We start from the raw sequence: 48096 nt of genomic DNA, 5'->3' as shown, positions 1-48096 counted from the left end.
TTTGGCACGCTGTTGAGTTCTCAAGGAACGGACGCTTCCTTTGTACTCACCCTCTCGGGCTTTCCTCCGGGCGCTTCCCTTCGGTATTTCGTGTTTCCAGCTTAGCAGATTCAATTTCTTGTTTCTGCCACCCGCTGGAGCGGGCTACCGAATTGATATTCGCTTTCGCGTTTCCCTTTTCGGTGATCCCGACTCTATCAGAAGCATTTCGGCCGACCGAATCGGCTTCGTGGCTTCGAATGGTGAAGTCGGAATGGCTCATCGCTCAGAAATTCAATTTCCAGCGAGAGCGAGCTAGATATTAGCCAGTGCGCTCAGGCTTGTCCAGCCCGAGGCAACCGTTCAAATCTACCTCCCCACGCGAACCGTGTCAACGATTTTTGTGGGCGAAGGGGACAGTACCAGGTCAGAGGGGTCGTGCGCACATCACGCGGCCGTCGGAAGCTCGGCGCTGCGGGCGGCTGACTCGACGTCGCCCGCCTCTCCCGCCCGCGCGGCCCGGCCGCCCAGGACGTAGACGTACAGCAGAAACGCCACTTCGGCGGCGATGCCCAGGGCGATACGGGACCAGGTGGGCAGGCCAGAAGGGGTTACGAAGCCTTCGATCATTCCTGAGACGAACAGCACCAGAGCGAGTCCGATCGCCATTCCGACGGCCGCGCGGCCTTGTTCCGCCAGGGCTGACCGGCGGGAGCGGGGGCCCGGATCCACGACGGTCCAGCCGAGACGCAGGCCCGTGCCTGCCGCGACGAACACGGCGGTCAGTTCCAGGAGACCGTGCGGCAGCACCAGGCCGAGGAAGGTGTCGAGGCGGCCGGCCGACGACATGAGGCCGATGCCGACACCGAGGTTGAGCATGTTCAGAAGAAGGATCCACAGGACCGGGATGCCGAGGAAGGCGCCCAACACCAGGCACATCGCGGTGGCCTGCGCGTTGTTCGTCCAGACCTGGGCCGCGAAGGACGCGGCCGGGTGGCTTGAGTAGTAGGTCTCGTACTCGCCGCCCGGCTGTGTCATCTGGCGAAGGGCGTCGGGGGCGGCGATCGCGGACTGGACCTCGGGGTGGGTGCCGATCCACCAGCCGATGATCGCGGAAACGGCTATGGAGACCAGGGCTGTTGGGATCCACCACCGGCGGGAGCGGTAGACGGCCGCCGGGAAGCCCGCGGTGAGGAAGCGGGCCGCGTCGCGCCAGGTGGCGCGGCGAGTGCCGGTGACGGTGGAGCGCGCGCGTGCCACTAGCTGTGTCAGCCGGGCCGTGAGCAGGGGGTCCGGGGCCGTGGACTGTATGAGCGAGAGATGCGTGGACGTGCGCTGGTAGAGGGTCACCAGCTCGTCCACCTCGGCGCCCCTGAGGCGGCGGCCGCGGTGCAGGAGGTGTTCGAGGCGGTCCCACTCCGCACGGTGGGCGGTCACGAAGACGTCGAGGTCCATGTTCTGCTGCTGCTCCAGGCACTGGGTGCGTACGGTCTGTACTACTGCGGCGCGCTGCGGGCCAGCTTGGCAGACTGTGCGGTCCAAGGGATGTGGAAGGCCGTCGTCTGCGAAGGGTGGGGTATCGGGTGAGCGCGCTGGTCACGGGGGATGCGGTCGTATTGGGGCTGCGGCCTGCACGGTTGCCGAGTCGGGCGCTGGCCCTGGTCATTGACCTCGCCGTTGTGTGGGCGGCGTACATATTGGTCTCACTGGTGATGTTGTTCGCCACCGCTTCGCTCGACGGCGCCGCCCAGGCCGCCATAGGGGTGGCGCTGTTCGTGCTCGTGCTGGTCGGCGGCCCCATCGCGGTCGAGACGCTGTCGCACGGACGGTCGTTGGGGAAGCTGGCCTGCGGGCTGCGCGTGGTGCGGGACGACGGCGGGCCGATCCGGTTCCGGCACGCGCTGGTGCGCGGGGCCATGGGAGTCATCGAAATCCTGGTGACGTTCGGCGTCGTGGCCTGCATCGCGTCGCTCGTCTCCGAGCGCGGGCGGCGGATCGGGGACGTGTTCGCGGGAACGCTGGTCGTACGTGAGCGGGTGTCGTCGGGGTGGGCGGCAGCCGTCCCGCCGCCTCCGCCGTGGCTGGTGGGGCGGTTCGCCGGGCTGGATCTCTCGCGTGTGCCGGACGGGCTCTGGCTTGCGGTGCGCCAGTACCTGACGCGGATGGGGCAGCTCGATCCGCAGGTGAGCTGGACGATGTCGGTCCGCCTGGCCGAGGACATGGCGGCCTGTACGGGGGCACCTCGTCCGGAGGGCGTGCCGCCTGGCGCCTACCTGGCCGCAGTGGTGAGTGAGCGTCAGGCCCGCGATGCGCGGCGGGCGTTCGGGCCGCTGCAAGCGGTGGCCGGCGTGGCGCCCTGGAGCCCCGGTCAGGGGCAGGCAGCGGCTCCTTGGGCGGGCAACCCGCAGGGGCATGCGCCCCTTCCCGGCACTGCTTACGGTCCGGTTCCTGAAGCGGTTCTCGGTCCGGATTCCGGGGCGGTTCACGGTCCGGTTCCTGGACTCGCTCACAGCCCCGGTCCTGGACCCGCTCACGGCCCTGCTCAGAGTCCGGGGCACGAGGTCGCTCACGCGCCGCTCCATGGTTCGGCTGCGGTTCCGCCTGGCGTGGCCACGGCTCCGGGTGCCGGGCGGTCGACGGGGTTCGCGCCGCCTGCGTAGTGCTCTGCTCAGCCGGGCGGCCGGGGCCACATGCCTGCTTTTCCACCCCGGTTCTGAATAGCCTGGCGTTCTACGCCGGCGTGGTGTGCAGGGGCACCGGGCCGGCCGGGGACAGAGACTGTCGGGCTTGCGGCGACCGGCTGAGGCCCGGGTATACGGCCAGACGCCGTGGTCTCCTCGGCGGCGCGTCGTGCCAGGCAGGGTCATACGGACGGCAGGCCGGAACGGCTCGTCCACTGGCCAAACGACACGTGAGCCTCTCGATCAAGCCGCTCAGCCGCCCCACGGATGCTTCCGGCTTCGTCGTCTTACCCCGCCGCTGGGTCGTCTTTAGAGGTCGCCCGCGTGGATCGAGAGGTCGCCCGCGTGGATGATGCACGCCCGCGCTCCACACGAGGGACTACGAACGTCTCGTCCGGCCCTCCCAAACACCGATCACCTGGGCGGCCACCGGCCTCATGAACAGGCGCCTCGGCCGGGACGGCGCTACCCCCAGCCGGCCGAGGAATCGGCACCGCCCGACGGCCGATCCCCCCTCGCCCCTCTGCTTCCCCAGCGTCGTCGATAGCGATGCGGAGGCCGTGCATGCTCTGCTGGATCTCGACCACGGACACCTTGTCCTGGCCTGGGGCTCGCCCGACATCTTCCACATCCCCGGTCTGGAAGCGGACGTGGGCGAGGGTCGGCCGATCTGACTGAACTGTGACCGGCCGCCAGCCGGTGGGACGTATGTCAGCTCGCGGTGACCGAATACGCGGCGAGCGCACGGTTGCCACTCGGCTTGGCGATGGACCGGAGAACGTCGGCCTGGCTCAGGACGAGCTGTCGCACCGGCTCCGGCAGCGTGGCCAGACGCTCCTCCGGTCCGACCAGGTCGAGGCAAGCAGCGATTTCCCAGTCACCGTCCTGGAGGTCTTCGGTATCGACCGACCTGCCGCCGTCGGCTGTCCATCCGGCCTCAGGCAGGAGCCGCAGCAGCCCCTCCCGGGAGAAGGGCGTGCGGACGTTGCCCTGGCCATGCGATCCTGCGGCCTCGACCTGCCCCTGGATCAGTACGGCGAGCAAGTGCGCCAGCTGATCACCAGATGCAGGCGTCAAGTCCCACTCGGTGAACCACAGTCGCCGCGCCCATGGCCGTACCCGGACCAGTGTGTCCAGCAGTTGTCCGAGCGATGCGAAGTACCAGGAGCAATGTGCGAGCACCACATGGTCAAAGGTATTTTCGCGGAAGTTGACTGATGGGTCGCGGATGTCGGTGCCGAAGCGGAAGTCGATGCGCGACCCGAGAGGGCCTGCACCGAGCCGGGCTGCCGATTCCCCGAGCGTGACCGGTGACCCATAGGAGGGTTCGGCCACGTCAATGGCGATCACGCGCCCATTGGGCCCCACCGCCTCCGCGAGGACAGCGGTCATGTCGCCCTGGCCGCAGCCCAGTTCGAGGACGGTTGAGCCTGGTGCGATCTGCCAGCTCGCCACGAGGGCGGCTCTGTGGCGAGTCTGGGACAGCTGGACGTCCGGGCTGTGATCGGCGGCAGCCATGCCAGCCGCGAGCGATGGAGCCTTGGCGTGGAGATCGGAGTGATTCACAAAGTCCTTGGTGATACTCGACGGGTCGGTGCGGGCCGATGGTATGAGACACATGGCGCTGGCGCCTCCGACTTTTGAGCATGCTGGGCGCCGCAACCCGAGCGGATGGGAAACGCGTACTACGGCGCTGGGAACGTCGAGGGTGGGGATTCCAGCGACTCCAGCTCGATCCCGGGGGCCGCGAGGACCACGTCGCCGGCGATGTGGACGGTGTGCTGTTCGCCCGTGTCCAGGGCGCTGACCTGGTACTCGTCCACCGTCAGGGGGCCATTGTCAGTGGCGTGCGCTTCACTTTTCATCAGGGCCCAGGACTGGTCGCTCGTGAGGGGGGCGAGGACCGGATCCGTGAAGGTGACGAGGCGGACGCGCGTCGTCGGGGACTGGGGGGTGAGGCGGAGCAAACGGGAGGTGGCGACGAGAAAAGCGGGGGAACTGCCGGCGAAGGCGTGGGCGCGCACATTGCCTTCGGTGGCGTGGGTCCCGGAAGGGTCCGTACGGACCCAGGTGACGCCGTCGATCGCGGCGCCTCGTACCTGCCAGGCGGCGGCGTGGAGTTCGAGGCGGATCGGGCGGCCGAGCTCGTCCAGTGCGAGGTCTACGGAGCCCGCGTGGTCTCCGGAGGGGGTGGTGAGCTGGGAGACATAGCGCCAGCCGGAAGGTCCCGGCGCGCAGTGGAAGTGTTCTTCGCCGAGAGGGGTGTGGTCGTGGGGATCGTGAAGCGAATATCGGCCGCGGGGCATGGGATCTCGGGGTCCTTGGGAGTCAGGCGCTGACTCGGTGCGGAGCGGTAGGGGCAGGCCCCCGTCACGGGGGTGCGGGGGCCTGCCTCAGTACCGATTACGTGCCAGGTGCGGGTGCCGGCGTTCGGTGCCGGGTGCCAGCACCCGGCACCAGGTGCCGGCGTCCGGTGCCGGCGTCCGGTGCCAGGTGCCGGTGCCAGGTGCCAGGTGCCGGTGCCGGGTGCCAGGTATCGGTGCCGGGTGCCAGGTATCGGTGACGTCCCGATGCTCGGTGCCTGGCGCCTGGCGCCTGGCGCCTGGTGTCTGGTGTCTGGTGTCTGGCACCCGGTGTCCGGAGCCGGGTGCCTGGAGCTCAGTGCCTGGCGCCCCGCACCCCGTGCTGCTGGAGCCCTGAATCCGAGCCGAGCCCAAGCCTTGGTCCAGGCTCGGGCTCATGCTCGGGCTCAAGACCTCAGTCGAGGCAGGGGGTTCGGGTCGAGCCGGCTGCTCCCAGCGGAGGCTGCGCACTTCCGCCGAAGCTGGGCGCCCCGGCGGGCGCCGCGTACTTCGGCGGAAGCCACCGGCCGAAGCCAGGTGCTCCGGGGACGCCGCGCACTCCGGGGAGAGCGGTGGCTCCGGCAGGGGGCTGGGTGTGGTCGGTGCCGCGCCCGCGCCGTGCCGGCTGGCCGGCTTGACTGGCCGAGCCGTCAACTCCGGTACCACAGGGGCCAGTTGGGCCTGACGGCCTGCCGCCCGGCGCCCTGTGGTTCTCGGGATGGTGGCTCAGTAGCGGTAGTGGTCCGGCTTGTACGGGCCGTCGACCTCGACGCCGATGTACGCGGCCTGCTCCGGGCGGAGTTCGGTGAGCTTCACGCCCAGCGAGTCCAGGTGCAGGCGGGCGACCTTCTCGTCGAGGTGCTTGGGCAGCACGTAGACGTCGGTCGGGTACTCGGACGGCTTGGTGAACAGCTCGATCTGGGCCAGGGTCTGGTCCGCGAAGGAGTTGGACATCACGAAGGACGGGTGGCCGGTCGCGTTGCCCAGGTTCAGCAGGCGGCCCTCGGAGAGGACGATCAGCACCTTGCCGTCGGGGAACGTCCAGGTGTGCACCTGGGGCTTGACCTCGTCCTTGACGACGCCGGGGATCTTGGCCAGGCCGGCCATGTCGATCTCGTTGTCGAAGTGGCCGATGTTCCCGACGATGGCCTGGTGCTTCATCTTGGCCATGTCGGCGGCCATGATGATGTCCTTGTTGCCGGTCGTGGTGACGAAGATGTCCGCCTTGTCCACGACCTCGTCCAGCGTCGTGACCTGGTAGCCGTCCATCGCCGCCTGGAGCGCGCAGATCGGGTCGATCTCGGTGATGATCACGCGGGCGCCCTGGCCGCGCAGGGACTCGGCGCAGCCCTTGCCGACATCGCCGTAGCCGCACACGACCGCCGTCTTGCCGCCGATGAGGACGTCGGTGGCGCGGTTGATGCCGTCGATCAGGGAGTGGCGGCAGCCGTACTTGTTGTCGAACTTCGACTTGGTCACGGCGTCGTTCACGTTGATCGCCGGGAAGAGGAGGTCGCCGTCGCGCATCATCTCGTAGAGGCGGTGGACACCGGTGGTGGTCTCCTCCGTCACGCCACGGATCTCGGAGGCCAGCTGCGTCCACTTCTGGGGGTTCTCGCCCAGGGTGCGGTTCAGCAGGGTGAGGATGTGGGCGTACTCCTCGGAGTCGGCCGTGGCCGGGTCCGGGGCCGCGCCGGCCTTCTCGAACTCGACGCCCTTGTGCACCAGGAGGGTGGCGTCGCCGCCGTCGTCGAGGATCATGTTCGGGCCGCCGGTGGGGGTGTTCGGCCAGGTCAGCGCCTGCTCCGTGCACCACCAGTACTCCGCGAGGCTCTCGCCCTTCCAGGCGAAGACCGGGACGCCGGCGGGGGCGTCCGGGGTGCCGTTCGGGCCGACCGCGATCGCGGCGGCGGCGTGGTCCTGCGTGGAGAAGATGTTGCAGGAGGCCCAGCGGACCTCGGCGCCGAGGGCGACCAGGGTCTCGATCAGCACGGCGGTCTGCACGGTCATGTGCAGCGAGCCGGTGATACGGGCACCGGCCAGCGGCTGCGTGGCGGCGTACTCCTTGCGGATCGACATCAGACCGGGCATCTCGTGCTCGGCGAGGTTGATCTCCTTGCGCCCGAAGGCGGCGAGGGAAAGGTCGGCGACCTTGAAGTCCTGGCCGGCGCCGGTGGCGACAGTCGTCATGGTGAGCTGCTCCTCGTGGATTGGTTTCGAGGGTGGGTACGGCTGGTCTGCGGGCGCGGCGATGGGCATGGGAGTGCCCGAACGCGCTCGCAGCGCAGTCCGTCGGAGGCCCTCTCTCCCTCGGCCGGGTCCGCATGGGACCGACCGACCGCCATCAGCAGCGACGTCTGGCTCTGGTCACGAATCTACACCGATCAGCCGGGCGAACCCATGGGGGCCGGGTGAAAGGCGCCGCTGGAACAAGCCCCGGAGTCGGGACCACGGTCCGGCCCAAACGGGGCCTAACGGACTTTTGATGTGGGTCTTACCTGATGGAAGATGCTTGGGTCGGCCGCGCTCGGGAAACGAGCCGACCGTACGCACCAACCGCGCGACGAGGCGCGAACGAGGCGCGAAGCGTTAGGAGACCCCCACGTGACCAGTCCGGCTAGCGACGGGCAGCGGAAGTTGAAGCTGCTCGCGGTGACCGCCTGCCCCACCGGCATCGCCCACACCTATATGGCCGCCGAAAAGCTGGCCCAGGCAGCGGCGGCGCTCGGCATCGAGATGAAGGTGGAGACGCAGGGTTCCATCGGGGTCGAAAACGTACTCGATGACAACGATGTCAGGGAGGCCGACGGGATCATCATCGCGGCCGACAAGGACGTCGCGCTCGATCGGTTCGCCGGTAAGAAGGTGCTGAGCGTGCCGGTCGCCGACGGCATCCACCGGCCCGAGCAGCTCATCGAGCAAGTGCGGAGCGCGCCCGTGCACACGGGTGGCCATGCGGCCACGGCCGGCGGTGGCGCCGCCGGGAGCGGGAGCGGCGGGGGTGGCAAGGAGCGCAGCGCCGCGTACAAGGCGCTGATGAACGGCGTCTCGCACATGATCCCGTTCGTGGTGGTCGGCGGTCTGCTGCTCGCGGTCTCGATCGCGCTGGGCGGCCACACGACGCCGAAGGGGATCGAGTTCGACAAGGACTCGTTCTGGTTCTACGTCAACGCGCTCGGCACGCTCGGCTTCAAGCTGATGCTGCCGATCTTCTCCGGTTACATCGCCTTCGCTCTCGGCGACCGGCCCGCGCTGGTGCCGGGCATGATCGGCGGGTTCCTCGCGTACGACGGCGTGACGATCTACGGTGCCGACGCCAACGCGGGGTTCCTCGGCGCCATCGCGACAGGCTTCCTCGCCGGTTACCTGGTGGTGTGGATCCGCAAGGTCAAGGTGCCCAAGTTCGTCCAGCCGATCATGCCGATCATCGTGATCCCGATCGTTTCGACGCTGGCGCTCGGACTGTTCTACATCTACGTGATCGGGCAGCCGATCTCCTGGCTGTTCACCCATCTGACCAGCTGGCTGAACGGGATGACCGGGTCTAGTGCGATCGTGCTCGGCGCGCTGATCGGTCTGATGATCGCCTTCGACATGGGCGGGCCGGTCAACAAGACGGCGTTCCTCGTGGCGGTGGGCCTGATCGGCACGAACAACGCGGTGATGGGTATGGCCGCCGCGGCCATTCCGGTCATGCCACTCGGACAGGGGCTTGCCACGCTGCTGCGGCGCAAGCTGTACAGCGACCAGGAGCGGGAGACCGGTATCGCGGCGTTGTTCATGGGCTTCTTCGGTATCTCGGAAGGCGCGATCCCCTTCGCGGCGGCGCGGCCCGCTCAGGTCATTCCCGCGAACATGCTCGGCGGGGCGGTGGCCGGTGCGGTCGCGGGCGTGGCCGGGGTCACGGATTCCGTTCCGCACGGTGGGCCGATCGTTTCGCTCTTCGGCGCGGTGGGAGGAGCGGCGATGTTCTTCGTGGCCATCGCCGCGGGTACGGCTGTCACCGCGTTGACCACCAACGCGCTCATCGACCTCAAGGGGCGTAAGGCCGCCCGGCGCGGTGATGTCGGGGTCGGCGTCGGGCCCACCGTTGGGGCCGTCTCCGGTGCGGGTGCCGCCGGTGCGGGTGCCGCCGGTGCGGGTTCGTTGGTTGCCGAGCCCGTCCTGACGGGGGTCGGTTCCGGGGCTCGTGTCGATGCGGGGGTCGTTGGCGAGTCCGGTGTCGGCTCTGGGGTCGGGTCTGGGATCGGCTCCGGTGTCGGCTCTGGGGGCGGGTCCCTCTCGCCCGCCGCGGAGCCGTCGGGGGACGGCGCCGGTGCGGAAGGTGCCGCCGGTGCTACTGATGTGGCTGGTGGTGAGCCGGAGGTGCTGTCCGGGTATCTGACCGGTCGGACCGTCAAGGTTCAGCTGGCCTCGCAGGACAAGGAGGCCGCGATTCGGGAGATGGCCGAGATGCTGGCCGCGACCGGGAACGTACGGGATGTGGACGAGCTCGTACGGGTCGCGCTCGCGCGGGAGGCTCAGGGGACGACCGGGCTCGGCGAGGAGATCGCCATTCCGCATGCCAAGACGGATGCGGTGTCGTCGCCGACGGTGGGGTTCGCGCGATCTGCCGAGGGCATCGAGTGGGGTTCGCTCGACGGGACTCGGGCCAGGCTCATCTTCATGATCTCCGTGCCGGAGGCCGCGGCGGGCGATGAGCATCTGCGGATTCTGGCGCTGCTGTCGCGGAAGTTGATGGATCCCGGGTTCCGGGGGCGGCTGCTGGAGGCTCCGGATACGGGGGCGGTTCTGGAGGTGCTGAGGGAGATTCGGTAGGGCGGTCGGTGGGGTGGGTGCCGGCGCGGTGGGGCTTCCTCCCCGCCCCGCCCCTTCCCCAGGCCCACCGGGGGTGGGGAGAGTCGGGCTCGGCCCGGTGAGGCGGGCCGGTAGGGCCGCCCGGCATCGCGGGCCAGCGGTACGGGTCGTAGGGCCGCCCGGCGACACGGGCCGGCATCGCGGGCCGGCGGCACGGGCCCGTAGGGCCCCCGGGTGAGACCGTCCGCCCGGGCCCCCGGGTGAGACCGTCCACTCGGGCCGCTCGAAGGCCGTCCCGGGAGGCGCTGCCACCGGAGTCCCCGTTCCTCAGACGCCGGAGGGTCTGAAGTTGCCGAGAGTCCGGGTACGCCGGGTGGGCTCCGGTTGCCCGTTGCCGCCGGGCCCTCCGGGCCCCGGGTGGCCTGGCCCCCGGGGCGCGGGCCAGGGAAGCTGGGAAGCGCGGAGGAACCAGTGTCTTCCGCGGCCCGGTGACCGGGTGAGACCCGAGCCCCTCCGAGCGGCAACGCGCCCCTGGCCCCGAGCGCCGCGATCACCGTGCGATGACGGTGCGATGACCTTGCGAAGGAAGGGGGCCGGTTGCCGGTCTCCCCGGGGGAGGGCGGGGGCGGGGGCGGCGAGGTTGGGGGAGTCAGGGAGTCAGGGGGTCAGTGGCCGCCCGGGGTTGCCTTCGGGTCGGGGCCCGCGGCTGCTTCTTCCGCGCTGTAGATGTCCGGTTCCAGGTAGATGACGCGGGCGATCGGGACCGCCTCGCGGATGCGGGACTCCGCCGCGTTGATCGCTGTCGCCACTTCCTGGGCCGTGTCGTCGTGCTGGACGGCGATCTTGGCCGCTACCAGGAGTTCCTCGGGCCCGAGGTGCAGCGTGCGCATGTGGATGACCGAGGTCACCGTGTCGCCGTCCACGATGGCCGCCTTGATCTTCTCCACCTCGTCCGTGCCGGCCGACTCGCCGAGCAGCAGCGACTTGGTCTCCGACGCGAGGATGAGGGCGATCAGGATCAGCAGGATGCCGATGCACAGGGTGCCGATGCCGTCCCAGACGCCGTCGCCGGTGGCCAGGGCGATGCCCACGCCGAGGAGGGCCAGGACCAGGCCGACCAGGGCGCCGAAGTCCTCAAGGAGGACGACGGGGAGTTCGGGGGCCTTGGCCCGGCGGATGAACTCCTTCCAGGAGAGCTTGCCCCGGGTGACGTTCGATTCCTTGATCGCCGTACGGAAGGAGTACCCCTCCGCGATGATCGCGAAGACCAGCACGCCGACCGGCCAGTACCAGGCCTCGATCGCGTGCGGGTGCTTGATCTTCTCGTAGCCCTCGTAGACCGCGAACATGCCGCCGACCGAGAAGAGCACGATCGAGACCAGGAACGCGTAGATGTACCGCTCGCGGCCGTAGCCGAAGGGGTGTTGGGGTGTCGCCTCGCGCTGGGCCTTCTTGCCGCCGAGCAGCAGCAGGCCCTGGTTGCCCGAGTCGGCGAGCGAGTGGACGCTCTCCGCGAGCATCGACGACGATCCGCTGAACAGGAACGCCACGAACTTCGCCACCGCGATGGCGAGGTTGGCGCTCAGCGCCGCCACGATGGCCTTGGTTCCGCCTGACGCGCTCATGGAGTTGCCGTCTTCCCTTCGTCGGTTGCCCTCTGCGGGGACCGGCCCTGCCGGACCCCGCGGCGGCACATTGTTACATCAGGCAACCACAGTGGCGCGGAACACCGTTCCCGTACCGGACAGTTCGGACTTCTCCTCCGCGGGGACGAATACGGCCGCACCCGGGGTCAGCGTCAATCCCCCGACCGAGGGGCTGCCCGCGGTGCACAGGACGATCTGCGGGGTCGCCGCCGTCAGTTCGGTGGGGGCCGCGCCCTCCGCCCGTACGAAGCGGGACAGGCGGAACTCGTCGATCGGCGTCTCGTAGAGCTCCTCCCCCGACGGCGAGGCCTCGGGTCGCAGCACGCCCGGATCGGTCGGCTCGAAGCGCACGACGCGCAGCAGTTCGGGAACGTCGACGTGCTTGGGGGTCAGGCCGCAGCGCAGCACGTTGTCGGAGTTGGCCATGATCTCCACGCCCATGCCGCTGAGGTAGGCGTGGGGCACTCCGGCGCCGAGGAACAGGGCTTCGCCGGGCTGGAGTCGGACGTAGTTGAGCAGCATCGCCGCCAGGACGCCCGGATCGCCGGGGTAGTGGTGTGCGAGGGAGGCGTACGCGGTGTACGGGGCGCCGCCGAGGCGTGCGCAGGCGGCGGCCGTCTCGGTCACCGTCGCCGCCATCTCCTCGCGGTCCGCGGTCAGTACGGCCGTGAGGACCTCGCGCAGGGCCGCCTCGACGGGGTGCGCGCGCAGCAGGTCGACGTACGGCTTGAGCGAGTCGACCTCCAGGGCGGCCAGCGTGCGCGCGGCCTCCTCGGGGGTGCGGAAGCCGCACAGGCCCTCGAAGGGTGTGAGCGCGCAGATGAGTTCGGGCTTGTGGTTGGCGTCCTTGTAGTTGCGGTGCGGGGCGTCGAGCGGGACCCCGGCCCGCTCCTCGGCGTCGTAGCCCTCCTTGGCCTGCGCGAGGTCGGGGTGGACCTGGAGGGAGAGGGGGGCGCCCGCGGCGAGGAGCTTGAGGAGGAAGGGCAGCCGGGGGCCGAACCGGGCCACCGCGGCGCGGCCGAGTTCGCCCGCCGGGTCCGCCGCGATCACGTCCGACAACGATGTCGCGCCGGCACCGCGATCGAGTTGGGAGGGAGCTCCCGGGTGGGCTCCCATCCACATCTCGGCCTGCGGCTCGCCGGTGGCCTCGGTGCCGAGGAGCTCCGGGATGAGGGTGGTGGAGCCCCAGGCGTAGGGACGGATGGTGTTGGTGAGACGGTCCATGGGTCGTCCTGTGTTCGCTTTCGGTTACCGGTCCGGCCCGGTCCGGTCCGATTCGGGTCGATTCGGTCGGTCCGATTCGGGTCGACTCGGTTCAGCCGATTCGGTTCGGTTCGGTCGATTCGGTTCGGTCGGGGTTCGGTTCGGGCCGGGAGACGTTCCGCCTCCCGGCTTTCCGGGGGACGGCTGGGTGATGGCAGGCGCGCCCTGTCCCTGGGCGGACCCGCCCGGTTCGCTCGGGCGGGGTCAGGTCGACGCGATGGTCAGGTAGACCGTCGCGAAGTCGGCGATGGCGAGGAGTTCGGCGAGGCGTTCGAGCTCGGTGCCCTCCTCGGGTTCGAGCTCGCTGATCGGCGTGTCGTGGCTCAGCGCGAGTTCCCGGGCGGCCGGGGCCGCGGAGAGGCCGCCGGCCGGGCGGTCGCGCAGCAGGACGACCCGGGCGTGCAGCCGCTCCCGCTCGTCGACGCGGTCGCGGAAGAAGTCGTCCGGGTCGGCGCCGGCCGCGAGCGAACCCGCGAGCAGCACGCCGTGCGCGGGCAGTGCCTCGGGCAGGGCGGCGGCGAACGCGGGGTGGCCGGACAGCTCGCTCAGCACGGCGGCGAACCGGCGCCCGGCCGGAGCCGCGCCCACCCCCTCGGTCCAGATCAGCGGAAGCGACTCGGCGAGCTCGAAGGCGAGCATCTTCGCGGGGTTGCCGTACATGGCGATCGCCGGGCCGCAGCGCTCGGCGGTGCGGTCCAGACGGGCGGCGATCTTCTCGACGGTCTCGGGGGGTGCGCTCAGCAGACCGACCCGGTCGAGCAGCGCGAGCAGGGGGGTGAACAGCGACCACAGCGCGCCCGGGCTCGCCGCCGACATCTCCGCCTCGTCGGGCTCGAAAGGGGCCGAGGCCATCGGTACGACCAGGCCGTGCACGCCGTCCACGGCCTCCGCGAGCGGGGAGCGCCGAGGGGCGACGGCGACCACGTTGCAGCCCCGGCGGTAGGCCTGCTCGGCGAGGAGGGCGAGGCCGGGTTCGCTGCCGTCGGTGGTGGTGATGAGCAGCAGGTCCACGGAGCCGGCCCAGCCCGGCAGCGTCCAGCGCAGGGCGCCGGCGGCGGGCGCGACACCGGTGGATTCGAGGCGGGTGACCGGGGCCGAGGCGCCGGCGAGCGCCGTCACCAGGTCGGCGACGCCGGCCGCGGCGGTGCCGGGTCCGGCGATCAGTACCGACCGCGGGCGGCCCTCCGGCTTCAGCTCGGCGATGCCGGCCTCGGCCGCGTGCCGGGCCGCGGTGCGGACGCGGGCGCCCGCCTCGGCCGCGCCGCGGAGCAGCCCGCGGCGGTCGGCCCTGGAGAGGGCTTCCGGATCGTCAAGCAGCGACTCGTCGAGCATGGGGGTCGGCCTCCGGCTCTGCTGGGGTGTACCGGGACTGCGCGGGCGGGGCTCGTACCCGGTTCAGGCGGGGCGGCGGGCCTCGTCCACCAGGAGGACCGGGATGCCGTCGCGGACGGGGTAGGCGAGGCCGCAGTCCTTGCCGGTGCAGATCAGCTCGGGCTCGTCCGCCGCGGTCGCGTCGCTGAGCGGCGCGTGACAGGCCGGGCAGGCGAGGATCTCAAGGAGGCCGGCTTCGAGCGGCATGGGGTTCCCTTCGGCGGTACTTCGTTCCGTGGTCGCGCATCGCGTACGCGTCCGCGACGCGCGCGGGGTCGGGCCAGGTCAGCCTACCGCCGGGCCCGGCGGGTTGCGTGCCCCGTGAAAGGGGTGGCTCCCGGGACCGGGCGACGGCCCGGACAGCCGCCCGCGCGCGGCGGGGCGCGGGCAGCGGGGCGCGGGCAGCCCGGCCGCCCTCGCCCCGCCTCCGGGCCGGCCCTCCCGGGACGGCCCCTCCCGGGACGGCCCCTCCCGGGACGGCCCCTCCCGGGTCAGCCCCGGACGATCGCCAGGACCTCGTCCCGGACCTTCGCCATCGTCGCCGCGTCGCGTGCCTCGACATTGAGGCGGAGCAGCGGCTCGGTGTTGGAGGCGCGGAGGTTGAACCACCAGTCCTGGGCGGTGACGGTCAGGCCGTCGAGCTCGTCCAGGGTGATGCCTTCCTGGCCCTCGTAGGCGGCGCGGACGGCGGCCGCGCGGGCCGTCTGGTCGTCGACCGTGGAGTTGATCTCGCCGGAGCCCGCGTACCGGTCGTACTGGGCGACCAGGGCGGAGAGGGTGCCCTGCTGGCCGCCGAGCGCGGCCAGGACGTGGAGCGCGGCCAGCATGCCGGTGTCCGCGTTCCAGAAGTCGGCGAAGTAGTAGTGCGCGGAGTGCTCGCCGCCGAAGATCGCTCCGGTGGCGGCCATCTCCTGCTTGATGAAGGAGTGGCCGACGCGGGTGCGGACGGGCGTGCCGCCGTTCTCGCGGACGACCTCGGGGACCGACCAGGACGTGATCAGGTTGTGGATCACGGTGCCGCCGGGGTGGCGGGCCAGCTCGCGGGCCGCGACCAGGGCGGTGATCGCGGAGGGAGAGACCGGCTCGCCGCGCTCGTCCACGACGAAGCAGCGGTCGGCGTCGCCGTCGAAGGCCAGGCCGAGGTCGGCGCCCTCGGCGATGACGCGGGCCTGGAGGTCCACGATGTTGGCCGGGTCGAGGGGGTTGGCCTCGTGGTTGGGGAACGTGCCGTCGAGCTCGAAGTACATCGGGACCAGATCGAGGGGCAGGCCCTCGAACACGGTGGGCACGGTGTGCCCGCCCATGCCGTTGCCCGCGTCGACCACGACCTTCAGGGGGCGGATGGCGGTGAGGTCGACAAGGGACTTGAGATGGGCCGCGTAGTCCGTCAACGTCTCGCGTTCGACGATCGTGCCCGCCTTCGGCGCGACGGCCGGGGCGCCCTGCTCGGACCACCGCTCGACCAGCTCGCGGATCTCCGCGAGACCGGTGTCCTGGCCCACCGGGGCCGCGCCCTTGCGGCACATCTTGATGCCGTTGTAGCGGGCCGGGTTGTGCGAGGCGGTGAACATCGCGCCCGGCAGGTCGAGCGCGCCGGAGGCGTAGTACAGCTGGTCGGTGGAGCAGAGCCCGATGAGGGTGACGTCCGCGCCCAGGGCGGCCGCGCCGCGCGCGAAGGCCCCCGAGAGGCCGGGCGACGAGGGCCGCATGTCGTGACCGACGACGATGGCGTCGGCCTGCGTCACGGTGACGAACGCGGCACCGAACAGCTCGGCAAGGGACTCGTCCCACTGATCCGGCACCACTCCGCGGACGTCGTACGCCTTCACGATCTGCGACAGATCAGCAGCCACGGCAACCTTCCCTGATGTCGTCGCCGACGCCCTCCGCGGAGCACCGGCCGGGCTCCCAAACTACCCGGCGCCGACCGGGCGCAGGCCATGGCTCCGGTGGACCCGCGGCCGACTGTGCCAACTCGGCCGAGATACCTGTGGGGTTGACGGTGGCGCCGGACGCGGGGTCAGGATTCGGGCGAGCGCAGGACGCGCAGATGGCCTCTGCGGCCGACCTCGACGGGGTCCGCCGCGCGCGCTCCGCCGGCCTCGGCGGCGCGCTCCTGGGGGCGGGCGGCTTCCCGTACGGCGTTGGCAAGCGCTTCCAGGTCGTCGCCGCTGGGGCGGGTCGGGGCGGAGGCGTCGGTCAGGCGGACGACCTCCCAGCCGCGAGGCGCGGTGAGGCGCTCGCTGTGCTCGGCGCACAGGTCGTAACAGTGGGGCTCGGCGTAGGTGGCGAGCGGACCGAGAACTGCGGTCGAGTCCGCGTAGACGTACGTCAGTGTCGCGACGGCAGGGCGGCCGCACGCGGTGCGCGAACAGCGACGTACAGGGCTCACGACGTTGGACGGTACCGCACTCTTGACCGGGCCGCGACGACTCTCCACCAGCTCACTCCCCCGTGTCGCGGTGTGACCTCGGGCACAGGAGGTGTCGGAGCAACTGCGCTGACCTGCACGGGAACAGAGAGCCACGGGGGGTTACCGGCCTTCTGGCGAGCGCCACTTGGGAACGATTCGGTCAAACCACGCGAAATCCTAGGGCCTGGACGGGCCGGTAACCGCTCTCACGCGTGGCCGAAACGGTCATCCGGCGACATGCCTCCGAAGTGCCCCCACCGTGCCGCCGACATGGGCTCGACGTACCCCGCCGACATGAGCTCGGCATGCCCGCCGACATGAGCTCGACGTACCCGCCGACATGGGCTCGACATGGCCTCGACATGGACCCGGTGGAGCCGTCGGCGCGATCGTCGACGGGCCCGGAGGGCTACGCTGCGTCAGTGATGGACAGCTCCAGCTCAGCCGAAGGAACTGGCCCCCGTACGGGGCCCCGGCGCCGTGACCGGCACGGCCGTGGCATGCGCGGGCCCGTGGCCCCGCCCCAGGTGCCGCTGTCGGCCAGCAGGGCCGAGACCTTCCGCGATCTCGTGCTCGACTCCGTGGAGCGCCTGGAGCGGCGCTGGCCGCAGCTCGCCGAGGTGGAGTTCCTGGTCACGGACGTACCGTTCAAGGAAGCCCCCGGCGGCGCGGACGACGACACAGACCCGCCCTGGAGCGACGAGGCGGTGCCGCTGGGGCGTGCCCTCGCGGCCGGCAAGGACCACCCGGCGCGGATCCTGGTCTACCGCAGGCCGGTCGAGATCCGTACCAAGAACCGGGACGAGCGTGCCCTGCTCGTCCACGAGGTCGTGGTCGAGCAGGTCGCCGAACTCCTGGGCCTGGCACCGGAGTCCGTCGACCCGCGGTACGGGCAGGATTGAGCCCTGGGGCTCGGTCCCGGGGCCCGGCGCCCGGGTCCCGCGTCCGTTCGGACCGCGCCCGCTACTTGCCGAGGACCGTGAGGTCCTGGGCGGCGGCCGGGACCGCGACCGTGCCCTTGTCGTCGGACAGCGTCTGCACCGTGAACAGCGGGACCCCGTCCTGCGTGATCGCCAGGGTGCGCGAGGCGTAGACGGGACCGCCGGCCGGATCGGGCTCCACGGTCAGCGCGTACGAGCCCTTGAGGCCGGCCGGGACCTGCGGGTCGACGGCCAGGGTGGTGCCGGCCTTCACCGTGTACGTCTTGGACTGCGGCTCGCCGCCCTCGGTGCCGGCCGACGAGGTGACCTTCACGGAGGCGTCCTTGGGGCCCGGTGCGGTGAGCGCGAGCGTGGCCGCCTTGTCGCGGTTGTCGGTGACCGTGGCGCGGGCGCCGACCGGGGCCGCCGCCGGGATGAAGGCGGTCTCCTGCTTGTCGCCGGTGCCGCGGACCACACGCAGCGCGGCGACGACCGGAGTGCCACCGTCCGCATTCGGGGTGAGCGACAGGGAACCCGACTCGCCCCGTGTGACGTTCTTCAGATCGAAGGACGCCGTCATCCCCGCCTTCACGTGGACGGTGTCGAGGCCCGCCGGTGTGAAGCTGCCCCCCTTGCCCGCCAGCTTCACCTTGAGGTCCGCGTCGTCCGCGCCCGGGGCGTGCACGATCAGGCGGACGTCGGTGGCGTCCCCCGGGATGCCCGGAAGCACCTGGGAGGCGGCCGGCTCCGCCGACGCGGGCAGCCAGTCCGCGCCGGCCTTCGCGTCGGTGGCCTGCACCGCCGCGCCCACCCGGCCGGCCCGGGTGGTGACATGCACCGTCAGATCGTCGGCCACCGTGCCGGTCAGTGTGGAGAGGAGGACGGGAACGCTGGACCTGGCGGGGATCGTGATGCCCTCGCCGGTGTCGGTCTTGATGGCACCGTCCTTGCCGAAGAGCTCGATGTCCGCGACGGCCGCCGTGTCGTCCGGGTTGGTCAGGTGGACGTAGTCCTGACGGTCCTTGGCCGTGGAGGCGCCGGGGAACCAGAAGTCGGCGTCCGGCGCGGTGCAGGTGGTGCCGAGCAGGGCGCGGCCGACGCCGCCGGTGATCTGGGTGGTCAGCTGGGCGGCCCAGCCCGGGGCGAGCAGTCCGTCGGCCGAGCCGGTCAGGGCCGGGGCGTCGGAGCCGTTCGCGGTGGCGGCGGCCGGCTTGCCCGGCTCCTTGAGGGAGATGACGGGCTTGTCGGAGGCGGGCTTGTCGGCCTTCTTGCCCTTGCCGTCCTTGCCCTTGTCGGTGGCGGGCGCGCCGGAGTCGGCGGGCGGCGGCACCGCCGGGGTCAGCGCCGCCGTGCCCGGCTTGGCCGCCGAGCCGCCCGTCGCCGCGCCCTTGGGCGTGAACGCCGTGTACGTGGTCTGGGCGAGGTCGGAGTTGCTGGGTGCCGGGCAGAGCAGGCTGGTGCGTTCGACGGGCAGCCGGGCCGGGGCCTTTGCGCCGGTGTCGGCCGAGCCGGCGGGCGCGGTGAGCGAGGCGAAGCCGGTCAGGGCGGCGAGCGCGACGGCCCCCGCGGCGAGGGAGAGGGTGGTGCGCTTCACTGCTGGCTCCCGTCGGGGCGGTGCGGCGGCTGCTGCTCGGGGTGCTCGGGCGGATATCCGTAGCCGTAGGGGTCGTACTGGCCCTCGGGCGGCAACTCCTCGGCCCCCGGCTGCCGGTAGGGGTCGTAGCCCGGCTGGGGCTGCCCGTCGGGATACTGCCCCTGCCCGAACCGACCGTCCGCCCCCGGCACTTGGGGGTAGCCGGGATCGGGGTAGGCCTGCTGGTCGGGATAGGAGGCCGGGGCGTACTGGCCGTCGGAGTACTGCCCGTCGGGGTATTGGCCGTCGGGGTATTGGCCGTCGGGGTATTGGCCGTCGGGGTATTGGCCGTCCGGATACTGGCCGTCGGGGGCCTGGCCCTCGGGAGCCCGGACGTACGGCCCTTCGGGGTACTGGCCCTCGGGATACTGGCCCTCGGGGTACTGCTGATAGCCGGGGTACTGCTGCTGGTACGGGTCGTAACCCTGCTGCGCCTGCTGGTCGTGCTCGGTGGCGCCGGCCGGGGATGGGGTGGCGTACTGTGCCGCGTCCCACTCCCCGTACGCGGGCTGCGCGGGCAACTCGGCCCCGGGGGCGGCCTGTTCGCCGTCCAGGGGCTCGACGGCCTCGGCCTCGGCCTGGGCGCGGAGCCTGCGGGCCCGGCGGCCCTCGCCCGGGACCGGCTGCGCCGGGACGGCCGCGATGAGCTCCTTCGCCTCGGGCAGGTCGTCGTCGATCCGGCGGCGGCGGCCGGGCAGGGCGAGGACGAAGAGGACGAGGGCGAGCGCGACCTGGGTCCAGATCCACAGGGTGTGGGTGAGCGGAGCGTCGTAGGTGACGTCCAACTTGCCCGCGTCGGAGGGCAATTCGAAGCCCTGGGCCCAGCCGTCGACGGTGGTCTTCTTGAGCGCCCTGCCGTCGAGCGTGGCGGTCCAGCCGGGGGCGGCCTTGTCGGCGATGCGCAGGACGCGGCTCGTTTCGCCGGCCGGGACCTTGGTGTGGATGTCGACCGGGTCCGCTGCGACCGGCAGGCTCTCGCCGCCCTTCGCCGGGACGATCACGGCGCGGGCCACCTGGCGGTCCACCCGCCACAGCGCGCTGCCGTCGAGCTGGCTGAGCCGGCTCAGGCCGGGCGTGGCGTCCAGGGTGCGGGCGAACGCGCGGGGGGCGCCGTCGCGGACCAGCACATAGCGCACGGCGTAGCCGCTGAGCTGGCTCGACTGGTCGGCGCCGGAGCCCGCGACGAGATTGGAGACGACCTTGCCGAGCCCGGCGTCACCGCCGCCGGACGCGGCGAGTTCGGCGTCGCCGAGCTGTCCGCCCGAGCCGCGCACCAGCGTGTAGGCGACCTTGGCGGGCGAGGTGCCGCCGAGGACCAGGGTGCGGGCCTGGTCGCGGGTGCCGCTCTCCTCGGCGACGAACGCCGGGACCTGCACCGGGTCGCGCCGCTTGAGCGGGCCGTCGGCGCCGCCGATCATCCAGTTCGCGGCGGAGTAGACGGGGCCGAGCGCGGCCGCGAGCGCAATGAGCGCGGCGACCGGCTGGCGCCAGCCGAAGCCGTGCCCGGCGACCCGGGTGCGGCCGTTCTCGGCGCCGATCGCGCCCGCGGCGAGCAGCGCGAGCCCGTAGACGAGCGTCGCGGGGCCCGCCCAGGCGCTGCGGTTGGACAGGATCGCGAAGAGGAAGCCGGTGAGCGCGACCACCCAGGCCGTACGGATGGCGAAGGTGCGCTCCGAGCGGAGCAGCGCCGCGAGCGCCGCCCCGACGAATCCGATGAGCACGAGCCCGCCGACCGTCTTGGCCCCGCCGGGGCTGGCCCCGAGCAGGTCGAGCGCGCCGGCCGAGCCGTCCCCGTACTCCAGGCCCGCTTCCCTCAGGAAGCCGGACGGGCCGGTCAGGAGGGTGAGCGACCAGGGCGCGAGCATCAGGACCGGGGTGCCGACGGCGGCCAGGAAGCGCAGCCCGTACGCGGTGATGTCGGCGCGGCGCAGCGCGAGCACGCCGAGGCCGAGCAGCACCGCGACCGGCCACACCACGGGGGTGAACGCCGTGGCGACGGTCAGGAGCAGGGCGTACGTCCAGGTCGCGCGCCAGCTGCCGCGCGCGCCCTCGGCGCGGAGCCCGGCGGCGCTCACCCCGGCCCGGGCGATCAGCGGCAGCAGGATGGCGAGCACGGCGGTGCCGAGGCGGCCCGCGGCGAGCGCGCCGGTGGCGGCGGGCAGGAAGGCGTAGGCGATGGCCGCCCAGGCGCGCAGCTGGCGCGATGCGACGAGCGGGCGGGAGGCGAAGTAGGCGGTGAGCCCGGCCAGCGGGACCGAGCAGACGAGCAGCAGGGTCAGGGCGAAGCCGGTCGAGCCGAAGCACAGCGCGGAGAGCACCGCGATGATCGCGAGGTAGGGCGGCGCCGTCTGGGTGCCGCCGGCGCCGATGGGGTGCCAGGCGTCGGCGTAGCGGCCCCACAGGCTGCCGACGTGGTCGGGCGCGGGCAGCAGGGCGCCGCCCATGAGGGTGCCGCCGCCGAGCAGATTGCGGCAGGCGACCAGGGAGACGAGCAGGAGGAGCGCGAAGAGGACCGGCGCGGGTTTGCGGGCGATCTTCTTCAGGCGGGCGAACTGCTCGATCTCCAGGAAGTCGGCGTCGTCGCCGCCGGGGCCCGACTCGACGGCGCCGTGCCGGGAGCCGCCGGTGTCCTCGGTGCCCGCGCCGAGGCTGCCCGCGACGGATTCGACGGTGGCTCGGACGGTGGCGCCGGGCGGCGGGAACAGCGGGCGCAGTTCGCTCGCCTCGACGCCGCTCCTGCCGCGCCGCTTGCGTGCGGCGAGGATCCGGCCGGGCCGCAGCAGGGTGCCGAACAGGCCCATGACCTCGTCGACGGCCTGGCCCGGCACCTTGCCCACGAGGTAGGCGACGGTGCGCAGGAGCGTGCCGACCAGGATGCGGAGCACCACGTAGGGGAGCAGCGCGGGACGGGAGTTGACGAGCATGGTGTAGACGGCGCCGGCCTTGTCGACCCGGTGCGGGTTGACGACCGAGCGGCCCGCGCAGTCGACGGTGCGGCGCTCGCGGGCGGCGGCCTCGGCGTGGCGGACCGCGGCGTCGGGGGCGACGAGGACGGTGTGCCCGGCGGCGTGCGCGCGCCAGCACAGGTCGACGTCGTCGCGCATCAGGGGGAGCCGGCGGTCGAAGCCGCCGAGCTCGTCCCACACGTCGCGGCGGATCAGCATGCCCGCGGAGGAGACCGACAGGACGGGCCGCACCTGGTCGTGCTGGCCCTGGTCCTGCTCGCGCCGGTCCAGGCCGGTCCAGCGGCGCCCGCTGTGGGCGATGGAGACGCCCACTTCGAGGAGTTGCTTGCGGTCGTACCAGCCGCGGAGCTTGGGCCCGACGATCGCGGCGTGCTCGTTGGAGTCGGCGACGCGCAGCAGTTCGGCGAGCGCGTCGGGCTCGGGCGCGCAGTCGTCGTGCAGCAGCCAGAGCCACTGAACGGGCTCGCCGTGCGGGAGTTCGGGCAGGTCGTAGCTGTCGTCGCGCCAGGTGCGCGAGACGGGGTCCCAGCCGCTGGGGCGCTTGAGGTAGGGCAGTTCCTCGGGGCCGAGCACGGGTGCGGTGCGGGCGGCCTCCTCGACGGCGGCGCCGAAGCCGGTGCGGCGGGCGAGGTGCAGGACGCGTTCGGCGCCGAGTGCCTCGGTGACCAGGCGGGCGGAGTCGTCGGCGCTGCCGGTGTCGGCGGCGTAGGCGTTCTGTACGGGGCGTTCCTGGCCGAGGAGCCCCGCCAGGACGTCGGGGAGCCAACGCGCCCCGTCGTGCGAGACGACGACGGCGGTGACGACGTGTCGGGGGAACTCGGGAGTCGCGGCCGTCTCGTACGAGGCCGTCGACTGACTGTGCACGGACATCGAGGTACGGGCCCCTCCGCCCCAAAAGGCTGCTGTGCTGACTGCGGTCGGCGCGGCCGGTGTTGCGAGACGGGCTCTGACGTGAACCGGAGTGCCGTGGACAGCGCCCCACACTAACGGCTGCCACACAAACGGTCCGCCGCCTGCGGACGGGGTGCAGGGGGCGGACCGTTGGTTGTGTACGGAGTTGGGCGGTTTGGTCGCCCGGGGGAGCTCGCCGGGGGTCAGGCGGCGGAACTCCGCGGAGGTGGGGCGGACTCAGACCGCGGCCTTCTTGAGGCGGCGGCGCTCACGCTCGGACAGGCCGCCCCAGATGCCGAACCGCTCGTCGTTGGCGAGTGCGTACTCAAGGCATTCCGAGCGGACTTCGCAGGCGAGGCAGACCTTCTTGGCCTCCCTGGTGGAGCCGCCCTTTTCGGGGAAGAAGGATTCGGGGTCGGTCTGGGCGCAGAGGGCCCGCTCCTGCCAGCCGAGCTCCTCTTCGGCCTCGTCGACCAGCAGTTCCTGAAACAGCTCGGTCATGTGCGCCCCTCGTCTGTCTTTGCTGCCCCGTGATGTTGCCGTTACCGAATCCGGCCGAACGACACGAGTGAAATTACAAGTGTGTGGATCCGGGCCAGTCAAGCCGAGATCTGCTATTGGGCCCCGTATTCACTCTGCGGAACCAAGGCTATGCGGAAAGTGTTCAAATCGGCAAAAAGGTGACACATGCCACGGGCCCACGCCACCGTCGCTTCCTGCCGATCCACCCGACTCCCGCTCGGCTGTGACTACAGATGAGGACGAGACGAGTGTTGATCTTGTTGCGCCAGTACCCAGAAAGCGGCCCGGATCACATTCGGATCACGAGAAGGCAATGGCGTTTAATACGCGGTTGCTGCGCCACATCTCCCGCCCCGCGACTGCACAAACCTTTCTCCGGGCCCAGTAACCGGATGAGGTGAAACAATGCCGCCAAATCGGTCATTGGGTTGACAACGCCCCCACCGACCCGGTCTCCTGGGTCGCATGTCAGCCACCGCAGCGCACCGAGCGACCCACGTCCGTGGGTTCCGCAGCGCTGTCCAGGCTCGCTGTTGCTGTTCCAGCTGTTGATCGCGCGCCTCTTCTCCCACCCGCGCACCAGCTCCTCCCCCGCCTCCCCGGGACGCCCCGCGTCCGGACGGCCGCCGTCTCCTTGTTCTGCGAGACATCTCATCTGCGACACCCCAGCACTTCTGCCGAGGAACCCCCGCACCATGAACAGCAGCCACAGCGACCTCCAGATCGCCGGCGACATCCTGGAGGTCCAGCACCTCCTCCAGCCCGCCCGCGAGCACCCCGCCACGGTCGCCGAGTTCGTCGGCCTCGCCCGCGCCATCGCCGCCGACCGCTCCCAGTGGGCCCACCTGGTCCAGTACGACGCGGTCTCGCGCTGGTACCACCGCCTTCGCACGGGGCCGGGCTACGAGGTCTGGCTGCTGTCCTGGGTACCCGGGCAGGGCAGCGGCGCCCACGACCACGGCGCGTCCTCGGGCGTACTGACCGTCCTGGAAGGCGAGTTGACCGAGCGCACGGACCGGGGCGTACGGCGGCTGTCCGACGGGTCCCAGCAGGTGTTCGCGCCGGGCTACGTCCACGACGTCGTCAACGACTCCCTGGAGCCGGCCGTCAGCCTGCACGTGTACTACCCGGGCCTGACCGACATGGCGATGTACGCCGGCGAGGCCTCCCCGGCGGCCCAGGATGTCGTACCCGCCTGACACACTCTGTGCATGCGCATTGTGGTCTTGGCAGGCGGCATCGGTGGTGCCCGCTTCCTCCGTGGTCTCAAGTCCGCCGCCCCCGACGCGGACATCACCGTCATCGGCAACACCGGTGACGACATCCATCTGTTCGGCCTCAAGGTCTGCCCCGACCTCGACACCGTGATGTACACGCTGGGCGGTGGCATCAACGAGGAGCAGGGCTGGGGGCGTACGGACGAGTCCTTCACGGTCAAGGAGGAGCTCGCCGCCTACGGCGTGGGCCCCGAGTGGTTCGGCCTCGGCGACCGGGACTTCGCGACCCACATCGTCCGTACGCAGATGCTCGGCGCGGGCTACCCGCTCAGCTCCGTCACCGAGGCGCTGTGCGCCCGCTGGCAGCCCGGGGTCCGGCTCATCCCGATGTCCGACGACCGCGTCGAGACGCACGTGGCCGTCGACGTGGACGGCGAGCGCAAGGCCGTCCACTTCCAGGAGTACTGGGTGAAGCTGCGGGCCTCCGTGGAGGCGCAGGCCGTGGTGCCGGTCGGCGCCGAGCAGGCCAAGCCCGCGCCCGGCGTCCTCGAAGCCATCGCCGCGGCCGACGTCATCGTCTTCCCGCCGTCCAACCCGGTCGTCTCGGTCGGCACCATCCTGGCCGTGCCCGGCATCCGCGAGGCGATCGCCGAGGCGGGCGTGCCGGTGGTCGGCCTCTCCCCCATCGTCGGCGACGCCCCGGTGCGCGGCATGGCCGACAAGGTGCTCGCGGCGGTCGGCGTGGAGTCCACGGCGGCGGCGGTCGCCGAGCACTACGGCTCGGGTCTGCTCGACGGCTGGCTGGTCGACACCGTGGACGCCGGATCGGTGGCCCGGATCGAGGAGGCGGGCATCCGCTGCCGGGCCGTGCCGCTGATGATGACGGACCTCGACGCGACGGCCGCGATGGCCCGCGAGGCCCTCACGCTGGCGGAGGAGGTCCGCGCGTGAGCCCCGCCTCCTTCCGGGTCTGGGCGCTGCCGGGCCTGCCCGAGGTACGGGCCGGCGACGACCTCGCCAAGCTGATCGCGGCGACCGAACCGGGCCTCGCCGACGGCGACATCCTGCTCGTCACCTCGAAGATCGTCTCCAAGGCGGAGGGCCGGATCACCGAGGCCGCCGACCGCGAGGCCGCCATCGACGCCGAGACGGTACGGGTGGTCGCGCGGCGCGGCACCCTGCGCATCGTAGAGAACCGGCAGGGCCTGGTCATGGCCGCGGCCGGGGTGGACGCCTCCAACACCCCCGCCGGGACCGTCCTGTTGCTGCCCGAGGACCCGGACGCCTCGGCGGCCGCGATCCGCGCCGGGCTGCGCGACACGCTCGGCGTCGAGGTCGGCGTGATCGTCACGGACACCTTCGGGCGGCCCTGGCGCAGTGGTCTGACGGACGTGGCGATCGGCGCCAGCGGCGTACGCGTCCTGGACGATCTGCGCGGCGGCACGGACGCGCACGGCAATCCACTGAGCGCGACGGTGATCGCGCTCGCCGATGAGCTGGCCGCCGCCGGTGACCTGGTGAAGGGCAAGGCCGGCGGGCTGCCGGTCGCCGTGGTCCGCGGGCTCGGACATCTGGCGGGCGAGGGCGCGGCCCGCGAGCTGGTCCGCTCGGCCGTCGACGACATGTTCCGGCTGGGCACTTCCGAGGCGGTACGGGAGGCGGTCACCCAGCGGCGTACGGTACGGGCGTTCACGGACGAGCCCGTCGACCCCGGCGCGGTGCGGCGCGCGGTGGCGGCCGCGGTGACCGCGCCCGCCCCGCACCACACGACGCCCTGGCGGTTCGTGCTGCTCGAATCCCAGGAGTCCCGCACCCGGCTGCTCGACGCGATGCGGGACGCCTGGATCGCGGATCTGCGCCGCGACGGCAAGTCCGAGGAGTCGATCGCCAAGCGGGTCGCCCGGGGCGAAGTCCTGCGCGCCGCGCCGTACTTGGTGGTCCCCTGCCTGGTGATGGACGGCTCGCACAGCTACGGCGACGCCCGCCGGGACGGTGCCGAGCGCGAGATGTTCGTGGTCGCCATGGGCGCCGGCGTACAGAACTTCCTGGTGGCCCTCGCGGGCGAGCGGCTCGGCTCGGCGTGGGTGTCCTCGACGATGTTCTGCCGCGATGTCGTACGGGACGCGCTCGGCCTGCCCGAGGGCTGGGACCCGATGGGTGCGGTGGCGGTGGGCCATGCGGCCGAGCCGCCGCGGGAGCGGCCCGCGCGGGAGGCCTCGGCGTTCATCGAGGTGCGCTGAGCGCGGGGCGCGGGGTTCGGGGTTGGCCGAGGGCGCTGGGCGCGGAGCCCGGGGTGGGCCGAGGGCGCTGGGCGCACTCTCTGCGGGCGCCCTCCGACGGTCCTCAACTCCCTTACAGCACCGCGATGTTGTTGGGCTGAAGACGTGGGGCACGGCGCGCCGGGGTGCGTCCGCTGAGCAGGATCAGGCGGGCGGCCCGGTGGCGCTGGCCCGCGTACGGTTCGAGCAGGGCCAGCATCTCGTCGTCGTCGGCGTGCCGGTTGCCGCCGAGGGCGTGGCCGATGATGCCGGGCAGGTGGAAGTCGCCGACGGTCACCAAGTCGGCCGCGCCGATGGCCCGTTGGAGGGTTTCGGCGGCCGTCCAGGGGCCGATGCCGGGGATCAGCTGGAGCCGCTCGGCGGCCTTGTACTGGTCCATCGTCGCGGCCTCCTCCATGCGGCGGGCCACCCGCACCGCGCGCATGACGGTGTCCGACCTCTTGGAGTCGACGCCGGCTCGGTGCCACTCCCAGGACGGGATCAGCGCCCAGGTCCGGGCGTCGGGCATGACGTACATGCCCTCGGGGGCGCCGGGGGCGGGCTCGCCGAACCCGCGCACCAGGAGCCTCCAGGCGCGGTACGCCTCCGTCGTGGTGACCTTCTGCTCAAGGACCGAGGGGATCAGGGACTCCATGACGAGTCCGGTACGGGTCAGGCGCAGGCCTGGCCGGTTGCGGTGGGTCTCCGCGAGGAAACGGTGCCGGGGGGTGAAGGCGTCGGGGTCGTCCAACTCGCCGAGCAGGACGGGGAGTTGATCGAGGATCCACTCCGCACCCTCGCCCCAGGCCTCGGCGTGGGCCGTGCCCTGGGCCGCCGTGACCCTCAGGGTCGCGGGGCCGGCGGGGGTCCTGGAGGTGCGCCAGTGCGCGCCGTCGGGAGTGGTGCGGTAGGTGGGGTCGCCCTGGCCGCGCCGGAGGGGGCCCAGTGTGAGGGCAAGGTCGAGCGGGCCGCGTCGTGGGGCCCAGGTCCGGGTCCTCCCTGCGGGGCGGGGGGTGGGGATGCGGCTGGGGCGGCCTTCGGGGCGGCTGCCGGGGCCGGTGCGGGGGGTGAATCGTCCTGCCACCCTTCCGAGGGTACGGGGTCCCTCCGGGGGGCGGGGGGGCTCGGGGTGGGCCAGCACCCTGGGGCTCCGCCCCAGACCCCGGGCCCATTTGCCCACCCGCCCGCCCGCAACCCCGCGCTGGTAGGTTCCGGCCCCGGGGGCTCCGCCCCCAGACCCCCGTCGCGCCTCAAGGGCGCTCGTCCTCAAACGCCGGACGGGCTGTAGGTGCCCCAGCACCGGTACCGCCAGGGGCGCGGGGACTGCGCGACCAACCACGCACGGTCCGCAGGCAACCAGCGGGCCCGGGGCGCAGCTCCTAGAAGAGCACCACCCAGCCCGGCCGGCCGGACCGAAGCGCTCTGCGCCCGGCAGCACCAGGCCTTGAGGGGGGCGCGAGGAACCGCGCAAGAAGCGGGCACGCTGCGCAGCCGAAAGAGGGTTGGGGGCGCGGGGAACTGCGCGACCAGCCACGCACGGTCGCAAGCGAATCAGCAGGCCCGGGCGCAAGCACCGGAAGCCCACCCACCCCCATTCCACCCCCGGAGGGTCTAGGGAAGGGGCGGGGAGGGGCAAGACCCTGGGTCCGGGGCGGAGCCCCGGCCCACAACCCCGGAGGGCCCAGGGCCCAGGAAGGTCGGCGCGGCGGAGCCCAGGGCCGGGGCAGGGCCCAGGAAGGGTGGCGCGGCGGAGCCCAGGGGCGGGGCAGAGGCCGGGAGGTTGGGGGCGGAGCCCAGGGGGGCTACTGGTCCGAGGAGAAGCGGAGGGAGGCCGCGGGGAGGAGCGCGTCGCACCACACCCGCACCCCCTCGCGGAGCTCATTGTCGGGGCCCACCCGCGCGCCGTCCCCGACGACCGCCCCGGACAGCACCGTCCGCGCCCCGATCCGCGCCCCCGCCCCGACGAGCGAGTCCGTGATCACCGCGCCGGGCTCGACGACCGCGTCGGCCAGGATCGTGCTGCCCACGATGCGCGCGCCCTCGCCCACCACCGCCCCGTGGCCCACCACCGTCCCGCCCGTCAGCTTCGCGTCGGGGGCGACCTGCGCGGTCGGCAGGACCAGCCGGTCGCCGCAGCGGCCCGGTACCGCGGGCGAAGGCGCGCGGCCGAGCACCAGGTCGGCCGAGCCGCGGACGAAGGCCTGGGGAGTGCCGAGGTCCAGCCAGTACGTCGAGTCGACCATCCCCTGGAGGTGGGCGCCCCGCGCGAGCAGCCCGGGGAAGGTCTCCCGCTCGACGGAGACCGGCCGGCCCGCCGGGATCTCGTCAATGACCGAGCGCCGGAACACGTATGCCCCCGCGTTGATCTGGTCCGTGACGATCTCCTCCGGCGTCTGCGGCTTCTCCAGGAACGCCGTGACCCGGCCGGTCGGGTCGGTCGGGACCAGGCCGAACGCCCTCGGGTCGTCGACCCGGGTCAGGTGCAGGGAGACGTCCGCGCCGGACGAGCGGTGGGTGTCCACGAGGGCTCGGATGTCCAGGCCCGTCAGGATGTCACCGTTGAAGATCAACACCGGCTCGTCGGGCCCGGAACGCAGCCGCGAGGCCACGTTGCGGATCGCCCCTCCCGTGCCGAGCGGTTCGTCCTCCGTGACGTACTCGATGGAGAGGCCGAGCGAGGATCCGTCCCCGAAGTACGGCTCGAACACCTCGGCCAGGTACGACGTCGCCAGGACGATGTGGTCGACGCCCGCCGCACGGGCCCGGGCCAGCTGATGGGTGAGGAAGGGCACGCCCGCCGCGGGGACCATCGGCTTGGGCGTGTTCACGGTGAGCGGGCGCAGCCTGGTGCCCTTGCCGCCGACCAGGAGGATCGCTTCTGTCACCTGTCGTCTCTGCTTCCTGCTGGGGCCGGCCTCGGCGTTCCGTCGGGTTTTCCGCGCAACGCCCGGCCGGCCAGTGTATGCAGACCACCCGGCTGCTCACACCGGGTCAGCGCCGGCCCTGGAAGTGGGCCGCCGTGGTACGGGCGCTGCCGAGCCTGCCGTACAGGCGCGCCCCCGGGCAGTCGGTGGCGAAGCCGTCGCGGTGGCCGGCGATGGCGTTGAACCTGACACTGCGCCCCTTCTTGTAGCGGTTGCCGCCGCCGGACACGAGGGTGCTCTTGCCCGCCGGGTTCACCCCGTACAGACCCAGTTTCCAGGCCGCGAGTTGCTCGACGGCCTTGAGCGCGGCGGCCGAGGGGTTGGTGTTCGAGTAGGTGCCGAGGACCGCGATGCCGGTGCTGTTGGTGTTGAACCCCAGCGTGTGCGCGCCCATCACCGCCTTGGCCACACCCCCGGCCCGGCCCTCGTAGATGTTTCCGCACTTGTCGACCGCGAAGTTGTAGCCGATGTCCCGCCAGCCGCTGCTCTTCACGTGGTAGCGGTAGATACTGCGCAGCACGGAAGGCGCCTGGGCGCAGCTGTAACCGTTGCCCGACGCCGTGTGGTGGACGAAGGCGACCTTGACGCTGTTGGTGTAGACGAAGCCGCGCTCGCGCAGCCGCTCGTCGGCGCCCCAGCCCTTGCGCGTGATGATGCGCGGCCGTGCCCCGACGTACGGCCGGGCGGCCTCGGCGCCGCTCGCCCCGGCCGCCTCGACCGCCCCGCTCGCCCCGGCCGCCTCGACCGCCCTGCTCGTCCCCGCCGCCTCGACGCGGCTCGCGGTGCTGTCGAGTGCGGGCAGCACATCGGGCTCCCGCAGCGCCCGGCCGCTGTCGTCCGCGTCGCCCTCGGCGGGGTCGGCCCCCGGGTCCACCAGGTCGAGGCGGAGCCCCCTGGGCAGCGGCTCGCCCTCGGCGTCCTCGGCCCGTACGCGTGCCTCGACCGCGTCCGAGTCGCCCACCCACAGCGGCGCGGTGGAGCCGTGCAGCGGGCCGGCCGCCTCGGCGGTGCCGGGGTCGGCGCCGTGGTCGTGGTTGTGGGTCTCCAGGTCCTGCCAGGCCGACCAAGTGCCGGCGGCACGGGCCCGGGTGCGCACCTGGACGCTGCCGTGCAGTTCGTCCTCGGCGTTGTCCCAGACCACCCCGACCAAGGAGAACGGCCGCACTTCCCGCTGGGCCAGGCCCTCCTGGGAGGCGTCGCCCGCCGCGCGATCCTGGCCGGGCAGCGGCGCCATCGGCAGCGACTGGGTGGAACCGGCGAGTTCCGCCGTGGCCGGCGGCGCGACGGCGGGCGAGGCCGCGACGGGCGCCGTGGCCGCCATGGGGAGGGCGAGGGCCGCTACGGCGGCCACTCCGATCGAAGACGCAAGGAAGCTACGCATGCTGACGATCGTGTACATATGTCAATAAATCTGTCCATGGGTGATCTGACGCTCCGTCGGCCAACCGGTGTACGCGCCGGGGCCACCTCCGCCGGTGCCGCGCGGGCGCGCCACGTAGCCTTGCCCGCGTGAACGCCAGCGACCGCACCCCTGCCGACCTGCTGCGATCCGCGCTCGCCGCGGACCCGGGCCGCCCCCTCATCACGTTCTACGACGACGCCACGGGCGAGCGCGTGGAACTGTCCGTCGCCACCTTCGCCAATTGGGTGGCCAAGACCGCGAATCTGCTCCAGGGCGATCTCGCCGCCGAGCCCGGTGACCGGCTCGCGCTGCTGCTGCCCGCGCACTGGCAGAGCGCCGTGTGGCTGATGGCCTGCCACTCGGTGGGCGTGACCGTGGAGATCGGCGGTGACCCGGGCGCGGCCGACCTCGTCGTCAGCGGTCCCGACACCCTGGAGGAGGCCCGCGCCTGCACCGGGGAGCGGGTGGCGCTCGCGCTGCGCCCGCTCGGCGGCCGCTTCCCGCAGCCGCCCGCCGGGTTCGCCGACTACGCCGTCGAGGTGCCGAGCCAGGGCGACCGTTTCGCGCCGTTCTCGCCCGTGGACCCGGACGCCCCCGCGCTCGCCGTGGACGGCGAGGAGCTGAGCGCCGACGAGCTCGTGGCCCGGGCCCGCGCCGAGGCCGCGCAGCTCGGACTCGGCTCCGGCTCACGGCTCCTCTCGGCCCTCGGGTACGACGGCTGGGCGGGTCTGGCGAGCGGCCTGTACGCCCCGCTCGCCTCCGGCGGCTCGGTGGTCCTGTGCCGCAACCTGGCCCAACTGGCCGATGACGGCCTGGAGAAGCGGGCCGAGAGCGAGCGGGTCACCCACCGCTCGCTGTGACCGCGGGCCCGTGACTCCGCACGGTCCCCGCACCGATCTCCACCCTTGTGGCCCCACCCCGGGCCCGGCCCCCGGGCTCCGGCGGCACCCGCGGTAGATGATCGACCGTACGCACAACCATGCGTGCGATTCGGCCGTCTACCGGGGTGCCCGGCGGCGCGATGCGCCCGCCGACTCCCGTGATGGCCCGTGAGGATGGACGCCGACGTGACCGACAGTGCTGGCACGCCCCCCGAACCGGAGGAGCCGGCCGGGGCCGAGCAGCCACCGCCGTCCGACGGCCTCACGACCGGGGAGACCGAAACGGCGGGCGAGCCCCACCCGGCCGACGTGACCGGCGAGGCCGAGGAGGCCGACGAGACCGGCGAGACCGGCGAGACCGGCGATACCACCAAGAACGCCGAACTCGTCGAGCCCGTCAAGCCCGTCAAGCCCGTCGAGCCCGCCGAGACTGTCGAGTCCGTCGAGCCCAGCACCGCCGCCGAACCCGCCGAACCCGCCGAACCCGTCGAGACCGGCGAGACCGGCGAGACCGGCGAGCCAAACACCGCCGCCGAGACCGGCGCCCCCGGCGAGGACATCGACGCCCCCGCCGCAGAGGCCAAGGGCCGTCGCCACTGGCTGCGTTGGACCGCGCTGGGCGTCTCCGTCGTCGTCCTCGCGGCGGCCGGGACCGGCTGGTGGTTCTACCGGAAGCTCGACGGCAACATCCAGACGGACACCACGGCCGCGCACGAGCTGGACAAGTACGAGCACGACCGGCCCGCCGCCGTCGTGCACGACGCTCAGAACCTGCTGCTCATCGGCTCGGACTCCCGCGCGGGCAGCAACTCCGCCTACGGCAGGGACGACGGCGGCAGCCAGCGCTCGGACACCACGATCCTGCTGCACCTCGCGGCCGACCGGCGCAGCGCCACCGCCGTCTCGCTGCCGCGCGACCTGATGGCGGACATCCCCGCCTGCGGCCGGCCGGACGGCGGCAGCACCAAGGCCCAATTCGCCCAGTTCAACTCGGCGTTCGAGATCGGCGGCGCCGCCTGCACGATCCGTACGGTCGAGAAGATGACCGGGGTACGCATCGATCACCACATCGTCGTCGACTTCAGCGGGTTCAAGGACATGGTCGACGCGGTGGACGGCGTCGAGGTCTGCCTGAAGGACCCGGTCGACGACCGCCGGGCCCACCTCAAGCTCCCGGCCGGACGCCAGACCCTGCGCGGTGAGCAGGCACTCGGCTTCGTCCGTTCCCGGCACGGCTTCGGGGACGGCAGCGACACCCAACGCATGGACCGGCAGCAGCAGTTCCTCGGTTCGCTGGTGAAGAAGGTCCAGAGCAACGGGGTGTTGCTCAATCCGGCCCGGCTCTATCCGGTTCTGGACGCGGCGACCAAGTCGCTGACCACCGACCCCGGGCTCAACACCCTCGGGGATCTGTACGACCTGGTGCGCTCGATGCGTGACATTCCGACCGAGAACATCCACTTTTTGACCGTTCCGCGACAGCCTTATGTCTACGACGGCAACCGCGACGAGCTCGTACAGCCGGACGCGGACCGGCTCTTCAAGCAGGTGCGCGACGACCTGCCGATCAAGGTGGTGGCCGCGACGGACGTGGAGAAGGCCAAGGAGAAGGAGAAGGCGAAGGAGGGGACGGAGAAGGGGGACGGCCAGGACAACAAGCCGGACGATCCGGACCCTTCGTCCAGCCCCTCGGCCCCACCCGTCTACTCGGGTACGGATGCCGCCTCCGGCATGTGCGGCTAGGCGGCGCGCGGGTGGGAGACCTGTGAATTCCGCGTGCCCGTCAACGAATTGGTGCCAAATGCCCGGTTATAAAGGGCGTGCAATTTGTCACGGCCGTCGCTCACGGCCGAACTGGCCAGATAGTGTGACGCGATCCGGTGCTACCGGCCGACGGGCCGTGCACTGCAGGAGCGAACGATTGAGCGCTTTGGGGGAAGCGACTCGGCACCGACGGAGGACAGAAGCAACCGTGGATGCGCAGAGCCGTGGGCGGGCCGATGACGTCGACCCCGCAGACCAGTGGGTCCTCAACCCGGAAACCGGCACTTACGAATTGCGACTGAACCCTTCCGGAACGCAGTCGAATTCCGGTACCGGCCGGTCATCCTCGGGTCGGAGTTCCACCAGAAGGACCGAGCAGCCGGAACGTTCCGGACGCCGCGAGGTGCCCGGGCAGCGCAACCGCCGGGCCGGCAAGGCCCCGGCCGGGGAGTCCCCCGACGCCCAGGGCCGCCGCAAGCGCAAGCCGAAAGCGGCCCGCAAGAAGAAGGTGCTGCTGTGGACGGGCGGCGTGATGGGCTTCGTCCTCGTCGTCGGCGCGGGTGGCGCGTACTGGCTCTACCAGCACTTCAACGGCAACATCAACACCGTCGACGTCGGTGACGCGGGCAGCAAGAGCTCGGTGCCCGACGGAGCGTTCAACATCCTGGTCATCGGCACCGACAAGCGCACCGGCGCGGGCAACGAGGGCTACGGCGACGCGGGCAGCGAGGGCCACGCCGACACCAACATCCTCTTCCATGTCTCGGCGGACCGGACCAACGCGACCGCGATGTCCATCCCCCGCGACATGATCACCGACATCCCGGCCTGCCCGACCAAGCAGAAGGACGGCACCACCAAGACGGTGCCGGGCGAGAAGAACGTACGGTTCAACACCAGCCTGGGCCAGGAGGGCCGTGACCCGGGCTGCACGATGCGCACGGTCAAGCAGCTCACCGGGCTCACCGTCGACCACTTCATGATGGCCGACTTCAACGCCGTCAAGCAGCTGTCCTCCGCCGTCGGCGGCGTCAAGGTCTGCCTGGAGAAGCCGGTCAACGACCCCAAGTCGCATCTGAAGCTGCCGGCCGGTCAGAGCGTCGTGAAGGGCGAGCAGGCCCTGGCGTTCGTACGGACCCGGCACAGCTTCGGCAACGAGAGCGACCTCGACCGGATCAAGCAGCAGCAGCAATTCATCGGCTCGATGATCCGGCAGATGAAGTCGGACGACACCCTGGGCAGCCCGACCAAGATGTACGGGCTCGCGGACGCGGCGACCAAGGCGCTCACGGTCGACTCGGGGATAGGCAGCATCAAGAAGCTGACCGATCTCGCCCAGGTCCTCGGCAAGATCGACGCCAAGAACATCACCTTCGCCACGCTGCCGGTCATCGACAACCCGGCCGAGGGCAAGAAGCACATCACGGTCGTGCCCGACCCGACGAAGTCCGACGCGCTGTTCGCGATGATGCGCGCCGACACCTCGCTCACCGAGGTGAAGAAGAAGGAGGCGGCGTCCAAGAGCGCGGCCGATGCCGAGCAGGCCGCCCGCCTCAACGGCCCCCGCGCGAAGGCCTCGGACGTACGGGTCACCGTGCTCAACGGCGGCGCGGCGGCGGGCTCCGCGGGTCTCATGGTCACCTGGCTCCAGAACCAGCAGAGCGTGCTCAAGTCGAGCAACGGCTCCAACGCACCGCAGAAGGTGCCCGCCACGGTCCTGGCGTACGCGCCGAACCAGGCCGACCAGGCCCGCAAGCTCGCGGATCTGCTCGGCCTGCCCGCCTCGGCCCTGAAGCCGGGCACGAAGGACGCGGTGGGCAAGGAGGCGATGGTGCTGACCCTCGGGCCCGACTTCAAGCAGGCGGGAACACCCATCGGCGCTCCGGCCAAGGCACCGGAGGGCATCCAGAAGGTCGAAGCCGACAAGTCGGTGTGCGCCAAATAGCAGACTCACGGCCCGACCGGGCCTCAGGGGGAGTCTGAACAACAGGGGGGTATCGGGGTGGGCAGAAACAGCGTGCGCGGGGAGGGGTCGCACGGACGCGTGGAGCGCGCGGGCGAACTCGGCTGGGACGAGAGCCTGTACGGGAACGACGCGTCCGGCGGCGCCGAAGGGGGCGGGGGCTCGGCCGTGCCCGGCCAGTCGGCCGCGCCGGGCGGCTCCGGCACGCCCGGGGGCTCGGCGGATTCCGGCGAGCCGGGTTCCGGCGGCGCGGGTTCCGGTGACGCGGTTTCCGGTGACGCGGTTTCCGGTGATCAGGGCTCCGGTGATCAAGGCTCCGGCGGGCGCCGCCGTGGCGGGTCGCGCAGACGCGGCAAGAAGCCCAGGCACCGCATACTGAAGTGGAGCGCGGTGGCACTCGCGTTCCTCATACTCGGGACGGCCGGCGCCGGATACCTCTACTACCAGCACCTCAACGCCAACATCCGCAAGGGCGACCGCAGTGCGGGCGGCAGCGACGCCAAGAAGGCCGCGCCCAACGCCCAGGGCCAGACCCCGCTGAACATCCTTCTGATCGGCTCGGACAGCCGGAACTCGGACGAGAACGTCGCGCTCGGCGGCGCCAAGCAGGACCGGGGCGGCGATCCGCACGCGGACGTGCAGATGCTGCTGCACGTCTCGGCCGACCGCAAGAACGCCTCGGTCGTGAGCATCCCGCGCGACGCCCGGGTGGACGTGCCCGAGTGCAAGGACACCACGAAGAACAAGGTCAATCCGCCCACCAACGCCATCATCAACGAGGCGCTCGGGCGCGGCGGCGCGGGCTGCGTCCTGGACACCTGGGAGAAGCTGACCGGCATCTACATCGACCACTGGATGATGGTCGACTTCGCCGGTGTCGTGGCCATCTCGGACGCGGTCGGCGGCGCGGACGTCTGTGTGAAGCAGAACATCGACGACCACCCCACCAAGCTCCAGCCCGGCGGCTCGCACCTGCACCTCACCGCGGGCAACCACACGGTGAAGGGCGAGCAGGCCCTGCAATGGCTGCGCACCCGGCACGCCTTCGGCAGTGACATCGGCCGCTCCGAGGCCCAGCACATGTACATGAACTCGGTGATCCGCAACCTCAAGGACCAGAACGCGTTCACCGACACGGGCCGTCTGATGGACATCGCCGAGACGGCGACCAAGTCGCTCCAGGTCTCCTCGGAACTCGGCACCGTCAAGAAGCTGTTCGACCTGGGCATGGAGCTCAAGGACATCCCCATGGACCGCATCAACATGCTGACCATGCCGAGGCTGCCCGACCCCAAGGACCCGGAATCCCACGTCATCCCGGACAAGGCCAAGGCCGACGCGCTGTGGGCGCTGCTGCGCGACGACAAGCCGCTGGACGGCAAGGACGACGGCAAGCCCGCCGCCCCGCCCGCCAAGGGCCCGGCCGCCGCGGCCCCCGGCTCGCTCGCCGTGAGCGTGGTCAACGGCACCGGAACCGGCGGCCGCACGGCGGTCAAGGGCCGGGCCACCGAGGTCGTCAACGCCCTCAAGGCCAAGGGCTTCACGAAGGCCGCGACGGGCACCAGCGACCCGGCTTCGACCAGCGAGGTCGACTATCCCCAGGGCGCCGGCGCCCAGGGCAAGTCGGACGCGGAGTCGGTCGCGACCGCGCTCGGCCTGCCCGCGAGCGCGGTCAAGGCCTCCGACGTCAAGGGCCTGACCCTGGTGGTCGGCGGCGACTGGCGCACCGGGACCAGCTATCCCAAGCAGGACCCGAAGGCCGCCGACCCGCTCAAGGGCACCGAGGCGGTCAACGGCGCCGACAAGGGCGCGTGCATGGAGGTCTACGCGCCCTACCGCTTCTAGCCGGCCGATGGGCCCGGTCGCGGGCCCGCACACACGAGGGGGCGCCCGGTGCTTTCAAGCACCGGGCGCCCCCTTTCCGCCCGTCCGTACGGGTCAGACGGACGTGGTCCGCACGGCCGGGCGGCGGCTCGCGATGACCTTGCGCGCCAGCGCCTTCGGACTGGTGAGGAAGCCGAAGCCCCACGACATGTGCATGGTGGCGAGCGCCACCGGGATCTGCGCGCGGGCCTTGAGCGAGAGCCCCTTGCCGGCCGGCAGCGAGCCCGCGGCGATCGCGGCCAGGTACCCGGCCGGAACGACGAACCCCCACGGCGTGAGCAGCGCGCCCACCACGACGCCCGCGGCGATCGCGCACACGGCGGTCGGCGGCGCCAGGTAGCGCAGGTTGATGGAGCCCTCGTGGTAGCGGGCCACCACATGGCGCCAACGCCCGTAGTCCTTGTACTGCTTGGCGAGCGCCTTCACCGAAGGACGCGGCCGGTACTGGACCTTGAGCTCGGGCGAGAACCAGATGAGGCCGCCGGCCTCCCTGATCCGGAAGTTCAGCTCCCAGTCCTGGGCGCGGATGAACTCCACGTTGTAGCCGCCCTGTTGCTCCAGGGCCTCACGTCGGAAGACGCCGAGATACACCGTCTCGGCGGGTCCTGCCGCGCCTCCGGTGTGGAAGGCGGCGTTGCCGACGCCGATCTTCGAGGTCATCGCGGCGGCGACCGCGTCCTCCCAGGCGTTCTCGCCCTCGGCGTGCATGATGCCGCCGACGTTCATCGCGCCGGTCTCCTCCAGGAGGCGTACGGCCGTGGCGATGTAGTGCTGCGAGAGCATGCCGTGGCCGTCGACGCGCACCACGATCGGGTGGCGGGAGGCCTTGATGGCGGCGTTCAGGGCCGCGGGCGTGCGCCCGGTGGGGTTGGGCACGGTGTGGACGCGGGGGTCCTCGCGCACCAGCTCGGCGGCGATCTCGTCGGTGCGGTCCGTGGACGGGCCGAGCGCGATCACCACCTCCATCTCGCCCTCGTACTCCTGCTCCAGGATGTGACGGACCGAGTTGCGCAGATGCCGCTCCTCATTGAGAACCGGCATGATCACGGAAACAGCAGGCGTGGCGTTCATCGGTGGTCACGTTACCGCGAACGGGGGACAAGGTCGCGCGGCGGCCGGGCGGTGCACGGGGTAGCTGATCGTATGGGCCTACGGTGCTCAAGATCCCCCTGTCGCACCCGCGGAGGTCCCCCGTGCCCACGCCGCCCCGCCCGCGCCCCGTACGACCCGGAAAGCCCCGCAGCAGACAGCAGGACGAGCGCCCCCGCTGGGGCATGCGGCTCGCGACCACCCTGTCCGTCCTGGTGCTCGGCGCGGGCGGGGTCGGCCATGCAGTGGTGACCAGCCTGGACGGCGGAATCGGCCGGGTGGACCCGTTCCGGGACATGAAGAACCGGCCGCAGGGCAGCCGCGGCACCAACATCCTGCTGGTCGGCACCGACGGGCGCGACAAGATCACGCCGGAGGAGAAGCAGAAGTACCGGCTCGGCGGGGCGCCCTGCCACTGCACCGACACGATCATGATGGTGCACGTGTCGGCGGACCGGGACCGGGTCAGCGTGGTGAGCCTGCCGCGCGACTCCTACGCCGAGGTCCCCGAGCACACCGACGAGGCCACCGGCCAGCACCACCCCCAGCACCCGGTGAAGCTGAACGCGGCCTACGCCGAGGGCGGGCCCTCGCTCACCGTGCGCACCGTCGAGAACATGACGGGCCTGAAGATCGACCACTATCTGGAGGTCGACTTCACCAGCTTCATGAAGACGGTCGACGTCGTCGGCGGTGTGCAGATCTGCACGGCCCGCCCCATGAAGGACTCCTACACCGGCCTCGACCTGACGGCCGGCACCCACCAACTGGGCGGCGGCGAGGCGCTCCAGTACGTGCGCTCCCGGCACACCGACGGCTCCGCCGACCTCGGCAGGATGCAGCGCCAGCAGCGCTTCCTCGCCGCGCTCCTGGCGAAGGCCACGAGCAACGGGGTGCTCCTGAACCCGGTGAAGTTCCGCGAGGTCGCCCAGTCCCTGCTCTCCTCGGTACGGGCCGACGAGGGCTTCGGGGTCGAGGAGATGCTGAGCTTCACCGCCGCGATGAAGGGCTTCACGCCCTCCTCGTCGGACTTCACCACGGTGCCGCTGGGGCAGCTCGGCGTGCAGATCAAGGGCATCGGCTCGACCGTGAAGTGGGACGAGGCGAAGTCCAAGAAGTTGTTCCAGCTGCTCCACGACGACCAGCCGCTGGCCCCGCACGCCCCGCCGAAGCCCGCCCCGAAACCGGCCGCCAAGGACGCGAAGCCGCCGGAGCCGCAGAAGGCGCCGGGCTCGATCGTCGAGGTCGCCCCGGACCAGATCAGGGTGCAGGTCTTCAACGGGACCCGCACCGACGGGCTCGGCCGCCGGGTGGACGACGCGTTGCACGCCACCGGCTTCAAGACCACCGGCGCGCCCCGGGCCAGCGCCAACCTCGACATGCGCCGCACCCTGATCGAGTACGACCCGCGCTGGGACCGCTCGGCGAAGTCCCTCGCGCTCGCCCTGCCGGGCAGTGAGCTGCGCGCGGTCAAGGGGCTCGGCGCCACGATGAAGGTGACGGCGGGCGCGGACTTCAAGGACGTCGTGCCGGTACGGGCGGAGGAGCAGCCGCAGGGCGACTTCGGCACGGTCACCGGCGACCGGGTGGTCTGCCCCTGACCTGCGGGTACGGCCAGGTGTGCGCGGGCCGCGCCCGGTCCCCGGCCCGCGCCCGGTCCCCGGCCCGGGGCCGGCATCCGGCTGCGGGCCGGCATCCGGCTGCGGGCCGGCATCCGGCTGCGGGCCGGCATCCGGCTGCGGGCCGGCATCCGGCTGCGGGCCGGCGTCCGGCTGCGGGCCGGCGTCCGGCTGCGCGCGGGCTAGTCGTCCAGGCCCTCGGCGGCGCGCTTCTCGCGCAGGTCCATGATCGCGCGGCGCCGGGCGAGCCGGTGGGTGCGGCGGATCTGGGCCTCCTGGTAGCGGCGCTCGTCGCGCTCGGTCTCCGGGATCACCGGCGGCACCGGGCGGGGCTTGCCGTCGGCGTCGACCGCCGCGAAGACGAGGTAGGCGGAGCCCACCTGCTGGGCCGGGGTGGACTCGTTCCAGCGCTCGGCCAGGACGCGTACGCCGACCTCCATGGAGGACCGGCCGGTCCAGTTGACCTGGGCCTTCACATGCACCAGGTCTCCGACCCTGACCGGCATGAGGAACGCCATCTCGTCCATCGACGCGGTGACCGCCGGACCGCCCGAGTGCCGCCCGGCGACCGCGCCCGCCGCGTCGTCCACCAGCTTCATGATCACGCCGCCGTGCACCGTGCCCAGGAGGTTGGTGTCGTGGCTGGTCATGATGTGGCTCAGGGTGGTTCGGGAGGCCGAGGTCGGCTTGCCCGGAAGATCAGTCATGCGTTCTACTTTAGGCGCCATACGATTTCCGGCTCATTGCATCAGCTGTGCAACAGCCCTGCTCCGAAATACCCCCTGCCCTGTCGGGCGCCGGGGGCCGCCGTGCATGCTGGTCCGCATGAACGAATGGCCCGACGCCCGCAATGGCAACGCCCGCGGAAACGGTGAGGACGCCTACGGCCGCGGCAGCTCCGCCGCGCAGCCCGAGGGCGCGCGCCGGATGCGGCACGTGCAGCGGCCCGTCCCCCAGCAGCAGCCCGCGTACGACGACGGCTACGGACAGCAGCCCGGCTACGCCCCGGGCGTGCCCAGCCAGGGCTCGTACGACAGCGGCTACAGCGAGGGCCATGTCTACGGCAGCCCCGCCGGCCGCGGCCCGGCCGGACCCGGCGGGCCGGACGGGCCCCGGGGGCCGCGGCGCGGCGGCGGCCGGCGGCCCGGCGCGGCGCCGAACTGGCGCAAGCGCATCACCGTCGGGGTGCTGGCCCTGGTCGCCGTGCTCCTGATCACCTCGGTCGCCACGTACTTCTGGGCGGACGGCAAGGTGCGCCGCGAGGTCGACCTGTCCAAGGTCATCGACCGGCCGGACACGGGCAAGGGCACCAACTACCTCATCGTCGGCTCCGACTCCCGCGACGGCATGTCCGCCGACGAGAAGAAGAAGCTGCACACCGGCTCCGCCGAGGGCAAGCGGACGGACTCGATGATCCTGCTGCACGTCGGCGACAACGGGAACACGATGGTCTCGCTGCCGCGCGACTCCTGGGTGACGATCCCCAGCTTCAAGGGCTCCCAGTCCGGCAAGTCGTTCCCCTCCCCGGGCAAGAACAAGCTGAACGCGGCCTTCTCCATCGACGGTCCCGAGCTGCTCGTGCGCACCGTCGAGGCCAACACCGGCCTGCACATCGACCACTACGCGGAGATCGGCTTCGCCGGGTTCGCCAACATCGTGGACGCGGTCGGCGGGGTCGAGCTCGACATCCCGCAGGACATCAAGGACAAGGACTCCGGCGCGGACTTCAAGAAGGGAAAGCAGACCCTCGACGGCCAGCAGGCCCTGGCTTTCGTCCGCAACCGGCACGGATATGCCGCCGGCGACCTGGAGCGCACGAAGAACCAGCAGAAGTTCCTTTCCGCGCTCGCCGCCCAGACCGCGACCCCGACGACGATCCTCAACCCGTTCAAGCTGTACCCGGTGATGGGCGCGGGCCTGGACACGCTGATCGTCGACAAGGACATGAGCCTGTTCGACCTGGGCTCGATGTTCTGGGCGATGAAGGGCATCACCGGCGGCGACGGCATCTCGATGAACATGCCGGTCGCGGGCGACGGCCCCCAGACCTCGCTGCTGTGGGACAAGCCGAAGGTCACGCAGCTGGTGAGCGAGCTGAAGAACGACGACAAGGTGACGGTCAAGTAGGCCGCCCCGAACGGCAGTTGGGCCCGGGCCCCGCGTTTCGACGCGGCGGCCCGGGCCTTTTCGCGACCGCCGGGCCGATGCGCCACCCGCATGACATGCCTCACAGTAAAGACACAGGAATCGAGGACAACTGTCCCGTTTCGCGGCGGTTGATTCCTGCGGAGTACGGTCTACTACTTTTAGGTACCGAGGAATTGCCTTTCTCGCTCCCCCTTTCCGGTCCTACGATCACTTCCGTCGCGCGGCGTGAACCCACCGCGGCGCGAACGGCACAGAATTTCGGACCCAGAAAAGGGCTCACTTGAATATCCGCCGCATTCTCGCCACCACCGTCGCCGCCGCCGTGACCGCCCCGGCCGTGCTGCTCTCGGTGTCTCCCGCGTTCGCCGCCGGCACGAAGCCCGCCGCGCAGACGCAGAAGCCCACGTTCGAGGAACTGAAGAAGGCAGCCGCCGACGCGGCGAAGGCGTACGACGACGCCGCCGGGGCCGTGGCCGACCAGGAGTCCTTCGTCAACCGCGTCATGGAGGACGACGCCCCCGAGGCCAAGGCGTTCCTTGACGCGATCGCCGCCGCCAAGAAGGCCAAGGAGGCCAAGGACACGGCCGATCAGTCGGTGAGCGAGGCGAAGGCCAAGCTCGCCGCGCTCCCCGAGACCGCCGGCGCCGAAGAGAAGGAGGCCGCCCGGAAGGCAGTCACCGACGCCGAGGCCACCGCCGCGGAGGCGGCCACGGCGCTGACGACGGCCGAGGCCGAGAAGAAGAGCGAGGGGAACGCCCTCGCCGACCTCCGGATCGCCGCCATGAGGAAGCTGAAGGCGGCGCGCACGGCGAAGGAAAGCGCGCAGAAGGCCAAGGACACAGCCGACGCGGCGCTCAAGACCGCCAAGGAGTGCGTCCGGCTGCCCGCGCTCTCCTCCCAGCTGAAGGGGCTGCCGGCGCAGGTCGTCGCGGGCACCTCGGTCGACTTCTCGTTCCAGGTCTCCAACGGCACCGACCGCACGCTCGACCTGCACCCGCTGTTCTTCGTCCACGCACAGCAGGCCAAGGCCCAGTGGCTCGACGGGTCGGTGTGGAAGGAACTGCCGGACGAGCCCGGCTGGGTCGCCTCGCAGACGGCCGTGAAGCCGGGCTCCGCGATCGAGGTGAAGATCCGTCTCACCGTCGACGCCAAGGCTCCGGCCGGCCACGGCGACGCGCTGATCGCGGGCGACGCCTCCGACCAGTACAACCCCTGCGTCCAGGGCCCGATGAAGGGCTACGGGTTCAAGGTGCTCACCGCCGGCAGCAAGCCGGACGGCGACGCCGCGAAGCCGCAGCCGACCGACGACAAGAACCGTCCGGAGCCGGGCACCAAGCCGACCGGGGGCGGCTCGACGCCCACCGCGCAGGGCGGGTCCGCGGCCACTCCGCTGAACACCACCGGCACCCCGGCCACCGGGGCGCTCGCCAGCACCGGTTCGTCCTCCGCCATGCCCCAGCTGGCCCTCGCGGGCGGCGCGGCCGTGGTGCTCGGCGCCGGCGCGGTCTTCGTCACCCGCCGCCGCAGGGCCGCCAACCGGACCTGACGGTCCCAGCAGAGCCGAAGGGCCCGCATCCGTGGCATGCGCCGGATGCGGGCCCTTCCCCAACTCGCCCGCGATTACGGCAGGTTGCGGCCTCGCTCCTAGGGCGTTCCTTCAGCGGTCCGGATGGCCTTGTGGAGTAGCTGTCGCGCCGTGTCCCCATAGACAGCGCTGCGTGACAGGGAGGCAAAAGCCCGTAGGTACTCCTGCACCTCGTGGCGGCTCGTCACCTTCACCTGGGCCGTCAGCGTCTCGACGCGCACCTCCTCCGAGTCGAAGGCATAGAAGGTCTCGATAGGCCAGATCTCGCGAGGCGCGTAGGAGGGAATGATCCCGAACGACACGTTCGGACGGCCCGTGACGGAGAGCATGTACCGAAGCTGCTCGGCGTGCAGGTTGCCAGGGAGGATCGACACATAGAGGGTTGCTTCTTCCATCACGACGGAGAGCACGTGGCGCCCCTCGTGCAGGACTCCGTGAGATCGCTCCTGTCGGGCCTCAACAGCCGCCTCCACTTCGTCGGGCAGCGAGAAGAACCGTTGGAGCTTGCGGAGGATTGAACGGCTGTACTCGGGTGTTTGGAGCATGCCCGGGTAGACGTTTCCGCTGTAGACGCGGAACATCTGGGTTTCGCGGTAGAGGTCGGTTGTGCGCTGCGTCTGAGCCATGCCGCCACGCGCCTTGTAGACCTGTTTCCACTCGGCATACAGGTTCCTCGCGTTCCGCGACGTCTCGATGATCGCATCGGCTTCTTCAGGGCGGCCACAGGCAGCACACCATGCCCGGATGTCAGCAGGCTTCGGCAACGCCTTCATCTGGACGATGCGATGCGTCTTGGCCCTGTGCCAGCCGCAGATAGCGGCCAGTTGAGCCCCCGATAGCTCAGCCTCCTGCATCATGCGGTTGAGGCGTTCAGCAACTGCCTTGTGCGCCGCTTGAGACGTGGACAGTGGAGAGGTCATCGACTGGCCGCTGTTCTGTTAGGCGATCGTGTACTTGTCGTGCGGGACGGCCCGTTTCCAGACTGCTTCGAACATCGCCGTGCATCTCGCGATTACGGCAGCATCCTCGCTGAAGTCTGTGTGCGTCCAACGGCTGTTGCCGTCGAAGACGTTGAACTGAACGATCTTGTCGTCGAAGATCCACACGTCGTTGCCGGGCAAGGAAAGGTCCGAAGCCTGACGGCGTGGAAGCCAACGAACATCCTCGCCGCAAGCGACGTTGCCGTAAGTGATGAAGTGCTCCCACCTGATGTAGTCCGAGGCGGGTTCACCGATCACCCTGGCCCGACGCACGGCAACCCCACGTTCCGTGGCTTCCCTGACCATGGTGTGCCAGTTGCTCCACCAAGACTCGCGGTCCTCCCAGTCCGTGCGCTCCCCTGCCAGCCAGGCATCGAACCGAGGCGACTCGCCGGGTACGGCGTAGGAGTCTCGGGTTTCGAGATGGAGGGCGTAGCGGTGAGTCTGGCCGAGGAGTTCAGCGAACCTCGATGGACTCTGCGACACCCTTGAGAAGCGGGATCATCCTCGGTTCGAGAACGATCAGTGACTCATCGTCTGCTCGGGGTGAGTCCTCGATCGTTCGAGACAGGGCCTCGACGTCCGCGTGACGGCCTTGAACAAGAAGCCGCCGGTCATCGTCTACCCACACGGCCGGACAGCCCTCTTCGCCCGACTCGGGATCTTTGCCGATGAAGGTGTAACCCACAGTGCGCCTCCCTGGAGAGAGTCGTTGCGTGCTGTTCACGGCACTCACTGTGCCGGAGCGAGACAGTGACGGTCACGGGAACTAAGGGATTCGCGCAACATCCCGCAACACGGGTTCTTTGGCGCCACCAGCCTTCCCAGACTGGGACCCACCGCAACGATGCGTGAGGGGAAGTCATGACTACTCCGTTGAAGTACCTACAGCCGCCGGTGGAGTTGCCCGGGGCGGTGGAAGCCTTTCTGTACGACTGCGCGCCGGCCGAGGCTTGTGGGGTGTGTACGGCACTCGTGAAGGAGTTGGAGGAGGCCAAGACGGCCCAGAGGTGGAGTGACGCCTACGACGCTGCGGCGGAGGTGCGAAACCACCCGCACGCGAAGCGGGGCCGTCGATGATGGACATGCAGGAATGGCGTGCGGCGTGGGATCGCGCGCAGGATGCCACGGACACGCTCAGAACGGCCCTGAGTGACATGGGGGCCGGTGAGACTCAGGGCATGCATCTGCGGCCGATGGTGAACCGCAGAGGGGCGGCGTGGGTGGACGTGGGGCAGTTGCCCGCCGATCTGGCCGCGAAGCTGGCGGACGTGATCAGGGTCGGGAGCCTCGACAACATCGGCCCTTCATGAGCCAGCAGGCGGCGTACGCGCCGGAGGAGCTGAGTCCTGACGAGACGATGGTCGAGCTGTACCGGCTGGCGTTGAGCATCGCCGCTGAGAACGGTTCCCACATCACCACCGGTGCTCGGGGGCTGGGCCCCTTCGCGTTCATGGCGGAGGTTCGCCGTCGTGGGGTGGCACTTCGCTTTCTCGACGCCCGCCAGTGACCGAGGCATGGACCGACCCGCGTTATCAGCCCATGGTGGAGTTCTTCGACAGGTATGTGGATAAGGCTCCTGCGAGCCGGAAGATCCACTGCCAAGTTTGCTACGGCGTCCGATGTCGCATCGTCGTCGATCACAGGACGTGGCACGTATACGACTACTGGACGTGTGACTGCGACGTGTAACGACGGTCCGTCCTTGATGCTCCCGCTCTCTCCAAGGTCGCGGCGGCGCGGTGTGGCAGGAGCGGGCCTCATTCCCCCGACCGGACACCTGCGAGGAGGGACAGGTCGTGTCCCCTCACTGAGAAGACACGCTCAGGCTCCCGGCCCGGTCCGCCCCAACGGGGTGCCATAGCAGGTACCTGCACGTGCCTGCGGTGGTGAGGGAATCCACCCCGCCCCCCTTTCTCTCGTCAGGGTGGCGGGGCCTCTTCGTGCGACGGGGACGACCCCACCGAGCGAGACCAAGTCGCCTGACCCGGCCCATACGAAAGGCCCCCTGCATCAAGCTGGGGGCCTTCGCGTTTACGCAGTTCAGAGCTGGTTCTGCGCTCGGTGTCCGCCCAGGATTCCCCCAGCATGACGCCCAGCAATACCCCCGAACGGACCCGAACGGACCCGAACGGACAGGAAGCCGACAGCCGCTCCTCGATCACCCGAGAGGGAATCTGACCTGCGACAACCCCGCTACGGCAGGTTGCGGGACATCACGATGCGCTGGACCTGATTCGTACCTTCATAAATCTGCGTGATCTTGGCATCGCGCATCATGCGCTCGACCGGGTAGTCGCGGGTGTAGCCGTAGCCACCGAGGAGCTGGACGGCGTCGGTGGTGATCTCCATGGCGACGTCGGAGGCGAAGCACTTGGCGGCGGCGCCGAAGAACGTCAGGTCGGAGTCGAGGCGCTCGGACTTGGCGGCGGCCGAGTAGGTGAGCTGGCGGGCGGCCTCCAGCTTCATGGCCATGTCGGCCAGCATGAACTGGATGCCCTGGAAGTCGGCGATCGCCTTGCCGAACTGCTTGCGCTCCTGGACGTAGCCCTTGGCGTAGTCGAGGGCGCCCTGCGCGATGCCGAGGGCCTGGGCCGCGATGGTGATGCGGGTGTGGTCCAGGGTCTTCATGGCGGTCGCGAAGCCCGTGCCCTCCTCGCCGATCATGCGGTCGGCGGGGATGCGGACGTTGTCCAGGTAGACCTCGCGGGTCGGCGAGCCCTTGATGCCGAGCTTCTTCTCCGGGGCGCCGAAGGAGACGCCCTCGTCCGACTTCTCCACGACGAAGGCGCTGATGCCCTTCGAGCGCTTCTCCGGGTCGGTCACGGCCATGACCGTGTAGTACTCGCTCTCACCGGCGTTGGTGATCCAGCGCTTCACGCCGTTGAGGACCCAGAAGTCCCCGTCGCGGACGGCCTTCGTCTTCATGCCGGCCGCGTCCGAACCGGCGTCCGGCTC

The 48096-nt window shown here is 71.1% G+C and carries 39 protein-coding genes (1 of these 39 only partly in view); 16 read left to right on the top strand and 23 right to left on the bottom strand.

All coding sequences use genetic code 11. The annotated features are described in order from the left end of the window. Positions 1-46: 46 nt before the first annotated feature. Together ACFYNP_RS34060 and ACFYNP_RS34055 are read right to left on the bottom strand one after the other, a co-directional pair. Complete coding sequence (locus tag ACFYNP_RS34060) at positions 47-262, bottom strand: hypothetical protein (RefSeq protein WP_388791043.1); 216 nt, start codon at positions 260-262, stop codon at positions 47-49. A 164-nt stretch (positions 263-426) separates the two neighbouring features. Beyond that, complete coding sequence (locus tag ACFYNP_RS34055) at positions 427-1434, bottom strand: stage II sporulation protein M (RefSeq protein ID WP_388416827.1); 1008 nt, start codon at positions 1432-1434, stop codon at positions 427-429. Positions 1435-1562: 128 nt separating this feature from the next. On the opposite strand from ACFYNP_RS34055, the gene ACFYNP_RS34050 reads away from it, so the two are divergent. Further along, positions 1563-2639 carry an RDD family protein gene (locus ACFYNP_RS34050; protein WP_388791041.1) on the top strand — a complete coding sequence of 359 codons (1077 nt, stop codon included), beginning with the start codon at positions 1563-1565 and terminating at the stop codon, positions 2637-2639. Positions 2640-3371: 732 nt separating this feature from the next. Here ACFYNP_RS34050 and ACFYNP_RS34045 read toward each other — a convergent pair. From ACFYNP_RS34045 to ahcY, 3 genes are all read right to left on the bottom strand, one after another. Then, positions 3372-4226: a class I SAM-dependent methyltransferase gene (locus ACFYNP_RS34045; protein ID WP_388791051.1), complete on the bottom strand. Its 855-nt coding sequence runs from the start codon at positions 4224-4226 to the stop codon at positions 3372-3374. Positions 4227-4345: 119 nt separating this feature from the next. Continuing rightward, positions 4346-4966 (bottom strand): hypothetical protein, encoded by a 621-nt coding sequence (locus tag ACFYNP_RS34040; protein ID WP_388416334.1) that lies wholly within the window; start codon positions 4964-4966, stop codon positions 4346-4348. Positions 4967-5728: 762 nt separating this feature from the next. Further along, positions 5729-7192: an adenosylhomocysteinase gene (ahcY, locus tag ACFYNP_RS34035; protein ID WP_388791039.1), complete on the bottom strand. Its 1464-nt coding sequence runs from the start codon at positions 7190-7192 to the stop codon at positions 5729-5731. Between the two features lie 414 nt (positions 7193-7606). Between ahcY and ACFYNP_RS34030 the strand changes: the two genes are divergently transcribed. Further along, positions 7607-9820, top strand: coding sequence for a fructose-specific PTS transporter subunit EIIC (locus ACFYNP_RS34030; RefSeq protein WP_388791037.1), 2214 nt, complete (start codon positions 7607-7609; stop codon positions 9818-9820). A 644-nt stretch (positions 9821-10464) separates the two neighbouring features. Here ACFYNP_RS34030 and ACFYNP_RS34025 read toward each other — a convergent pair. The 6 genes from ACFYNP_RS34025 to ACFYNP_RS34000 form a co-directional block, all read right to left on the bottom strand. After that, positions 10465-11424, bottom strand: coding sequence for a cation diffusion facilitator family transporter (locus ACFYNP_RS34025; RefSeq protein WP_388416344.1), 960 nt, complete (start codon positions 11422-11424; stop codon positions 10465-10467). Positions 11425-11502: 78 nt separating this feature from the next. Continuing rightward, a complete protein-coding gene (manA, locus tag ACFYNP_RS34020; RefSeq protein ID WP_388791035.1) occupies positions 11503-12669 on the bottom strand; it encodes a mannose-6-phosphate isomerase, class I in 1167 nt (388 codons plus the stop codon). A gap of 243 nt (positions 12670-12912) precedes the next feature. Further along, on the bottom strand, positions 12913-14040 hold the full coding sequence (locus tag ACFYNP_RS34015) for an SIS domain-containing protein (protein ID WP_388791033.1): 1128 nt from the start codon (positions 14038-14040) through the stop codon (positions 12913-12915). Positions 14041-14103: 63 nt separating this feature from the next. After that, the gene (locus ACFYNP_RS34010; protein WP_100574222.1) at positions 14104-14286 is read right to left on the bottom strand and encodes a Trm112 family protein; all 183 of its coding nucleotides are present in this window, start codon (positions 14284-14286) and stop codon (positions 14104-14106) included. A gap of 284 nt (positions 14287-14570) precedes the next feature. Next, on the bottom strand, positions 14571-15932 hold the full coding sequence (locus ACFYNP_RS34005) for a phosphomannomutase/phosphoglucomutase (RefSeq protein ID WP_388791031.1): 1362 nt from the start codon (positions 15930-15932) through the stop codon (positions 14571-14573). Positions 15933-16099: 167 nt separating this feature from the next. Further along, positions 16100-16519 (bottom strand): DUF3499 domain-containing protein, encoded by a 420-nt coding sequence (locus ACFYNP_RS34000; RefSeq protein ID WP_388416356.1) that lies wholly within the window; start codon positions 16517-16519, stop codon positions 16100-16102. A 398-nt stretch (positions 16520-16917) separates the two neighbouring features. Between ACFYNP_RS34000 and ACFYNP_RS33995 the strand changes: the two genes are divergently transcribed. Continuing rightward, positions 16918-17394, top strand: a complete 477-nt coding sequence (locus ACFYNP_RS33995) for a metallopeptidase family protein (RefSeq protein WP_388791049.1) — start codon at positions 16918-16920, stop codon at positions 17392-17394. A 61-nt stretch (positions 17395-17455) separates the two neighbouring features. Here ACFYNP_RS33995 and ACFYNP_RS33990 read toward each other — a convergent pair whose 3' ends face one another. From ACFYNP_RS33990 to ACFYNP_RS33980, 3 genes are all read right to left on the bottom strand, one after another. Next, the gene (locus tag ACFYNP_RS33990; protein WP_388791029.1) at positions 17456-19006 is read right to left on the bottom strand and encodes a DUF5719 family protein; all 1551 of its coding nucleotides are present in this window, start codon (positions 19004-19006) and stop codon (positions 17456-17458) included. Continuing rightward, a complete protein-coding gene (locus tag ACFYNP_RS33985; RefSeq protein WP_388791027.1) occupies positions 19003-22881 on the bottom strand; it encodes a glycosyltransferase in 3879 nt (1292 codons plus the stop codon). The genes ACFYNP_RS33990 and ACFYNP_RS33985 overlap by 4 nt, the downstream gene beginning before the upstream one ends. 258 nt (positions 22882-23139) lie before the next feature. Then, positions 23140-23403, bottom strand: coding sequence for a WhiB family transcriptional regulator (locus ACFYNP_RS33980; RefSeq protein WP_053723761.1), 264 nt, complete (start codon positions 23401-23403; stop codon positions 23140-23142). Between the two features lie 716 nt (positions 23404-24119). Here ACFYNP_RS33980 and ACFYNP_RS33975 point away from each other — a divergent pair. Genes ACFYNP_RS33975 through ACFYNP_RS33965 form a run of 3 tightly spaced genes read left to right on the top strand, consistent with a single transcriptional unit; the run spans position 24120 to position 26881 of the window. Beyond that, positions 24120-24623 carry a cysteine dioxygenase gene (locus ACFYNP_RS33975; protein ID WP_388791025.1) on the top strand — a complete coding sequence of 168 codons (504 nt, stop codon included), beginning with the start codon at positions 24120-24122 and terminating at the stop codon, positions 24621-24623. 12 nt (positions 24624-24635) lie between these two features. Continuing rightward, positions 24636-25592 (top strand): 2-phospho-L-lactate transferase, encoded by a 957-nt coding sequence (gene cofD / locus ACFYNP_RS33970; protein WP_388791023.1) that lies wholly within the window; start codon positions 24636-24638, stop codon positions 25590-25592. Continuing rightward, the gene (locus ACFYNP_RS33965; protein WP_388791021.1) at positions 25589-26881 is read left to right on the top strand and encodes a coenzyme F420-0:L-glutamate ligase; all 1293 of its coding nucleotides are present in this window, start codon (positions 25589-25591) and stop codon (positions 26879-26881) included. The genes cofD and ACFYNP_RS33965 overlap by 4 nt, the downstream gene beginning before the upstream one ends. A 112-nt stretch (positions 26882-26993) precedes the next feature. On the opposite strand, the gene ACFYNP_RS33960 is transcribed toward ACFYNP_RS33965, so the two are convergent. From ACFYNP_RS33960 to ACFYNP_RS33950, 3 genes are all read right to left on the bottom strand, one after another. Then, positions 26994-27983, bottom strand: a complete 990-nt coding sequence (locus tag ACFYNP_RS33960) for a DNA-3-methyladenine glycosylase family protein (protein ID WP_388791019.1) — start codon at positions 27981-27983, stop codon at positions 26994-26996. A 718-nt stretch (positions 27984-28701) separates the two neighbouring features. Then, positions 28702-29784, bottom strand: coding sequence for a sugar phosphate nucleotidyltransferase (locus ACFYNP_RS33955; RefSeq protein ID WP_388791017.1), 1083 nt, complete (start codon positions 29782-29784; stop codon positions 28702-28704). Between the two features lie 106 nt (positions 29785-29890). Further along, positions 29891-31204: a peptidoglycan recognition protein gene (locus tag ACFYNP_RS33950; RefSeq protein WP_388791015.1), complete on the bottom strand. Its 1314-nt coding sequence runs from the start codon at positions 31202-31204 to the stop codon at positions 29891-29893. Between the two features lie 128 nt (positions 31205-31332). Between ACFYNP_RS33950 and ACFYNP_RS33945 the strand changes: the two genes are divergently transcribed. The 4 genes from ACFYNP_RS33945 to ACFYNP_RS33930 all read left to right on the top strand — a co-directional run bounded on the left by ACFYNP_RS33945 (position 31333) and on the right by ACFYNP_RS33930 (position 37678). Then, positions 31333-32085, top strand: a complete 753-nt coding sequence (locus ACFYNP_RS33945; RefSeq protein ID WP_388791013.1) for a TIGR03089 family protein — start codon at positions 31333-31335, stop codon at positions 32083-32085. Between the two features lie 207 nt (positions 32086-32292). After that, a complete protein-coding gene (locus tag ACFYNP_RS33940) occupies positions 32293-33849 on the top strand; it encodes an LCP family protein (protein ID WP_388791011.1) in 1557 nt (518 codons plus the stop codon). Positions 33850-34078: 229 nt separating this feature from the next. After that, on the top strand, positions 34079-35815 hold the full coding sequence (locus ACFYNP_RS33935) for an LCP family protein (RefSeq protein WP_388791009.1): 1737 nt from the start codon (positions 34079-34081) through the stop codon (positions 35813-35815). A gap of 57 nt (positions 35816-35872) precedes the next feature. Beyond that, a complete protein-coding gene (locus ACFYNP_RS33930; RefSeq protein WP_388791007.1) occupies positions 35873-37678 on the top strand; it encodes an LCP family protein in 1806 nt (601 codons plus the stop codon). Positions 37679-37771: 93 nt separating this feature from the next. Here the strand turns inward: ACFYNP_RS33930 and ACFYNP_RS33925 are convergent, their stop codons facing one another. Further along, a complete protein-coding gene (locus ACFYNP_RS33925) occupies positions 37772-38788 on the bottom strand; it encodes a glycosyltransferase family 2 protein (protein WP_388416396.1) in 1017 nt (338 codons plus the stop codon). 203 nt (positions 38789-38991) lie between these two features. On the opposite strand from ACFYNP_RS33925, the gene ACFYNP_RS33920 reads away from it, so the two are divergent. Then, complete coding sequence (locus ACFYNP_RS33920; RefSeq protein ID WP_388416830.1) at positions 38992-40407, top strand: LCP family protein; 1416 nt, start codon at positions 38992-38994, stop codon at positions 40405-40407. A 200-nt stretch (positions 40408-40607) separates the two neighbouring features. Here the strand turns inward: ACFYNP_RS33920 and ACFYNP_RS33915 are convergent, their stop codons facing one another. Next, positions 40608-41132: an acyl-CoA thioesterase gene (locus ACFYNP_RS33915; protein WP_388416399.1), complete on the bottom strand. Its 525-nt coding sequence runs from the start codon at positions 41130-41132 to the stop codon at positions 40608-40610. Positions 41133-41250: 118 nt separating this feature from the next. On the opposite strand from ACFYNP_RS33915, the gene ACFYNP_RS33910 reads away from it, so the two are divergent. Both ACFYNP_RS33910 and ACFYNP_RS33905 read left to right on the top strand, forming a co-directional pair. After that, positions 41251-42552 (top strand): LCP family protein, encoded by a 1302-nt coding sequence (locus ACFYNP_RS33910; protein WP_388416402.1) that lies wholly within the window; start codon positions 41251-41253, stop codon positions 42550-42552. A 301-nt stretch (positions 42553-42853) separates the two neighbouring features. After that, positions 42854-44119: an LPXTG cell wall anchor domain-containing protein gene (locus tag ACFYNP_RS33905; RefSeq protein WP_388791005.1), complete on the top strand. Its 1266-nt coding sequence runs from the start codon at positions 42854-42856 to the stop codon at positions 44117-44119. Between the two features lie 98 nt (positions 44120-44217). Here ACFYNP_RS33905 and ACFYNP_RS33900 read toward each other — a convergent pair whose 3' ends face one another. Genes ACFYNP_RS33900 through ACFYNP_RS33890 form a run of 3 tightly spaced genes read right to left on the bottom strand, consistent with a single transcriptional unit; the run spans position 44218 to position 45865 of the window. Beyond that, positions 44218-45078: a helix-turn-helix domain-containing protein gene (locus ACFYNP_RS33900; RefSeq protein WP_388791003.1), complete on the bottom strand. Its 861-nt coding sequence runs from the start codon at positions 45076-45078 to the stop codon at positions 44218-44220. Between the two features lie 18 nt (positions 45079-45096). Further along, positions 45097-45624 carry a DUF6879 family protein gene (locus tag ACFYNP_RS33895; protein WP_388791001.1) on the bottom strand — a complete coding sequence of 176 codons (528 nt, stop codon included), beginning with the start codon at positions 45622-45624 and terminating at the stop codon, positions 45097-45099. Continuing rightward, positions 45596-45865 (bottom strand): hypothetical protein, encoded by a 270-nt coding sequence (locus ACFYNP_RS33890; protein WP_388790999.1) that lies wholly within the window; start codon positions 45863-45865, stop codon positions 45596-45598. Before ACFYNP_RS33890 ends, ACFYNP_RS33895 begins: the two co-directional genes overlap by 29 nt. Positions 45866-46002: 137 nt before the next feature. On the opposite strand from ACFYNP_RS33890, the gene ACFYNP_RS33885 reads away from it, so the two are divergent. Genes ACFYNP_RS33885 through ACFYNP_RS33875 form a run of 3 tightly spaced genes read left to right on the top strand, consistent with a single transcriptional unit; the run spans position 46003 to position 46648 of the window. Next, positions 46003-46218 (top strand): hypothetical protein, encoded by a 216-nt coding sequence (locus ACFYNP_RS33885; protein WP_388790997.1) that lies wholly within the window; start codon positions 46003-46005, stop codon positions 46216-46218. Then, complete coding sequence (locus ACFYNP_RS33880; protein ID WP_388790995.1) at positions 46215-46451, top strand: hypothetical protein; 237 nt, start codon at positions 46215-46217, stop codon at positions 46449-46451. The genes ACFYNP_RS33885 and ACFYNP_RS33880 overlap by 4 nt, the downstream gene beginning before the upstream one ends. Beyond that, on the top strand, positions 46448-46648 hold the full coding sequence (locus ACFYNP_RS33875; protein WP_388790993.1) for a hypothetical protein: 201 nt from the start codon (positions 46448-46450) through the stop codon (positions 46646-46648). Before ACFYNP_RS33880 ends, ACFYNP_RS33875 begins: the two co-directional genes overlap by 4 nt. Positions 46649-47334: 686 nt before the next feature. Here the strand turns inward: ACFYNP_RS33875 and ACFYNP_RS33870 are convergent. Continuing rightward, positions 47335-48096 carry the 3' portion of an acyl-CoA dehydrogenase family protein gene (locus ACFYNP_RS33870; protein ID WP_267907176.1) on the bottom strand. The gene runs 405 nt beyond the window's last position, so only the last 762 of its 1167 coding nucleotides appear in the window; its start codon lies off the right edge, out of view — the gene reads right to left on this strand; it ends in the stop codon at positions 47335-47337.

This window comes from Streptomyces sp. NPDC006691, assembly GCF_042869955.1.
GTDB lineage: Bacteria > Actinomycetota > Actinomycetes > Streptomycetales > Streptomycetaceae > Streptomyces.
This window is presented reverse-complemented; position numbering and strand designations above follow the sequence as displayed.

Coding starts and splice junctions, on each gene's coding strand:
- ACFYNP_RS34060 (WP_388791043.1), bottom strand. CDS start 262: ATGAGCCATTCCGACTTCACCATTCGAAGCCACGAAGCCGATTCGGTC.
- ACFYNP_RS34055 (WP_388416827.1), bottom strand. CDS start 1,434: ATGGACCTCGACGTCTTCGTGACCGCCCACCGTGCGGAGTGGGACCGC.
- ACFYNP_RS34040 (WP_388416334.1), bottom strand. CDS start 4,966: ATGCCCCGCGGCCGATATTCGCTTCACGATCCCCACGACCACACCCCT.
- ahcY (WP_388791039.1), bottom strand. CDS start 7,192: ATGACGACTGTCGCCACCGGCGCCGGCCAGGACTTCAAGGTCGCCGAC.
- ACFYNP_RS34025 (WP_388416344.1), bottom strand. CDS start 11,424: ATGAGCGCGTCAGGCGGAACCAAGGCCATCGTGGCGGCGCTGAGCGCC.
- manA (WP_388791035.1), bottom strand. CDS start 12,669: ATGGACCGTCTCACCAACACCATCCGTCCCTACGCCTGGGGCTCCACC.
- ACFYNP_RS34015 (WP_388791033.1), bottom strand. CDS start 14,040: ATGCTCGACGAGTCGCTGCTTGACGATCCGGAAGCCCTCTCCAGGGCC.
- ACFYNP_RS34010 (WP_100574222.1), bottom strand. CDS start 14,286: ATGCCGCTCGAAGCCGGCCTCCTTGAGATCCTCGCCTGCCCGGCCTGT.
- ACFYNP_RS33995 (WP_388791049.1), top strand. CDS start 16,918: ATGGACAGCTCCAGCTCAGCCGAAGGAACTGGCCCCCGTACGGGGCCC.
- ACFYNP_RS33985 (WP_388791027.1), bottom strand. CDS start 22,881: ATGTCCGTGCACAGTCAGTCGACGGCCTCGTACGAGACGGCCGCGACT.
- ACFYNP_RS33980 (WP_053723761.1), bottom strand. CDS start 23,403: ATGACCGAGCTGTTTCAGGAACTGCTGGTCGACGAGGCCGAAGAGGAG.
- ACFYNP_RS33975 (WP_388791025.1), top strand. CDS start 24,120: ATGAACAGCAGCCACAGCGACCTCCAGATCGCCGGCGACATCCTGGAG.
- cofD (WP_388791023.1), top strand. CDS start 24,636: ATGCGCATTGTGGTCTTGGCAGGCGGCATCGGTGGTGCCCGCTTCCTC.
- ACFYNP_RS33950 (WP_388791015.1), bottom strand. CDS start 31,204: ATGCGTAGCTTCCTTGCGTCTTCGATCGGAGTGGCCGCCGTAGCGGCC.
- ACFYNP_RS33925 (WP_388416396.1), bottom strand. CDS start 38,788: ATGAACGCCACGCCTGCTGTTTCCGTGATCATGCCGGTTCTCAATGAG.
- ACFYNP_RS33920 (WP_388416830.1), top strand. CDS start 38,992: ATGCGGCTCGCGACCACCCTGTCCGTCCTGGTGCTCGGCGCGGGCGGG.
- ACFYNP_RS33915 (WP_388416399.1), bottom strand. CDS start 41,132: ATGACTGATCTTCCGGGCAAGCCGACCTCGGCCTCCCGAACCACCCTG.
- ACFYNP_RS33910 (WP_388416402.1), top strand. CDS start 41,251: ATGAACGAATGGCCCGACGCCCGCAATGGCAACGCCCGCGGAAACGGT.
- ACFYNP_RS33900 (WP_388791003.1), bottom strand. CDS start 45,078: ATGACCTCTCCACTGTCCACGTCTCAAGCGGCGCACAAGGCAGTTGCT.
- ACFYNP_RS33885 (WP_388790997.1), top strand. CDS start 46,003: ATGACTACTCCGTTGAAGTACCTACAGCCGCCGGTGGAGTTGCCCGGG.
- ACFYNP_RS33880 (WP_388790995.1), top strand. CDS start 46,215: ATGATGGACATGCAGGAATGGCGTGCGGCGTGGGATCGCGCGCAGGAT.
- ACFYNP_RS33875 (WP_388790993.1), top strand. CDS start 46,448: ATGAGCCAGCAGGCGGCGTACGCGCCGGAGGAGCTGAGTCCTGACGAG.